Origin of the sequence: Bacillus sp. BD59S (assembly GCF_007363175.1) — a bacterium.
GTDB classification, from domain to species: Bacteria; Bacillota; Bacilli; order Bacillales; family Bacillaceae_G; genus Bacillus_A; species Bacillus_A pacificus.
On the sequence record NZ_CP034686.1, the window covers coordinates 2,728,159 to 2,785,829 of the forward strand.

Here is a 57,671-nt window from a genome sequence, read left to right on the forward strand (position 1 = left end):
AAACTTTCTATTAGTCCTTTTCCAAATATCGTTATACTCTTCTCCCAAGGATGACCTAAATAACCCCACTTAAAGTCCTTCTGAATAAAAAAGTAGTAATCTCCATTCGGAAATATTGGTATAATCCACTCATCAAATTCATTTCTTTCAAACTCTAAGTGAGGATTCACCCAATAACACTCATGTTGCCAATCTAGTGCCATTATATATTCATTCGATGCTGTATTTTCCTTAAACACTTGTAACGCTTTATCTTCCAAATCTTCATACACATCTAAATCTACCGATTCTCCAAAGTAATGAGAAATATTATATGTAATAAAAGGACTTGGCACCTTAAATGATGGAAATGTAGAAACACTTGGCGAAAACTCAAGTTCACTATATAACTTGTTCCAAATTCGATCATCCTCTTTGTCTGTAAACTCCATCCAGTTCTTCATTAAACAACACCTTCCCATGTAAGTTCAAAGGATTTTCACTCTATAATGCCGAATATATAAATAACCATTCTCACAAGGAGCGAATCTATATGAATCTATTCGAACACGAAACATAAAACCGCTTCTCATTCATAAGAGGTCCTCCTTTTTTCTTTTCTCATCATATTATTCATTGAAAAACAGGAGGACAAAATTATGAAACGTGATCCATTATTTTTAACTTTATTAGAAAGCGCCAATACAAATTTTAGTGGCTGGGATTTTTCTTTCATTTCAGAAACGGGTCGAATGAAGAGCGAGCCTTTATCGTGGTCATACGGCAGCACCGCTTTCCAGCTTATGCAACGTGCAGAATCAATGCTCGATATGGGAACTGGCGGCGGAGAGTTTTTATCTATGTTACAACCGTACCCGTCAAATATTTATACGACTGAGGGTTATGCTCCAAATGTGCCAATTGCTCGAAACAAATTAGAGCCTTTAGGAGTTACTGTTTTAGAAGTAACTGATGATACTGCATTACCATTTCAAGATGGGCAGTTTGATTTAATCCTAAATCAACATGAAGCATATGCTGCCTCTGAGGTAAACAGAACCCTTTCTCCAAATGGAATTTTCCTTACACAACAAGTTGGTGGTCTTGATTGTGCGGAACTAAATGGGCAGTTTAACGCACCGCTTAATAACGAATTTGCAAGTTGGTCTCTTGAAACAGCATGTAGTGAGTTAAAGGAAAATGGATTTACTATTTTAGAAGAAAAAGAAGAGTTCCCTTTTCAACGCTTTTACGACATTGGTGCGATTGTCTATTATTTAAAAGCGATTCCGTGGCAAATTCCTAATTTTACTGTCGAAAGGTATTATGAGGAATTATATCGTATACATGAAGTCATCTTACAAAAAGGGTATTTTGATGTGACGCAACATCGTTTTCTGATTAAGGCGATTCGCAGTTAATCATGAAGCATATGAAAAAGAGATGGATCTACCATCTCTTTTTTTCACTCAATATTTTCTATATTTAAACACTTCGTTTCACAGTAATAGCCTTTACCACCAACATAAACTTTTTCTATTTTATTCTTGCTATCGGTTGCTAATTTAACTAATATTTCAGAAGGCGAGTGTAAAGAATAACCTTGTTCAAATACATAGACTTCTTTTTGTAGGTAGCGCTGTTCATAAAGGTAGCAAGCTAATGCACCGTTTGAAGTTCCAGTGGCTGCTTCTTCGTTGATATCATATAGTGGAGCAAAGTTTCTGCATATTATTCGATTGTCATTAAAAGTATATAGGTGCATCCCGACAACATTATAGTACTCGCTAATTTCTTTAATTTTTTCAAAATTAGGTTGCAGTGTATGTAATTGTGTTTCGCTTTTTATAGGAATTAAAATATCTTTTAAGCCCGTAGAGACAATTTGAATTGGGTATGTATTGTCTATATCTTCAATGTCAAAGCAGTCGATAAACTCATTTGAAGATATAACATCATAGAATATCGGTTCATTTTGTTCCATGAATATGATGTCATCTTTTATGGTAATAGTAAGAACACCGCTGTTCGTTTCAATCGTATAGCGATTCTTGAAAAGTTTATTTACATGCATCAGTATCGCGAAAGAGCCAATTGTGGCATGACCACATAAATCAACTTCCTCTTTTGGTGTAAAATACTCAATTTTATAATCAGCAACTTCAGATTCTGATATAAATGCGGTTTCCGCATAGCCCAGTTGTTTGGCTATTGCCATTTTTTGAGTAGTGGTCAATGTATTCTCCATAAATACCACTCCTGCTTTATTTCCGCCTTTATGATCCTTGCTAAATGCACTTGCAACATAAACGGATATTTTCATAAGACACCTTCCTTCCTCACTTATAGTAAATTGTAGCATAGAACGTACTACGTATATATATTGTTGGATAAATTCTCGGTAAAACAAGAGAAAAACTATTTTTTAGTATCCGAACTCTACAAAAATAGTTTTTCTACAGCCTGAGAGATGGGTCTACCATCTCTTTTTCCCCGTTTATTTTTAAAAATTTTGTGGTGGTTTCTAGATTGTTAAGTACGTCCACGTCTTGCAATCGCATCAGCTAATGTAATAGGCTGCTCGTACGTTATCTTTCCAGCTAACTTTCCTTTTACAAATTTAGCTATTTTTTTATGCTGGCCATACCCTCTATTTCTAGGATTGCTTTAGCTGCCTCGAAAGCTTTATTTAGTTCTTCCTCGCTTTGAGTGCCCTAATTTAAGTTATCTCCTTCATATCATTTTATTTACTCTTTCAATACGAAAAAAGTAATATCATCCCATTTTCCATCTAATTTTAACGTAGTCTTTTCAATACTAGCTCCAGTTAACAGATCATACCCTTCAATTTCAGCTATCAATTGTTTCGTTTTACTCTTTGGATTCATATCTTTGTATAAGATATACACCTTATTACCATGTACTTGTATATCAGAAATCCCTTTGCCCTCTCTATTGATTTTTGTATTTTTGTCACTTTGTAATGAATATGTACCTATGATGTTCAAATTCTCATCTAACTCTTTCATTTTCTCATCATGATTTAAAACATACACCTTATTATCAATCACCTGCAGAAGAACAGGTATGAATTGTTTTTCGTCTAATATCGTTTCTTTTTCTACTACTCTAGTCTTCATATTTACCATAATTAATTTAGGTGGTAACTTTTGATTTACATTATCACTTAGTACGAATAATAATTTATCTTTATACTTTTGAAACATTATTTTTTGAGCAGTTGGTGCAAAATACACATTTTCATTAGGAATTTCAAATTCGTTTGTTTTTTTATTTGTGATCAAATCTATTTCTGAAATATATACTTTGTCTAGCGTTTGTGAAAAGGCGTATATATGATTCTCAATAATATGCGCTCCTTGAATTGTCCCCTTCAGTTCTACACTTTCTTGCCTTTTATCATTCTCTTTCCAATATACGAGTTCACTTGTATATCCTTTCTTTTCGTCTACCAGCCCAATGTTCACATCATAATATACATATCCTTGCTCCGCATGGATGAAATATGCCCCTGCGTTTACATCTTTTAATTGTTTCGGTCTATTGATTTCTTGCATCTTACCGGTCTTATCAATTACATAATGATTGTTATTTCTATTTGATGAGAAGTAGTACCCCTCCCCACCTTTTGCATTACTCATTATACTTTGGCCATCTACTTCTATTTTACTAATCTCATTTCCCTTCTTATCATATGCATATATGTAACCACCGGCTTTCATTGCATTTGAATAGGATACGAGGTAATCTACTTTTTGAATGTCTTTAAGTTCTGTATCACTTTTAGAACAGGCTACAAAAAGGAACATCGTACATATGACGATTACGACCAATGAATTGTATTTCTGGAACATATCATCACCTCACATATATAATGAAAGTGATCAGCATAAAAATACTGATTGCTCTTTAAAATATTTTATCAATTAGAGTATGAAATTGATCTTTTTATATACCGTTTGTTTACATCATCTTCTGTCAAAAATGAAGTTGTGTAATTAATAATATTCCGGTTATCATATGTGAATATATGCTCTAATTTATTTTCTGCTGTTAATACTATTGGTAAGTATTTTGGTAAATTGCTAACTATACCTCTATTATCCTTATTTAATATCCAATCAATTTCTTTCCATTCTAATAATCCTTCCACCGTACTTAATGGCGTGTCCATATGTACTCCAGCTGGCAGGTCAGCAAGGAATACGTACATTCCTTCACTACCTAGCGGCTCGTCCTTGCTTTTAAAAACTACATTCCCTTTATACGTTACACGTGGAAGATCTATGCCTGTTTCCTCAAGCGTTTCTCTAATTATTCCTTCATATGGCGTTTCATTATCTTCAATTTTTCCACCAACACCATTCCACATTCCCATATTCGGCTTTTTGTTTCTATTCAATAAGAGTATTTTATTTCCCTTTCTAATGAAACAAATTGTGTACTTATACATATGTTCATCTCCTTTCCTTTTCCCTTCATTTACAGATTAAAACTGTAACTTCCTGCAAAAGGTTTTTTATTATACAAACAATTGGTTTTTAATGAGATATTTTGCTCATTTTTATTAAAAAACATTCTCCTTACAATTATATTTCACATAATATATTGTACAACTTTCGTTTCAGAAAGGAGTGTTCAAAATCGATAACATAAGCAGCGAATTTTTAAAACAATTTTACGATAGTCGAGTCTGGTTATATGATACACATTGGCTTGGAGTCCCCATTCTCAAACTTCCTTCTGATCTATTTTTGTATCAAGAAATGATTTACGAATTAAAACCCGATTTAATTATTGAATGTGGCACTTGTTATGGTGGTAGCGCACTATATTTAGCTTCTATATTAGATTTAATTGGAAAAGGTCACGTTCTTACTATTGATATATTTCCACAACCAAATCGGCCATCCCATGATCGCATTACGTATGTAACAGCTTCCTCTGTTTCAGTAACCGCTGTGCAAACAATATTAAGTATGCGCAAACCTAATGATGTAATTTTAGTTATTTTAGATTCTGATCATAGTAAAGAGCATGTAGCAAAAGAATTGTTGCTTTATAAATCTATCGTTACTAAAGGTAGTTATATTATTGTTGAAGATACATCTATTAATGGAAATCCTGTTTCTCCCGATTGGGGACCTGGTCCAATGGAAGCTGTGGAAGAATTTTTAGCCAAAAATAATAATTTCATAATCGATGAATCTAAGCATAAGTTTTTCATATCATTTAACCCAAAAGGTTTTTTAAAAAAGATAAAGTGAAACTTTAATCAGTGAGGGATTCATCCCCACGGATTATTAGCCCTCACCAATCGGGCTTTTATGGACAGCCCGCCCCCCCACCTAACTTCTTTGTTTTCGCTGAACTTTGAAGTGGGGGTCTTACTGCCCGGCAAATAGCGGAGTAAAGTGAAACGTTAATAAGTGGTTTTTTGTAACTCCCCACTTATTTGATAATCTTCATTTTGGAAAAAGGATAATATACAAATTCCACTTTTCCTATTATATTATCTTCTTCAATATATCCTAAGCCGTTTCGACTATCTCTACTAAGTCCACGATTATCTCCCATTACAAATAACTTATTTGGCGGGATTTTTGTCTTTTGAAAGTTATAAAACACTTGCGTATTATTGAACAAATCTTTATTTGTATACGGTTCTTCTTGTTTTTTATCATTCACATATACGGATCCATTCGTTATGTTAATTACGTCACCAGGAAGTCCTATTACTCGTTTCACATAATATTTTGATTCATCCTCTTCCTTTATAATGACAATTTCTCCATGCTCTAAATCGGAAAAGTGTACGGCTGCTTTATTTACAAATACGTAGTCTTCTTCATATAAAGTCGGTTGCATCGATTTCCCTTCCACTTTACATAAAGTAAAAGAATGATAGGCTACGACCAAAACAAACACGAAGAGTATGTATTTCCCCCAACCTCTCTTAATCTCTTGTTTCATATCCATTCCCACCTTATTCAAACGCTTTTTAAATCAAAAAATATATCACTGCACCATAAGTCTCAATGCAGTGATATTATTTTTACTGTGCCTTGTTCGGCTGCTCTACTGGGACTGGATTTCCACCCGATCTTTTCGTTTTCAATTCAAAATACGCATCCAAAATCTCTTTACCAATCGCGGAATTAATTCCTGATTTGTCATCATTTACCCATGGTACAACAACTGAAAAAGCTACTTCTGGATCAGCATCATATGGTGCATAACCGGCAAGAGTTAAATTATAACATTTTTTTCTATTATTATTTTCATCTCTTCCAATTTCACTTTCCCCACCATATACGGTTTCAGCTGTTCCTGTTTTTCCAGCTGGTTTATATGGTAATCCTTTAAACGTTGCAGTACCAGTTCCGTCATTCTCTTGAAAAACCCTTCTAAACCCTTCTTTTACATGATTAATGTATGATGTGTTCATATCCACTCGATTTAAAATGACTGGTTCAATAGACCGAATAACTTTTCCAACATCCTCTGGTCTATGTGGTTGCTCTCTCACTTCTTGCACAATTTGCGGTTTCATTCGATAACCGCCGTTTGCAATTGTTGACATATATTGAGCAAGTTGAAGCGGCGTATATGTATCGTATTGTCCAATCGCATAATCAAGTAAAAAACCAGGTATGTTATCCGTTTTACCCATTTGACCAATCGATTCATTCGGCAAGTCAATACCTGTTGGTACACCTAAGCCAAATTGTCTAAAATAGTAGCGCATTGTATTAAATGTCTCTCGTTTAATGTCTAATGGACTGTTTGGCACATAATTTATACCTGCCATTTTTAATGCTGTATTAAACATGTAAACATTCGATGAAACTTGTAAAGCTCTTAAATCATCAATATCACCAAATTCTTTCCACGATTTCTTTGGCTTAGAACTTCCTTTAAAATACATGGGTGCATCAAAGAAATGCGTATACGGCTTAATTGTGTCAGTTTGATAACCAGCTAATAATGTAGCCCCTTTCACAGTGGACCCTAACTCATAAGAACTTGTCATCGTTCCTAACGCGTAGTCTTCTATTTGCATCCCGCCATCTTTATTTACAATTTTCTTTCCTGCCATCGATAAAATTTGACCGTTTTTCGGATTCATCATTACAACGAATGCACGATCCATCATCGGCTCTGCAGAATGAAATGCTCGTAAATTCTTTTCAAGACTTTCCTCTACTTTTTTCTGTAACTCCATATCCACTGTTAACATTAAATTATTTCCACTTTTTCCTTCGGTCACTTTTTCATTTCGAATCACATTTCCTGTTTTATCTGTAATACTTCTAGTCTGTTCTTTCGTTCCATGGAGTGCATCTTCATATTGTTTTTCAATGTAACTCTTACCAATACGATCATTTCTGTTATAATCACGTACTAAGTAATAATCTAATTGTTCTCTTGGCAATCCTTCATTTTCAGTAGAAACGCTACCAAGGATAGAACGAAGTATTTTATCATTTGGGTATTCACGTTCCCAGTCTACTGTCGTATCTACTCCAGGCAAGCTTGCCAATCTTTCACTTACGACTGCATATTCATTTTGACTTACATCTTTTTTAACGATTTGCGGTGTCATTTTATATCCCGCATTCATTTTGCTTTTAATTGCTAGTACTTCTAAATCCTCTTTTGAAAGTTCGCTTAATTCTTCTTGTGTAATTCTTTCCCTACGTAACTCTTCCACTTTTTTATCTAATTCTTTCCCTTCTATCTCCTGCTTCCTAAATTTACTCTCATCTTCTTTCGTTACTTTTGCTGCTGCCCGCTTTTCATTTAACTGCATCCAAAAATCTTTTTTATCTGTTTCTGTTAACTTATCTATATCATCCGGCGACATTTCAATTAACTGGGCTAATTGTCTTGCTACTTGTAAAACTTCTTTCGAGTCTACTCCTTTCATTTTTGTATATGTAACGGTTCGTAGTGGTTTGTTATTTACAATCACCTGACCTTGTCGATCAAACATTTTCCCTCTAGGAACAGGTGTACTTACCGTTACATCTTCCTTTTTGTTCACTTCATTTCTATACGTTTCTCCATCAATGATCTGTACTTTACCTAATTGAATTATAATAGCTGAAAATAAAAGAAAGACGATAAAAAATAGTACATTTAACCGAAAAGGAATATGAGTCTTTTTCTTTTTCGATTGTTTCTTCTGCTCCTTTTTCTGTCTCATTTCGCTCCCTCGCTTCATTCTATTAACATTTCTACGGAAAATCATTATGTACCAAATTTATTTATATGATATATATAGAATTTTATATTAATTATAAAAGAAATAAAAGATTTAATTTTCAGTTTTTTAATTTTACATCCTATTTATTACCATTCCCTTATTAAGGAATAACATGAATGTTATTCTAAAAGAAAGATTTTATTCCATTGTTTTTTCACACCATTCATTTACATTTATTTGTATACTAATAACAAAAGACATTACTAAGGAGAACATGAAATGACAGATTCATTTACAATATATACTAATGCGTCACATTGTTTAAACTTTATGATTTATATTCAAAATATGTATCTCAACCAAAAAGAGAAAAAAGAAAATTTAAGATTTCCTTACATAGCAAGACAATTCAATTTCTCTACTAACTTTGAAGCGAATTTCAAAGAATTATGGCTTTCACTTCGCAAACAAATTGCTAATGACAAGTATGATTCACAAATTTTTTATGATGAAAATCATACTTTTTATGAGAATCTTTTTAATGCTGATTTATGTAATGAAGAATCATTCAAAGAATTAATATGTAGTTTTAAAGTATGGTGGACTAGCATAGCAGGTCAGCTTTCATTAGAGTGGTCTATAAGTGAGTATAGTACACAACTTTATAATGACTTAGTTTTATACTTAAAACAAAATCAAATAGAGCCTTTACAACAGCTACATATTAGCTTACTGTATGACGATTGTGTATTCACTAAAGATAATATTACTTCTTACTCTGCCATTTTACCTACGAAACACTTTTTTATGAGTTATAGGGATGTGGTTACTACATTATCGACCTGTTTTCATGTTGCTTAACATAATGATTACTCAAATAAAAAACTGAGGCAGACACCTCAGTTTTTTCGATAACTTATTTCCTTGAAGACAATCCCTCAACAAATTTACCAATCTTATTTTGAAAAACAAAGTCAAAGTTATATTCTTGTCCTGTTAACTCTTCATTTACTAAGATGGTTGTTGCTCCTACTTCCCTCTTTGCAATTTGCGGGAATGAAGCAACAGGCTGTACTTTTAATGACGTTCCCATAACGATAAGCACATCTGTTTCATATAAACGTTTGACCGCATTTTGATATTGCGGCAATGTATCTCCGTATAAAACAACGTCTGGATTTAAAATGAAATTACATTTTTCGCAGCGCGGCACTTCATGATCAATCATGTACTGTAAATCATATCTCCCTTTACACTTTGGACAATGTGCTGTTTGCAGTGTTCCATGTAAATCAATGACATGTTTACTACCACCTACTTGATGTAAACCGTCAATATTTTGCGTTAAAATCGTAATATCTTTCCCTTGTTCTTCTAATTCAGCTAAAAAGCGATGTCCACGATTTGGCTTATATTGATGAAACGTATTGATTTGAAATATTTCTTTATAATGCTTCCAAAATTCTTTCGGACTTCTATTATAATATCCTCTTGATAAATACATCTCTACATTCGCATCAGCATACAGTCCATTTGCTGAACGAAAATCTGGGATACCACTTTCCGTACTTGCACCAGCACCTGTTAATACTGTAATTTTCTTCGCTTTTTCTAAAATTGAACGTACTTCTTCAAATTGTTGCACAAAAATCACCTCTATGTATTTTCCTATTCTTATTATACCAGTTGTTTACAGGAGGTGTTGTCTTTGTATAAAGAACTCTTTAAACTTCCTTATTTTATATAGTTTTTCTTGATGATATCTTTTGCGTTATTGTACAGGAATACAAGGAAGATAACTGCTAGGATACCGTTTACCCAGTAATATGTATTTCCAGAAGTAAACCTATTATAAAAAGATTGAGCATTATAATATAATAGCCCCGCTGAAAGCACAGTAGAGAATACTAACATACCAAAACTTTTCAAGATATCCACCCCGATTCTAAAAATTCTAATTTCCAGAATAATTATACATGAAAATGGGAGAATTTAAAATATGCAATGTACCCTATCATTATCAAGTTAACGATATCCGCTTCTTCCAAACAAAAATAACAACTACATACGCACTTCGGTACTACTTCAGAATCTTACTTAATGCGTCGTACCCCCAATTTCTACAATATCGACCTCAACTGTCGTCGTAATCTCAATCGCCAATTCTATCCCTTTACGAATAGTAGAAAGTGACATACTTGGTTGACCTGGATATTTGCTCGCTTGCTCTGGTAAAAACGGAATATGAACAAATCCGCCTTTTATTTTCTTATCATGGCTCTCTAGTTCATGCATGAGACCGTAGAATATATGATTACAAACAAATGTACCTGCTGTTTGTGAAACGGAAGCTGGTATACCCTCTGCTTGTAGCCTTTTTACAATTGCTTTCATCGGAAGCGTAGACCAATGAGCAGCTGGTCCTTCTTCTACAACTGGTACATCTACTGGCTGATTCCCTTCATTGTCAGCAATTCTTGCATCATCAATATTAATTGCGACACGTTCTATCGTAATATCTGGTCTGCCCCCAGCCTGTCCGATGCATATAATTATTTCAGGGTTTAGTTGTTCTATATACTCTTTTAATGTGCTGATTGATTTATGAAATACGGTCGGTACTTGTTTACTAATAATCTTGTATTCTCCGGTTGTTTTTTCATGCAAACTTTTTGCGACTTCCCAAGCTGGATTAATGCTTTCTCCGCCGAACGGATCGAATCCTGTTAATAATACTGTTTTCATAGTTTTATCCTCCTATTAGAAACGATATACTAAGCCGTACATAATAAACATATTTATGATAAAGATTGAAAGAGCAATTGGTACTTGTGCTTTAATAACGGCATTTTTATCTTTTAGTTCTAAAAGCATTGCCGGAACGATATTAAAGTTTGCTGCCATTGGCGTAAGTAGCGTTCCGCAATATCCAGCAAACATACCGAGCGCTGCCATAATCGCTGGATTCCCGCCGTGCATTTGCACAATTAAAGGTAAGCCAATTCCGCCAGTAATAACAGCAAACGCTGCGAAAGCATTTCCCATTACGACTGTGAAGAGCATCATTCCTAAACAGTACGCCATAACAGCAACGAACGGATACTCTGTCGGTAATACTTGTCCAACTAAATCTGAAACGACTTGTCCAACGCCAGACTTCGCGAAAATACCGCCAAGAGCTGCTAACATTTGTGGTAAAATAACAGCCCAACCGACAGCTTGCAATAGTCTGCTTCCTTCTTGTACAGGCGTTGTTATTTTTGATTTTGTAATTCGCATTGCCGCAACGAATGCAAGTAATGCTCCTAGTGCCAATGCAACTAATGTTACTTTATCTGGATCAACAAGGGAAACATTTCCCCATTTTATTTTTCCTAACGTTAACGTACCGATAATTGTAAAAATAGGAATTAATAGTGCAGGCATAAAGATTTTATTTTTTAATTTCTCCGCATGTTTTACACGTTCTTGTACTGGAACTTCTTTCTCCTCTGATTTTGTTACTTTATTTAGTGAAGCTAACACAACCATAGCGAGTACAATACAACCAACGTAAAACGAAGGGATTACATTTCCAAATAAAAATGTAACTGCAAACAATGCCCAAAATAGACTAGAACCAAATCGATTTGGATGCTCACGATCGAATGCGATACGAACAGCGATAAAGGCAACAATTATACCTAATACATAGTAGATTGTATCCATTGTGATGATGTTCATTTTATATTGCCTCCTTCTCTTCTTTTTCTTTTGCTTCCATCGTTTTTGCTATATATTTATCAAACCTTCTAAATCTGATCCAGCTTACAATAAGTGCAGATATTGCAGTTGGAATACCCCAAAGCGCCATATCCCATACACCGACATGCATACCTACTGAATCGAAGAACCCTTTCATTAATAAAATAGCACCAGTTGCGATAAAAATATCTTCTCCGAAAAACCAAGCTGTATTTTCCGCAGCCGCTGCATTTGCTTTAATTTTTTCTCTTAACTTTTCAGGTAGCTTACCGTATTTACCTTGCGCAGCCCCTTCTGCCATCGGTGCAACGAGCGGCCTTACCGTTTGTGCATGACCACCAATATTAAGACCTAGTGCTGCTGATGATTCTCTTATCGTAAAATATGACATTAATACTCTTCCAGTTGTTGCGCCTTTTGATTTCGTTATAAGTGCTTCTGCTCTTTCTTTCAAACCGTAACGCTCTAAAATTCCGATTACCGGTAAAGTTAGTATGATAGGCATAGACATATATCTATTTTCTATGAAAAATTTACCGAACATGCTGATCACATCATAAAAACTTAATCCTGAAACCATCCCCGTAACAATACCTGCAACCATAACGACTAACAGTGTATTTAATCTAAATAAAAAGCCCACTGCAACTAATAATATCCCAATTAATTTCACCAATTCCAACACTTCCCCTCATTTTTTTATTCCGGTGCACAAATAGCAATACCATTATGTTCGAATGTTCTGTATATTATTCCCGCAAATTGTACTGCTTTTTCTCCATCACCGTGTAAACAAATCGTCTGCGCCTGAACGGCTACTTTCTCTCCATTCACCGAATTTACATAGCCTTCTTTCACCATTTGAAGCACTTGCTTTATCGCTTCTTCTTCATTTTTTATAAGCGCATTTTCTTCCGTACGACTCGTTAATGTTCCATCTTGCTTATACGTACGATCTGCAAAAGCTTCTTGTACAAGAGTTATATTGTATTTTTCCGCAGCCTGTATAAACGCCTCGCTATTTGCTAATCCGTAAAGTAATAGATTTGGATTCATATGATACATTGCCTTTGCGATTGCATCTGCAATTTCCGGATTAGTTGCCGCCATATTATATAGAGCACCGTGTGGTTTCACATGAAGCATTTTCCCGCCTGCCGCTTTCACAAATGCGTCTAATGCGCCAATTTGATATAAAACATAATCGTATACTTCACTTACTGAAACGTTCATGTTCCTTCTACCAAATCCAATTAAGTCTGGAAAACCTGGGTGTGCCCCTATCGCTACGTTATGCTGCATTGCCTTTTCAACTGTTTGCCGCATAACGGACGGATCACCTGCATGAAAACCGCAAGCAACATTTATAGAGGATACGAACGGAAGAATTTCATCATCATTCCCCATTTTATAAGCGCCAAAACTTTCTCCTAAATCACAGTTTAAATCAATTGTAGTCACACTGTTCCCCTCCTAATTTCAGCTTCGTAAAACAATGAATTTCTTTAATAGATTCATATTTACTTCTTGTTCTATGTACAATTGTTCCGCTTCTTCAAGCGTAATTTTCTCAAAAGAAACATAGTCCCCAGGTTTTAGCTGGGCAAGAAGAGGTAAATCTACTGAAATGATATTTCCCATTCTCGGATAGCCACCTGTCGTTTGCCTATCTGACATTAATATAATCGGCTGTCCACCATTAGGAACTTGAATGGTTCCAAATGTAACAGGGCTCGATAAAATCTCTTTTTCAACGGCTCTATTTAAAATTTCTCCTTCAACCCTATAACCCATACGATCAGCGTAATTAGATACTTTATACTCTTTCGTAAAAAATGCCTTTTTGCTTTCTTCTGTAAATTGATCATATTCAAAATCAGTTATGACGCGAAGTTTAGGATTTTTCTTATATTTTGGTCGTACGCTGCTACTAATTGCCCATTTTGTTTTTATGCGCTCATCCTTTTGTAAGTCTTGAATGAAACAATTTGCCATTTCTGATCGTTCACCAATTTGAAAATAATCTCCTTTTTTCAGCATCCTTCCTTCGATACCACCAATCGCAGCACGTATGTAAGTACTTTTGCTTCCCATCGTACAATCAATATGTATACCACCTGCAAAAGTTACATACGCTCTGCAACCACTATTCACTTTTCCAAAGCAAAGCATGCTACCTTCTTCCACTAAAATGGGACGCCATAATGGTATACGCTCCCCATTCAATAACGGTTCCATATCCGCACCGCCAATCGCGAGTAACGTCGTTTTCTTTATTAACAATTTAGGTCCCATAATTGTCATTTCGAGTGCCGCTTCATTTTCTTCATTACCAACTAACATATTGATCATCCGAAGTGCACTTTGATCCATAGCCCCGCCAACAGGTACGCCGTATTGTTGGTAATGAGACCGTCCTAAATCTTGGACTGTTGTAAACATTCCCGCATGCAAAACTTCTACATCCATTCTTTAGCCCCCTCAAGTGATACGTACTCTTCCTTCGTTATTGGGATAAATCGTAAATACATACCACTTTGAATATAGGTTGGTGTTTTTTCTTCCGGATTAAATAAGGAGATTGGTGTTCGTCCAATAATATTCCATCCACCCGGTGTTTCAAGTGGATAAATACCTGTTTGATTTCCGCCGATTCCTACCGAACCAGGAGAGATTTGTAACCGCGGTGTTTCTTTTCTAGGTGTTTCTAGTTCTTTTGATAGTCCTCCTAAATACGGGAATCCTGGTGTAAAACCTAACATATACACAAAATACGTTGTTTCACTATGTATGCGAATGACATCTTCTACTTGTAAACCGTGATAATGTGCGACCTCTTCTAAATCAGGTCCATATTCTCCCCCGTAACAAACGGGTATAGAAATATGTTTCACATCTCGTTTCAGCTCTTCCTTATACGTATCGAACATTCCAGTTATATATTGGCATACGTAATCATACGGTCTTATCTTTCTATCATTTTCCTTCCATACTTCATACAAATTGTAGTAAACAGCTAATGAAGTAAACGACGGAACACATTCAACCATCCCTACAAACGGATGTTGCTGCAGCGCTTGAAATAATCGCTGCACTTTTTCATAAGTATCCATTCCAATTCCTTCACCAAATGTAACAATAATTGCTTGATCCCCTAACGCAGAAAATTTCATCCTACTCCCTCTTTCTATGCCAAAAAGCCGAGTTCTTTCGAAATGCGATTCGCTGTCTCTTTTACCTTCGCGATAAAATATGGAATGTTACTTTCGCTGTACTCAATTGCTAATCCCGAAATACTAATGCCTGCTACAACCGTTCCGTCGCTTGCGAAAATGGGCACTGCTATAGCTGCTGTATGATTTTCTAACTCCGAATAACTAATGGTATGTCCTTCCTTTTTCGCCATTTGTAACACTTCTAACAATTGTTTCTTATCTACGATTGTTCCATCTGCAAATTGTTTTAAATCCGTTTCCTCTATGTATTTCTGTTTCTCTTCCTCAGAAAAATACGATAGTAAAATTCTCGGACATGCACCGGCATAAAGTGGCGCTCGTCTTCCAACCGCCGTATACACACGTACAGGCTGAACGCCTTCCATCTTTTCCACATAAATCGCGTCATTACCATCTTGAATAATTAAATTAACTGCCTGCCCTAAACTATCTCTAAGCTCTTTCATATATGGAATCGCAATATTTCTTACGGATAGTCTTTGTGAAACAAGTTGACCGAACCGTAAAAAAACGACTCCTAGACGATATTTCCCCTTTTCATTTTTTTGTAAAAACTCCATTTCTTCTAACGAGCCAATTAAACGATAAACTGATGTTTTCGGCATACTTGTAAGCTGAACCATTTCTGTTAAACTTAGCTCTTCATGCTCATAAAACAACTGTAAAATATCCATTGTCTTAACTGCCGTTTTATTTATACTCATTCTATCTCCCTCTTATTCCGAATTTCGGAACTTAAATTCCGTTTTTCGAAACAAACATATAATTTAAAATTATAAAATATTCTTTCAATTCTATCAATATATTTTTCAGCTGCTTTACCTTTATGTTTTGTCAGTAAGTTAAATTAAGCGTAAATCATTACATATATTTGTAAATTTTCACATCAGGATATTATCATTTTAAAATATTTATTTTATTATGATATATGCAAAATAAAATATAAGGAGTGTTTCTTTTGAAAAAGTTGCTAGTGATTCCTGCCATAATACTACCTTTTTGTTTAAGTTATCATGTGACGTTTGCGACAAATGAAGATACGAAGCTAGACTCTCAAATTGAACAACATGCCATAACTAACAAAGACGTTGCATTTTTCGGATCAACTACTTATAATTTCAACTATTTTAGTGGAGATAACTTAAGCGTTCTTGTACAAAATACAGGTGATTCTCCTTTTAGTTATACCTTATATAATGCTAAAGGTGCTTGGATGATTGACGGAGCTTTACAACCAGAGGAACGAGCGATAAGTGAATTTAGTATAAATTGGAGTGATTGGCTTCCTGAAGGTAAATATAAAATTTTTTTTAGAAATAGAGACGGTTCACTTTCCAAAGTACATGTTTCTACAAAACCATTAAATTAAAAATCCCAATAAAAAAAGTATGGAAGAATATTTCTCCCATACTTCTTTCTTTATAACGCTCTTACTTGTTTCAACGGCCAGAAAACAGCTTGTCCTTTTCCGACAATTTCATCTTCTGAAATAAATCCAAACATACGACCATCTTTAGAAACTTCACGATTATCCCCTAAAACAAACACTTGACCTTCTGGCACTTTCGTTTTTCCTGTGATTTGTTCTAACGTAAAGTCTGGAGTTAATACACGGCCTGCTGCTTTTTCTTTAAACTCTTTTAAATATGGTTCTTCCATCGCTTTTCCGTTTACATATAACACATCATTTTTATACTCAACTGTATCGCCTGGTAAACCAATTACTCGTTTTACTAAATCATATCCTTCTTTTCCGTGGAAGACGATAATATCAAAGCGTTCTAATCCACTTATACTATAACCAATCTTATTCACGAGAACTCGTTCGTTATTTTCTAAAGTGGGCATCATCGATTCGCCTTGTACTAATGACGGTGTAAATAAAACACCGCGAATAATTGCGATTAATACAAGGGTAAATCCTATCGTTTTCGCCCATGAGAATAATTCTTTCTTCGTATTTTCCTTCATCGTTTCTCCTCTTTCTTACGCATTTATTTTATGATTCGAACTAATTCTTGTACTAAATTAAGATCAATGTCAGCAAAACATGATTTTCCTTCTCTTACCGCTGTACCGACATGAGCTTGCGAAATTCCAGTTTCATCTAGCAATCTCCTTATATTTTCTTTCGTCACGCCAGCTCCAACAACAAGTTGAATTTGACCATCACTTACCTTTTGCATTTCTGTAAGCACCGGAATATTCTCTACTATATTTCCTTGTCCACCTGAAGTTAAGACGTGAGTCACTTTATGAAACTTCTTTAAAGTTCTCATCGCTTCTACTGGATTTTCTGTGTCGTCTATTGCACGGTGATATGTAACATTTATCCCGTCTACCACAGATAATAAATCCGCTAGTTTCTTTTCATCCACTTCATTTCGTTCATTTAATACACCTAATACAACACCAGCTACTCCTAATTTCTGAGCAACTACAATATCTTCCTTCATCATTTCAATTTCTTCTTCCGTATATGTAAAAGACTTCGCATGCGGACGAATCATAACGTGAATCGGTATATGTACTGTTTCTACCGCTTTTTTAATTAATGCATAACTCGGCGTTAAACCACCCTCTGTATAAGATGTAATTAATTCAATTCGCTTCCCACCAGCTCGTTCAATTCGTTTCACATCTTCTAAACATGTTGCAATAACCTCTAGCATGAGATGACCTCTTTTCGTGCTTTTTTCTTATTATACAGTAGGTGAAATAAGAAGCATAGTATTCTCCTATAAAACGATAAAAAGAAGAATGAAAAGAAAGATTTTTTTAACTACTAACATCTATTGGTGATTTTATATTTTACAAAAAGGAGTAACCCCCTAGAAACTCTGAATAGGTGTCACTCCTTTTTTATTTTAGTTATTTTTCTTAACTACTTCATTATAATAGTGGCTAAATGCTTCTACTAATGCGTCAACGGAAGCATACAGTTCTTCTGGTGTATTATCTACCCCTCCCATTTCAATAAGTAGAGCATTTGGAGAAAGATCTTGATTATATACTCCATTCCCGCTTTTACGATCTTTAATAAAAATCCCTCGGCTTAAACCGTAATACTTCTCATCTAAATATGAATTTATTGCCGTTACTATTTTTTTATTTTTTTCATAGTTAGGATTTTCTCGTCCTAAAATAAAATAAAGCCGAGCATAATCCTTTCCATTAATCGTTTTCTTCGTAATATTTTTTCGTGCATCATCCCTATGAAGATCAATGGGAAACATAATATTTTTATCTTGTGCTAATTTATCTTGTAATATTTGACGAGACCCTTTATAAGATTGGGCCCAGTTTAAATTTTTATTTCGTAGAAAATCTCTCATATTCGTCGTATCATGTGAAACGCCTATTCCTTTTTCTTCTAACTTTTGTTTTAAATAATTTCCAACAAACGTAATGTTCACTTCATTATTTGTACTAGAGGCATCATCAGGTATAGTAGCCCCTGGAATGAGAGGAATAAACGACTCCCAACTATGTGTATGATAAATAAAAACTTTATTTTCACCGTTATTTTGTGTATTTGAGTTGTTCTCTTTCTCACTCTTTGGGTGTTTAACAGCAGTACCTTTATCTTTAATATTCTCTAAAGGAATGCTTGATTCTTCAGGAATGTTCGTATAATCTGTTCCTTCCCCCGCAATTAATATTTCGGAATAAAATTGATTCATATTTGGAAGTTCTCGCGTTAATAAACTGCGGAGGTCATTTACATTAATGTTTGTAGAAAGTGAAAGTAAAAAAGATTCCAAAGACGCTCGTCCTTTTTCTTTATGAAATTCTTCTACAAAATAACGATTTTCACTTCCTATCATATACATAAGACCTTTAGTAGAATTCGTTCCTAATAATTGATTAATATAATACGATTTAAATACGTTTGAATTACTAGAAATGAAGAATGAAGTGAGAATACATATAATCGTGAATAAAATACATATCATTACATACTTTATATTAAATACTTTTAGTTTCACTTTATTCATTTTATATCTCCCTTCATTTACTATATTCTTACGCATAATTTTCAATGAATATGATTACTAATTTAATAGAACTACCTCAAATTTGAAAATAGTAATATGAAATCTATCAATTATAAAAAAGAAGATCCTGCAATAGGATCTTCTAAATCTTGACTAATATATTTTTAACTACGACCGAAACGCCGCATCCGCCAACATAGATAGTGTTGCATCATCCATCGGCGGATTGTGTAGTCCTGCTCTAACGTTTAAATAGTAACGGTGAAGCGGATTTTTTTCTGATAAACTTTTTGCTCCTACGATGCGCATTGATTTATCCACTATGGATATTGCCGCATTTGTTACGGCGTATTTCACTGCCGCTAATTCGGCTTGCAGTGATAGTTTATCTTCTGCCTCATCGTATTTTTTCGCAATTTGATATAAAAAGACGCGAGCTTGCATAAGCTCGAGTTCTAATTCTCCAACTAATCTTCTAACATTCGGTAATAAACTAATAGAATGGTTTAAACTATTTGGTTTGTATGATCCCGCAAACTGAACTGCATAATTTCTTGCTGATTGTGCAATTCCTAAATAACATGCTGGTATATGTAGCAACCAGCCAATACCCTTTTGTTTCACTTTCCCGCTTTTTACATCCGTAAAAAAGCGGTTGTCTAACTCTACATTTTGTAAGACAAGGTCGTGACTAGCAGTCCCTCGCATTGCAACGCTATCCCACGTTTCTTCAATGGATACACCGAGTGTATTTCTTGGAATGACAAACTCACCAACTTCTTCTTGGCCTTCCATACTCGCTGAAATAATAAAATAATCAAGTACTGGTGCCATTGTTGTAAAAGTTTTCCTTCCATTTATAACCCACTTCTCGCCTTGTTGAACCGCTATTGTTTCTGGTTTACCGCCACGCGTCGGACTCCCTGTTTTCGGTTCTGTTGCTGCCCTGTTAAAGAGCGCACCATTACGCACTTCTTCGCAAAACCATTTGAACATCTCATCATTCCAAGAGCGATTTTCCCCTAGCTCTTTCACAATACCAAGATGCCAGCCAATCGATAATGCAGTAGCTCCGCAACCTTCCGCGATTTTTTCTTGAAATAAAACGAAGTCATATAAAGAAATCGCACTACCACCAAATTCCTTCGGTAACGTTAATTTCGTATACCCGATATCTTTCAAATCATTTATATTTTCATACGGAAATGATCCTAATTCACTTAGTCGATGCTCCCTTTCCATGAAATTCGGAATCAATTTATTTATTTGTTCAATAATGAAAGATTGTTTTTCTGTTTCAACAAATGAGAGTGCCATACTATAATCTCCTTTATGCTCGATTCATAAACCGTTCATTTTGTCATTATGATTATATGAAGCTACCTCTCTATTGTTTCACTATTCCGATAAAAATACAATGTTTTTGACTAATAAGAAAAGTTCCTATTTTAGGATAGGTTCTTTTCTTATTAGTCCCCCTTCAATGCCTTTAGTGGCAACGAGGTTACATATCCAATATACGAGAATAATTCTTTAAAGAAGAATGGTATTTCTGTATCTAACGTTTTATATGCTGATGTCGGCGTTGGTGAAGCATATGCTTCAATATTAATATGTTTTGCGATTCTCATTGCTCGTTTCATATGAAGTGGATCACTTACAATCGTGTATGTGCGTATTCCGTTCTCTATTCCAACTTCCTTCGCATTCTTTAAATTTTCTTCAGTGAAAAGGGATTTTGTTTCAATTAAAATATCTTCCTCTTTTACACCTTGTTTCATTGCATATACTCTTGCAGTACGCGCTTCCTCAAGCTCTGCCTCGAACTTTGTACCACCTGTAAAAATAATCTTTTTAATATTTCCGTTCTTATATAAGGAAATCGCATGATTAATTCTTTCTTTAAATACAGGAGATGGTTTTCCGTTCCAAGAAGCTGCTCCTAGTACGATACCAGCATCCGTTTTCACGCTATCATCTGTTTTAAAACGATAACTCCAAATATCGTAAGCTGCATAACTTACATATAAAATAGCAGAACAAATCATTAGTAAAAATACTTGAAAGATTCGTCTTTTCTTACTCTTCTTATTTTCTTTCATTTGTAATTGCCTCCGTACATCATCCATACTTCTATAAAAAAACATTTATATCAAATCGTTTTGTTTGAGTTTATTTAAAAGAAGGAACTTTACTTGTTATTTATGTATAAAAGGGTTTTCATTTAAAATTGAGGATTATCAATTCATTTTCATTTGCGGTTTTCATTACATGTTTTAAATTCATAAGTTTATTACCATACAACTACATTGTAACGAATTTTTTCTCAGAAGGGAACGATGAAACAAAAGGAATTAAAATAAAGTAGCATTTTGTAAGAAAAAAGGTATATTTTTTATGTATTACAAACAATATACCTTTCAAAACACGAATTATAGCTTTTCTTTATACAATTCTAATTTTTCTAATAGACGAGCTTTCACAACTGGCCATTCGCTTGCGATAATACTATACACAACCGCATCTCTCACATGTCCATTCGGTAATTTTCTTTCATTTCTAAGCACGCCCTCTTTTACGGCTCCTAACCTTTCAATTGCTCGTTGTGCTTTTTCATTTCTTGCATCCGTCTTAATTTGCACCCTCAGCATATGCAATTTTTCAAAAGCATACTGGAGAAGCATATACTTACACTCTGTATTTATACTCGTACGTTGCACACTTGGATGATACCACGTTTGTCCTAACTCGACTGTTTTATCTTCCACTGAAATATTATATAGACGTGTACTCCCTACAATCGTATTCGTCTGTTGATCCACTACAACGAAAGGTATTTGCGTACCTTTTCCATAACCCTGTATCGCTTTTTGAACATATTGCTGCATATCTTGCACACTATCCATTTTAGAGATTAAATACGCCCAAATTTCCCGATTTCCTTCTACAATCGAAAACAAAGTTTCGACATCATCACTATCCATTAACCGTAACTTTACTCTTTCGTGAATGATTTCCATTTGTAAGCCCCCTTTTTCTTACTATATCACACAAAATAAAACTTCATTATATAGATATAAAGATATTAAAACCTATTTTAAAATTCACTTACATTCAATTATTAATAACTTCTCACATCATAATCAACCAAAAATCTCTAACAAATACCGTTTACATCTCATTGTATCAAGCTACATTTATATTGGTTTCGTTTCATTTGAAATTTTTCTTTTTCTACTGGTCTAATGTGCGTTCTTTAAAAATTTGCACAGCAAAAACGCTCTTTTTTCTACAAATAGATTATTGTTTTTCATTTATAGATCACTTTTTCAGTTTGATAGCATGGATAAATATGGATGATAACCAAAAAATACTATATAATAATACAGTGGAACTTTAATCGGTGAAAGTTTTACAGTTAATTAATATGGGGTAAATGGGAGGATATAAAAATGCTAGATCAAATCACTTGGGGAACGCCAGGCAGCTTATTATGTTTAGGATTCTTTTTTGCAGGGTTAGGAATTTTCTTAAGAAGTATTACCTCATATACGAACAACAAATAAAAATAACAAACAAAAGAATCCTTTCTTTTACAGAAGGATTCTTTTGTTTAGTTGTATCTTTTTAAAACTTTAAAGTAACAGTTACCACATGTATACTACTAATATTTTTAATTCTACTTTTTATACCTTTCCCCTTGTCGTTACTCTATCTTTATAAATTTAAAATGACTTTGACAATACTTTTTCTTTTTAAAGCAACAAATAAGCAATCGGCGTAATGATAAGCAATGTTAATATCGTTCTTTGTACGTACAGAATAATAAGTTCTGATACTTTTAACGGAATATCTGTCGATAAAATACAAGGGATGGAAGCTGAGAAGAACAATATAGATGATACCGAAACGACCGCAATGACAAACTTTGTCACAAGTGGTGCACTAACTACTAATAATGATGGTAAAAACATTTCTGCAATACCGACGGATGCCGCTTTAGCAGCTAAGTCTGCTTCTGGCAGTTGTAAAGCCCATGTAAAAGGATAAAAAATATAGCTGACCCAATCAAATATTGGTGTGAACTTCGCTAAGACGATACCAATTAACCCTACAGACATAATAGATGGTAAAATTCCCATTGTCATAATAAAACCGTCTTTTAAGTTCACTGCGATATTTTTCATAACGCTCGGTGCAGTTTTTGATACTTCTAATGCATCTTCCCAAGCGCGTTCTAACATTCTCTCTTTATAAACAGGCTCTGGGAACCCTTCTTCCGTTACATATGTATCTGGTTTTCTACTAAGGGGCGGGAGTCTTACGGTGATAGCAGTTACGATGAATGTTACAACGAGAGTCGTCCAAAAATAAACATTCCATACATGCATAATGTCTAATGTTTTTGCGATGATGATCATAAATGTTGCGGATACTGTAGAAAAGCCTGTAGCGATAATAGCTGCTTCTTTTGTCGTATACTTTCCTTCTTTATACACGCGATTCGTAATTAATAAAGCCAAAGAATAACTCCCCACAAAGGAAGCAACCGCATCAATTGCTGATCGTCCTGGTGTTTTCCATAACGGTCTCATAATTGGACGGCAAAACGTACCGATAAATTCAAGCAATCCATATCCAACTAATAATGCTAAAAAAGCCGAACCAATCGGAACGAGTAAACTCACCGATATGACTAGTTTCTCATACAAAAACGGCCCTACATCTGGTGCAAAGAACCAAGCTGGCCCTACTTTCAAACAATATAATACACCGAAAACGACGCCAACTACTTTTAAAATCGAAAAACAAATATCTACAATAGATGCCTTCCATTTCTTCGTATAAAACGGATAAATCGCACCCACTATCATAACGAGTAGTGCGTAATAAGGTACTACGCTTGGAACCGAAGCTCTAATCCACGACACGATATGATCAATCATTATGGAAGAAGCATCGTTTATCGTAACCGGTACGAAAAACATAAACACCCCAACGAGACTAGCAAGTATAAACCGAAAAATGATGCTCTTCTCACTCCCTGTCTTAATTACATTCCTTTTTAATTCAATTTCACTCAAAATTCGACACCTCCTATTATCTAAATATTCTGTATAATTATATTAAATCCCTTCTTTTCATTTGAAAATTACACAAGCAATAATCTTACATTTTTATTGTCAGTCACCAAAAATTATCATATAATATCTTTCATACATGTTACATATGCTCATTTGAAACATACATTTTGTAACTAAATTATTTCTTTTTTCAATTTACTCTTTAAATTATCCCACATAAAAATAGAAGGAGAATGGAAATTTGAAAACAATAAAAATAACTATGGCAAGTGCGTTGCTATTTGGTGCTATCATCGCTCCATCTAGTTCTTTCGCTGTGAGTGAAACTGTAACACAAAAAAATAATGCGCAATTGGAGAATTACGAAGACGAAGACGATTACTACTATCAATTTCCTGATGTTATTGGCTGGGCAAAGCCGTCCGTTGATTATTTAGTAAAGAAAAAAGTCTTATCTGGCTTACCAGACGGTACATTTGGACCTAATCTTGAAATTGATAGAGCTTCAGCCGCAATTATCATGGCAAAAATATTAAACTTACAAATAGACGCTTCAGCAAAGCCATCATTTAAAGATTCTCAAGAACATTGGGCTACTCCTTATATTGCTGCAGTTGAAAAAGCTGGGATTATTAAAGGCGTCGGTAATGGAAATTTCGAACCTTCTGGAAAGCTAACAAGAGCTGCTATGGCCTCTATGCTTGTTCATGCATATAACTTAGACAAAAAAGCCACTGAAAAACTACCTACTGTATTCCGAGATTTAAAAGGACATTGGAGTGAAAAATCGGCTAATCTTCTTGTTGCTCTTGGTATTTCACTGGGCTATGGTGGTAGTCATTGGTATCCAGATAACACGATTACCCGTGCAGAAGCTGCAAGTTTAGTTGCTCGCACAGACCAATCGAAAGATAAAGAAATTAAATTAAAGCAAGTTACTATGAAACAACATTATTTTATTTATCCTGAAACCTCTCTTCATTCAGGTATACTTGCTGAATATGCACCACAAACCGTTACTGTATTCGATGAATCTGAAAACGGCTGGATCAAAATTGCGACGGATCATGGGTTAAAGTGGACACCATTAAAAGAGAAACAAGTATACATTGATAAAAACTTTGTTACCTTTGATAGACCGTCAAGAACAGGATACGTGGTTGGTAAATATCCCCCTCAAACTGTAACAGTTGTTGAAGAAAATAGCATCTGGTTAAAAATTCGCACTAGTGAAGGGCTTCAATGGATGAATCCATATTTAAAAGAGGGTGAAGGAAAAGAACTAACATACATACCACGAACATTTTTCGCTTACGATAGCCCTAATTTTTCTTCTAAAATATCTGGAAAGTATGCTCCACAAGGCGGCATCGAAGAATTAGCTATGGGAGATGACGGATGGGTACAAATTCGTACAGATAAAGGACCAAAATGGATAAACATGTCTTATCTCTTACGTCCAAAGCTCCTCTTAAATGTTCCTGCCATTAATCAATTGCCCGAACTACAAAAAGGAAGTGCAGTTGTTTCACTACAAATGCTTTTAGAATACTATACAGGACGTTCATTAAATAAAGTAGACTTTGCTAATCAAATGCCATTTGATACAACGAGATATCAGATGGAAGAAGGCGGAAAAATTACAGTTTGGGGTGATCCAGACATCGGATTCGTTGGTGACGTAACAGGAAAAAGATTGGGTTACTCTATTAACCCGGCACCATTGAAACAATTACTTGATAAACATGCAAGAGGTACAGATTTAACAGGACAGGATTTCTCTGTATTAGAAAGCTATGTACGTAATGGTAAACCAGTTGTAGCGTGGGTAGGAAACAAAATAACTGCTCCACAACTAGAACAAACTTGGAAAACACCTCAAGGAAAAACCGTAAATGGATACAGAAATGCACATACTATTATCATAACTGGTGTAGATGATCGTAACATTTATTATAATGACCCATTAGACGGTAAAAAAGACCAGCCAATGGTAAAATCCCGATTTGAGCACAGTTATAATCAAATGGGTAAAAAAGCTTTAAGTATCGATTAATCATATAAAAAAGCCTATTTTGATCGTATGATTCAAAATAGGCTTTTTCTATTACTGTCCATAATCATCCACAATTACTTGAATGACACGATACGATTCTTCTGCCACTATCTTATTACTACTCTTATTACTACTCTTATTCGCATCATATGTAATTAACACCTTCCAAAGTGCCCATCCTCTCGCTCTATTCCACGTTTCTTCATCTATTTGTAGTACTTCTTTACATATCTTTCTACTACTTTTATCAAAAAACGTCCATGACATCGCTGCATCACTTGGCAATCTTACACTCATCTCATCCCCTAAGTGAAATGTTCTGTTATCATGCCCACTAAACTTTACAGGTTTCACCTCTAAATGTGTCCATTCAGGAAACTGTTCCCCCTATTAATCTTTTAACTAAACCAGTATCAATTTGATTCATTTACTCTCCCCTTTTCTTTTGAAACTTACTAAGTCCATCTGTACTGCCAACATATTCAAAACCATTTCTCTTATAAAAATCATTCAATATGCGATTATGCCCTACACAATCTAGTTTTAAAAACTCTTTGTCATGTTGTACATTCTCTTCTATCCACCGTAACATCCATTCTCCGATTTCGTTCCCCTTATACTTCCGGTTCACCGCAAATCTATGAATATATAATGAATTTGAAACTTCCTCTTTACCAAAAATATATTCATCCCATTCATTTTGTTTAGGAGATACTGTAACTGTACCGATAATTTCATCTTCTTTCGTAACTACATATGTATATTTCTCTCTTATACCTTCTAGTATTTCAGCCGTAGCCTCTCCGCCTAACAGATACTGCCACTGATCTACTTCTTTATGTTGTAGCCACTGCGCTACCTCTTTTAATAGAGTGATAATGTTATCGCTTTCCTCTTCAGTAGCGGTTCGAATTGTGTATTCTTTCGTTATGGTGTTTCTCTCCATACTGCCGTTCCCCTTTCAATTTACTACTATACTGACAAACGTGTTCTACCATCATTTTCGTCTGTAACATATTCAACATAAAAACCTTGATTGAGTGCATTTTCATACATCAATTCAATCACTTTTTGATCTTTCGCATAAATTTGTATGTAATCGCCATCTGCTACTAATACGACTATCTCACACTTACTTTCCATAAACTCTTCATATGTTTCAATATCTAGTACTATTTCTCCTTTGGGATATGCTTTTAAATCTGCAAAAATAAGATAATATACGTTGTCTTTAAATAACCTGTTCAAATCCGATCCTTCCATTACACTTGGTTCTTCTGGAAATAACGCTTCATCCAATCCACCACGTGCTACTAAGTATGACTCCTCACTCACTCCCTACCCACCAATCATATGAAGGAATATGAATTGGCTTTAATACTTTCCAAAGTAAATTATTATATTCATTTGGAATTTCTACAAAGATTCCTCTTTTCATATGTTTACTCCTAACATATTTGTTTCCATTTTTGTTTCATACATTATATACGAAATTCAGCTACTATATATAAGTATTTCATCACAAAAACCGTCCCACTACTAGTGAAACGGTTTTAATTCCTTAAGCATTCACTTCGTCTTCACAAAATAATATAAAAACCACACCGCATGATTTTGTTCATCGGCAGCTATTCTACGCAGTAACTCTTTCAAATGTGCATCCGATGTCTCATCTGCAATTTCTAAGTAAAAATCCACTGTCTTCTGCTCATCTTGTATGGCGAATTCTAATCCTTGTAAGTACGTATTCGGACATTCTTCTGTAATTTTTGGTTTTGGCTGCTGACCAGTTAAATTTGTATAAATCTGTACAAACTGATGAAAATGCTTTATCTCATCGTTACGAATTTCAAGAATTTGATTTCGTTCCGCCGCATTGGGAGCCATGTTGGCTAATTTCGCATAACAATTTATAGCACTAAACTCTCCGTTAATTGCTTTCTCAATATCACGAATCAACTTATCATTTTGCCTATACGAATCATAATAATTCGAACTATACATCTTATCCCCTCCATTGTTTCACATAACACTTTATGCAATTTGAAATAGTAGGAGCATGTATACAAAATAAACCGCAAATACGAACTCTTCATTTCCCTATAGACTAATAATCATTTCACCACAAAAAGAACGCTTCACTACGAGTGAAACGTTCTTTTTTCTAAGCGTTTAATTCTATTTTATGTTCCTTTATTGCACTACGTTTGAAAGCAGTCGCTAACATAATAAATATACTTACCGCACCAATACAAACGAGCACAGTAAGGGGTGTACTCCAGCTTAATCCTTTTCCGAAAAAGAATATTTCTCTAAGTCCTTCAATCATAAATCGCATTGGTAACCATGAATAAACCCAATCTTGATAAAATGGAGACAGCATTTCAGGTGCTAATGATAATAACGGTGCACTGAAGAATAGTAAGAGTGCGAATAAACCGATTCCCTTTAATCCAATTAATGAAAGTACGGCCGATATCATTAAGAAGAAACTAAACGATGTAATGGATAAAAATAAGGCCGTATCGGTGAAATTTGAAATATTCAGTCCTACCATGCTATCCGCAATCCACGTAAGACCGAACCCAATAACAAGTGCGGCAATTGCGCCTGTTACGATTTGATTTAGTTTTAATACAAAGTTTTCTTTTCTTGTATGAATTGGCATTTTACTTATCGCGATAAAGATAAGCGCTGCACTCGCTAAACTTGCGATCCATAACGGCTGGAATAATGAAATTGGTGAGTTACCGTTTGCACTATTTTTGCCGACTTCATTTACGTTTGTTACTTTCTTAGTAATTGGTGTTACTACATTTGAAACTTGATCTGCTGTTAATGTAGCCCCTTTTGCTTTCCATCCTTCTAATAGTTGTATACGAACATTGTTGTTCATATTATCAACTACACTATTTAATATTTGTCCTGCCATAGTTGATGCCGCTGTATTCATCCCTTGATTGATAAATATTTCTACCTGTGGCGAAGATGGCTGTGGTGTTCGTAGTGATGCCTGCTTTGTACTAAATTCTTTCGGAATGACCAATGCTGCGTAATACTCTTGATTATTTAAACCTTTTTGTACGGCTTCCTTATTTTTCACTTCTACCCACTTTACCGCGGGTTCTTTCTCTGATTTTGATGTCTTTTTCATATTATCAACAATCGTTTGCCCCATGTTCATTTTCGGTTGATTCGGAATTTCTACTCCTTGATCCTCATTTACAATTGCGATTGGCAAATTGTTCGGCTGAGGTTGAACGGTTGGAAATAATGTTAATGAAAAAATAAACACAACAAGTAGTGCAATAACTGGTGATAATAATAAAAGTTTATTTTTAAACATTTTCTTTTCTCCTCCCATCATTTGATTTATAATAACCAACAACGTGTTTATTATTTGTATTTTGAATTATATGTTCGAGTTGAACCGTATACAATAATCAAAAATCGTGAATGTGTCGGTTATAAGACACATCCTTAAAATGTGTTGGCTAAAATTTAGGAGGGACATACTTTGCGTGATAGTAATTTAGATTTACGCGTCGTTCGTACGAAAACTGCCATACGAAATGCATTGGTGGAATTAATTGAGGAAAAAGGTTTTGACGCCATTACAGTGAAAGATATTACAACGAAAGCAAACATCAATCGCGGTACTTTCTATGCGCACTATCAAGATAAATTTGATTTAATGACGAAATGCCAAGAAGACATTATGTACGAGTTTTCTAAAATTGCCAAACAGAAATTCCCGGAAGTGATTGCTGACCTTGGATCTAACCCTTCTCCAACAATGCCCTTTATACTTATCACTTCTATTCTTGAATTTTTAAATGAAAATAGTGATTTTATGAAAGCTGTACTTAGCCCGAAAGGAGACTTATCTTTCCAAACAAAACTGAAAGATTTCATGTGGAAAACACTATTTGAAGATACGAATGGTGCTCTCATTAATAAGGAAAATTTACTTGTTCCAAGCCAATACTTAACTTCTTATATGGCATCCGCTCATATTGGTGTCATCCAGCAATGGTTAAATAGTGGCCAAAAAGAAACACCAGAGGAAATTGCTCGTATTTTATCAACAATTGCCGTTCATGGACCTTTTTATGCAGCTGGTTTAAAGAAATAAGCCCGCTTGCTTAGTAATTTCTATTATTTTATTAATAACTTGAAATTTATGTTGCTGTAAAAAAAAGCTGTTGAAGGGACTTTCCTTCAACAGCTTCTACATTATTAACGATATAAACGAACTGCACCTGCAGAGTTATCATCTGCTTGTCCAACCACTTCAAATTTCAATCCAAATTTCGGTAATTTACGTCCTGCATCTGGGATTAAATCATTTATATACAATTTAGAATCATCAAACTTCGTTACACCTGGTAATCCTTTGTAATCATATGTTCCGCGTATTGGAGATACAACTTTCCATGCTGGCGTTTGATTAAATGAGAACGCAGCATCTGCGATTTGGAATCGTGTACTATTTTTAACAGTTGGTTTTCCGTTTAGCGTTCCAACAATTGCCTCTGGGTGAGAGTCAACAACTCCTAAGAAACCTTCACCTGGATGTAAACCAACCCAATTATCTGTAAAGCTAGAGTCTGCATACCATACAAGAAGACCTGTATTATACGGTACACCACTGCTATATTTTAACGCTTGATCAGCACCAGCATAGTTTCTCCACTCTAAATAGTAGTTATGCTTCTTCTTATCAAAACCGTCTGCTACAACGAAACCATTTAATTTGAATTTCGTTTCACCTTCTGCATCATCAGAGAACACAACATTTCCATCTACGGTTAATGTAGCATTATCAAAAGTAAAACCAGTCGGCGCTAAACCACCATCTGTAATGTATTCGAATACTAATTTTACTTTTTGACCTTTGAATTTGCTTAAGTCATAAGACTTATCTACCCATTTACCATCTGTTGTGTCTAAACCATTTTTTACATTCTTTTCACCAATTCGATCCACTAACGTTTTCGTACCATCTTCTTTCACTGCATGTACTTCAAGAAAATCATAATCCGTTTCAATTTCATACATTGATTTGTAATCAAACTTCGCATTTGTTGCATTTGTTAAATCAAATACTGGCGTTTCTAATGTTGTATGAAGATTATCACCTTTTGTACTATAGTAGTACTTCTTACCGAATGCAGGCTGAATACCTTTTACCTCTTTATCTGGTAAGTTAACACGAATCAGACCAGGACGATTTGATTTCGTTACACTTTGATCTAAATACGTCGCATAACCGATACCGCGATTTAATTTATTATAGTCAACCTCTACAATATTGGCCCAGTTTCCACCTATGTTCTTTTGAAAGAACTCTTTGTTTTGCGGAGAAAAACTCGGTGGCGTTGTTCCTGCAATTTTACCAGCCCAGCTACCGCCACTCATAACAGACCAAGAGTTAATTGGCTCACCTGCTCCTGTGTACTTCGTATCATACTCATCTGGAAGACCTAAATCATGACCAAATTCATGTGCGAATACACCAACTGCTCCGTCTTCTGGCTCAATTGTGTAGTCGTATGCTGCCATTTTACCGCCCCAGTTATCAACTTTTGCTTTTGTTCCCTCAATTGGATATGGTGTTCCAAGGTGCCAACGATGTGACCAAATTGCATCATCACCTAGTCTACCACCGCCTCCATCTTGCCCAACTCCCGCGTGAATGACCATTAAGTGATCAATTAGACCATCTGGTTCATTTTTATTGCCATCACCATTATTGTCATATTGATCGTATTCGTCAAATTCAGATAAATCAATACCACTTTCTACAGCCGCATTTAATGCCTCTTTTACAAAATCACGCGGTCCTTTTGGTCCCATATTATCATGACCGCCATCTCCTGCATCTGCGCCATAATCCGCCGCATTACCAGGAACTGTCAACCACTTTGTTACTGTCCCATCTACTGTATAACTACCACCAGATTGCTCTTCATAATATTGTTTAAATGTTGGTACTTTTGAACCATCAAAGAGTGTAAATGGCTCATTACCAAATAACATTTTTTGATAATGTTCTGGATTAAAATCATTTGAATACATATAACCTGGTACTTGATCAATATTGTTATGCTTAAAGTCAGCAAACTCTACTAGCAATACAAGAACTTTATCTTTACGAACATCACCGTTATATTGTTTTTGCTTCGCTGAAGTAGTCGGTACTTTGCCGTTTAATCCCCCTTTAACCGGCTCCTGTCCAAATACCGGGCCACTAGCAGGTTGATCTGCTTTTTCTTTCTCATCTGCTTTTGCATCTTTGACTTTTTTCAAAAAGTCAGCAGCTTCTCTCGTAACACTATCCCCCGCTGCTGGTTCTTTTCCAGCATTTTCACCTTTTTTCTTCTCTACGTATTTTTCAACAGCTTTTAATGTGTCTTCTTTCGACGTAGATTCACTAATTACACCGCGTTTCTTGAGCGCATCTGCTAAACGCTCCTCTTGAATTAAATTTTCATCAATTGGACTTAAAGTTCCTGCATTAGACGGCGTTGCTGCATAAGCAGATTGCCCCCCATACCCAAATGTGCAACTAAGCACAGCTGCCGCCGCAAACGTAGACAGCACTTTAAAAGGCTTTTTCTTCATCCCTATTCCTCCCCAATATTAAATACGATACAACGTTTATATATTATAGAAAATTCAGATAATTAACAATATATTATCTTTATTTGTAATATTTTTGAAAAAATCCTTTATTTTAGATGAACATACATTCTGATTCATCAATGTTTCAGGAAATATTGATGAAAGTTGATAAAACTATTAAAATCTCTGTTTATCATATGCTCCTTTTTATTTCGGTCTTCCGTTTCAATTAAAATCATAAAGAAATCGTCCACTATATTTAGTGGACGATTTCTTTATTATCTAAAATACAACTACAACACTTCAATATACCCTTCTGTTCCATGTACCCGTATCCATTGCCCATCTTTTATTAATTTCGTAGCGTTCTCTACCCCAACAACTGCTGGTAATCCATATTCACGTGCAATCACTGCTCCGTGCGTCATAAGTCCGCCGACTTCAGTAACTAATCCTTTTATAGATACAAATAATGGTGTCCAGCCAGGGTCAGTAAAAGCTGTAACTAATATATCTCCCTCTTCTAAATTCGCATCTTCCATGTTTAAAATAACGCGAGCTCTCCCCTCAACTAATCCAGAAGAAACAGGCAGACCTGCAATCGCGTCAGCTGGGAGGTTTTCTCGTTTATATTTACCCGTAATGATTTCTCCATCAGACGTCATTATACGAGGAGGCGTTAGTTTTTCGTATAATTTATAATCATTTTTTTGTTTATGAATAAGCTCATAATTTAGTTTCTTCGTGCGAACAACTTCGTGAAGCTCTTCAAAAGTTAGATAGTATATATCATCAACTTCATGAATGACACCGCTCTGCACAAGTTGCTCAGCTTCTTTCAGTAACGCTTGCTTATATATGAAATAACGATTAATCATACCGTATTTTGGATATTCACGATAGCCGATAAAATTACGGATATTGCGAATCATTCGCTTCGTTTCTTCTACTTTTTGTTTTCCATCCGGCAATTGCTGCAATCGATCTACTAACTCTTCTTCTTTTTTCAAAGCTTCTTGCAGTCCTTCTTCAAATTTCCGTTTACTTGCACCATATTCAAAATCTCTTATATTATTTAAAATCATCGGGATAATGGTTGTTGGCTTCTCACTCCAGCGCGTTTTCGTAATGTCGATTTCGCCACTACATCTCATTCCGTATTTATTTAGAAAAGCATCTATTGCCTCTCGAGCTTTTTCCCCGCCTTTAAACTGAACGAATTCATCTAAAAAGCTATCATTTTCTACATGTTGTAAATACGCAATAACTTCTTCGTACGGCCGAATCACATCAGCAACTTCCATTAATGCTAAACCCATTTCCGACGTAATATTATTTTGCACCGATTGAGAAAGGGTGTCCGCTGCATTCTTTTCGCCCAGCCATTGCTCCATTTTTTCATTGATCCATGTTGAAGCATTCATACCTGCCATAATAACTGCTATACTTTGCGGATTAAACAATACTTTCTTTAATTGCTGGATATCTTCCAAAATAAAATCAAGTATGTCCACTCCTGATTTCAGTTGCATATTTTGTTTTAACTCTTCAAGTGATGCTTCACTATTCTGTATTAATTCCGTAACGATTGCTGGATCACTTTCAATTTCTGGTTGCGAACTTACTAGTGGCTTACTTTTACTAGCACTCTTTTCCGTTTCTTCATCCGGTAACAATGTAATAAAATTATCTCGCTCGACTACAGTCGTTAATGCATCTCTTATAAGCGGATCTGATTTTCCTAACGTATTTATTAGGTAATCCCTGCTAGCAGGTGAAGCCAATCTTTGTGTAGCATCCACAAATAGCCTTCCTCCCGCTTTACGCATAGGGGCATTAGTCGTTAACAGGAAAAAAGATAACCCTAGTGGTTTCATCGCATCGGTCATCATTTGTTGGTGACCAACTGATATATATACATGATTTTCCCCATCATTTTCTTCAGGGATTGGATATAACGTCGTAATGGGACGACTTTGGACAATATAAAATGTATCATCAACTAAACACCATTCAATATCTTGCGGACAGCCAAAATAAGCTTCAATCTGCCTTCCGATACTTGCTAGTTGTAAAATTTGTTGTTCAGACAATGTTTGAAGCTTTTGCTGTGCCGGATTAATCTGTTTCGTCTCTGTTCCGCCCTCTTTTACAGCATAAATAGCTACTTTTTTAGTCGCTATCATCGCTTCAGTAATTTCGCCTTCTTTTACTTTATAATTATCGGCAGAAACCAGTCCTGATACTAACGCCTCACCAAGTCCAAAACTTGCATCAATTGATAGCACCTTTCGGTTAGAAGTAACCGGATCAGCCGTAAATAAAATGCCCGAAGCCTCAGGGAAAACCATTTTTTGAACGACAACACATATAGAAACTTGATTATGTTCAAAACCATTTTGCATGCGGTACATAACTGCTCGCTCTGTAAATAAAGAAGCCCAGCACTTTCTTACATGCTGTAAAATTGCGTTTTCTCCGATAACATTTAAATACGTATCTTGTTGACCAGCAAATGAGGCATACGGTAAATCTTCAGCCGTAGCACTAGAACGCACGGCATACGCATGTTCATTTCCAAAACGTGAGAGATAATGAGTTACCGCTTCCACTACATCAGAAGGGATTTCTACTGCCATAATAACTTCTCTAATCTTCGTACTTATTTCACCAATTTGAGCTCGCTCTTCCTTTTTCAACTTGGTTAGCTGCTGCAATAAAGTTTGAAGCTCTTCATTTTGCTCGATGGCTTTTTCATATCCTACCGTTGTAACACAAAATCCTTCTGGCACTTGTATTCCTTGAATGTTGGATAACGCACCTAAATTGAAACCTTTTCCACCGACGAGTGAAAGCTGCACCTTTTCTATTTCCTGAAAATCGAGAACGAAAGAACTCATATAACATCTCTCCTTACTTTGCATGTGTTCTTGATTGTAGCAGGAGTAAATGAGAAGAAACAGTCTATTTTGAACTTTATTTACGTGGTATAATTAAGTTAGGAAGAAATAATAAGATGCCCCAGCTGCTGTGTTTGGCAACTGGGGCATCTTATTTAATACCCGTCTTCAACTTAAATAGTTCTATTGTTTCAGCGGCTTTAATATATCCACCAGCATTTTTTAAAGTACATTTGATTTTATGACTATTTTCTAAGTATACATCATTCGATAATACTTCCATTACTGCATTATGTAATGTCATTGGAGTAAGATTTTTTAGATTTAATTGTATGCCAGCTTTTAAATCTTCTATTCTTTGGGCCACTATCGGTTGATCTCCCATAACTGGGATAACGATCATAGGAACACCAAAATATAAGCTTTCACTAGAACTATTCATTCCCCCATGTGTAATAAAAAGATTAGCCTGTTTCAATACCTCTAACTGAGGCACATAATTATAAACTTTGAAATTAGATGGGATATTTTTCAATTGGTTGATGTCAATATGTTTTCCTACGGACAATATGATGTTAGCAGGAAAATTTTTAAATGCTTCAAAACATATGTAATAAAAATCCACCTGTTGATTAAATACAGTTCCCATAGAAATATAAATGAGTTTCTCTTCTTCCTTCTGTTTAAAAGTAATTTCTTGCATATCTTTCCGTGATGTAATAGAGGGTCCAACAAAGATATAAGAATCATCCAATTCCTCCACATCAGGTTGGAAAAATTCAGACGTATATACGATAGTAATATTTCCAGCACAAGTCATTACGTTTTTCTTTTCATTCATAGAAAAGCCATATACCTTTTGCCACTCTTCTAAAATATGCGTAACTTCTTGATAAAGAGGTGATTTTTTGTCTCCTTCATTATGATTGTTCATCAATGCGTTAAATAACTTTTTCGTAACTGCAAATGTTGTACATGAAGAGATTTTAGGTAAGTGTAATGCTTCAGCTATGATCCATCCTACTGCAAAATTGTTATCATATATTACGTAATCATACTTTTCTTCTTTCAACTCTTTTATAACAATCTTTATTATTTTATCCATAGATTTTACCATATGTAATAATAGTTCAGAGGGATCTATTTCTCCATTCATCCTTTTCAACATGTCTACTTTTGCTAAAAAATTTTCATATGGACGAAACAAAGCTCCTGTTTTTTCAATTTTCTCCTTATACTCCTCTACACAATAATAAACAACCTCTTCCCCTCTTTTTACTAATTCTTCAATAAGTGCAAGAGTTGGGTTCACATGTCCTTCCCCTGGAAAATTAAACATTAGTACCGTTGCCATATGATAGTTCCTCCTCTTAAATTAAAAACTTCCTATAATCAAGTACATTTCTCTCCTCATTTTAATAAGGGCACTTGTGATAGTAAATGTAATAAACGAGTAAGAAACAAAGTCAGTATACTGTAAAGTGAAACTTTAATCAGTGGGGGTCTTACTGCCCATTAAAGCGGGATAAAACGCCATCCCCCAAAATGGATTTTCAAAATTAGGGAACTATAATGTCATATTGGAATAAGTTAAGGAGGAGAAAAAGTGGACAATGAAATGAATTACGGAAGTGATTATAAGTTTATTCCAGCAACTTCAATTGAAAGTGGTCATGGCCTCGAAGTATTGCCTGATTTATTTTGTTACACGATTCAAATCGTCAACATTTGTTTTGTTGGACATCCGCATACCAATGATTTTGTTTTAGTTGATGCTGGAATGCCTAAATGTGCAAATGAAATTATCTCTGTCACTGAGAAGCGATTTGGTACAAATAGTCGCCCAAAAGCAATTATTTTAACTCATGGGCATTTTGATCATGTTGGGGGAATAATTGAACTCATCAAGTATTGGGATGTTCCAGTCTATGCACATCCAATGGAAATACCTTTCCTGACTGGACAACAAAGCTATCCTGAACCAGATCCAACAGTTGAAGGTGGTATGGTAGCGAAAATGTCGCCTCTGTTCCCTAACAAACCGATTGATTTAGAAAATAGCGTAAAAGTATTACCTGCAGATGGAACCGTTCCTCATATGCCAGAGGTTAGATGGGTTCATACACCAGGACATACTCCAGGGCATATTTCATTATTCCGAGAAAAAGACCGAACTTTAATTGCTGGGGACGCTTTTGTTACAGTGAAACAGGAATATTTATATAAAGTAATTACTCAGGAACAGGAGATAAGCGGACCACCTCGCTATTTAACAACAGACTGGAAAGCCGCTAAAGAGTCAGTTATTAAGCTAGAGAAATTAAAGCCTCTAGTCGCTATTACTGGACATGGGATACCGATGTCAGGTGAATTGCTATCAACAAGCCTCAACACACTCGTTCAAGAATTTGATAAAATTGCTGTACCTGATTACGGAAAATATGTAGATAAAAAGGCACATTAAGCAAAAAAACTTTGGTTTTAATATTAAATAATTAAAATATACTTCAAAATCAAAATAGAAAAAATTATTAAGTTTAGTAAAAAACACTGTACTTAGGCAACATCTCTATTATAAGGATAGACCTACCCTTTGTGAATAAAACTCGATATTCCGCAAATACTATCCATAGTATAAGCCTGCTTCTTACCCAGCTTGTACCTCTTCCCATTAAAGAGTGATTAAAACGGGTTACGCTATATAAAAGCATAACCCGTTTTTAATGAAATATTTTATTCCATATACGTTTAAACAATGGAGGAAAAGGATGAAACATATTGTTCCTTTATTAATTAAATACACAGCGATAACTGCAGTATTACTAATCATACTTAGTATCTTTAAAGGCATTTCAATTCCTAGAGTATTACTAATTTCTCTTTTTCTTACAGGAGCTGCCTATTTAATCGGGGATCTCTTCATTTTACCTAAATACGGAAATATGATTGCTACAATAGCAGATGTCGGCTTAAGTTTCTTTGGAATTTGGTTACTAACATCCTTGTTTACTAATTTAGATGCTACTCGTAATATTGGACTTTCTTCATTTATAGCTGCTTTAATTATTGGTGGAACAGAAATTTTCTTCCACATTTATATGAAGAGGTTAGTACTGCGTAACGAGAATACATTAAGAAATCATAATCATATTCAGCATGATAACTATGCTATGGAAATGTCAGATGAATATATAGATTCTTCTACAATAAATAAATCCAAGCTTGAGGATACATCTAAAAAATAAAAAAGTGGCCAATGCCACTTTTTTATTTTTGTTTATTAAGCTTGATCAGAGTTTTTCACATGTAACGGAGGTGGTACTACCCATCCTTTTTTCTTACTTAAACGCAGCAACGTTACACCTGCTTGCGCTTTTTTCATATGAAATTGTCCAAATAGCATTCCTACATCTTCTCGAAGGCATTTTCCCATTACTTGACTACATGTCACAAGACCAGCTGCTAGCCCTGCAGCAACAGCTGCTGCAATTTCCACATCATTAATACGCGCTCCTGGAGGAATGTCTTCAATAGATGCTACTGGTCGTTCTGGAGGAGCAGGCGGTAAAGCTACGCCATTCACCTTTAAAAGAGTTTTTAACTCTTCTATTTCTGAATTCATATCATTTTCAATTAAGCCTTCTAAAAACTTCTTCAAATCTTCATCACCTGTGTGATTCATAAATACTTGATGGCTTGCAATCGCACCCTGTGCAGCAAGAAGATAACTCCAAATATCAAATACTTCTCCGTAATGTAACGGTTCATTTTGAGGATTTCCACTTAATATACCCATTTTTAAATTCCTCCCTTTCGAAAATATCATAATGAATATTGATTTCAATATTGAAATCAAATGTTTAAGTATGTTTTTTCCTGCAAAAGATTTTCTACTATGCATGAAAACACCTTTCCAACACTGTGTGTTTATTGTTTAGGAAAGTAGTTTACAAATTAAATACTCAAAGATTATGAGAGAAGATTATCAATAATCTTTGAGTGAGAATCCGTTTAATATAAGGGTTTTATTTTTATACATATACAAAAGAAATTGATTTACATATCTGCCACATTTTATACTAATTCTCTTAGCGATTAGCTCTACCACCAAGTTGTTGTTCAGCCATTGCTACTAAACGTTTTGTAATTTCACCACCAACAGATCCGTTTGAACGAGCTGTTGTATCTGCACCAAGTTGTACACCAAACTCTTGTGCAATTTCATATTTCATTTGATCAAGAGCCTGTTCAGCACCTCGAACTAACAATTCATTACGATTTCCACTATTATTGTTTGCCATATTATTTCACCTCCGATGTTTTTAATATGCTACAGATTATGAAATAATAATTATCCTTTTTATGGTAATTAGTTTATGAATAAATATTGAATTTCTTCTTAAAATAGTGCAGAAGACATAAGAAAGAAGAGTTGCTATAACATACTGTCATAACAACACTATGTATAGATTCCTCTTTAATAAAGATTTCTGTTTTGCCAAGAGATACATATAAAGTGAAACTTTAATCAGCCCTCACCAATCGGGCTTTTACGGGCAGCCCGCCCCCCACCTAACTTCTTTGCTTCCGCTGAATTTTGAGGTGGGGGTCTTACTGCCCGTTAATGCGGGATAAATTTTGAAAAATGATTCCTAAGGAGATACGAGATGAAAGCTGTAACCTATCAAGGTCCAAACCAAGTACAAGTTAAACAGGTGGATGATGCAAAGTTAGAGAAAAAAGATGATATTATTGTAAGAATTACTTCAACTGCTATTTGCGGTTCTGATTTACATTTATATCAAGGTAACATGCCTTTACCTCCAGGGTACATTATTGGTCATGAGCCAATGGGAATTGTTGAAGAAGTTGGTCCAGATGTTACTAAAGTAAAAAAAGGAGATCGTGTTGTGATCCCCTTTAACGTTGCTTGTGGACATTGTTTCTATTGCCAACATGAAATGGAAAGTCAATGTGATAACTCCAATCCTCATTATGATTCTGGTGGATATTTTGGTTACACAGAGAAATTTGGTAACCATCCTGGTGGACAAGCAGAATATTTAAAAGTTCCTTTTGGAAATTTCACTCCATTTGTTATACCAGAATCATGCGAACTGGAAGATGAATCTCTACTCTTTTTATCTGATGTTTTGCCAACAGCCTATTGGAGTGTAATAAACGCAGGCGTTAAGCGAGGCGATACTGTTATCGTCCTTGGTTGTGGACCTGTTGGATTAATGACACAAAAATTCGCTTGGATGCAAGGTGCTAAACGTGTAATTGCAGTCGATTACTTAGATTATCGAATAAATTATGCAAAAAAGATTAACAATGTTGAGGTATTTGAGTTCACAAAATTTCCTGATATGGGAGAACATTTAAAAGAAATCACACATGGCGGTGCGGATGTAGTCATTGATTGCGTGGGGATGGATGGGAAAAAATCGCCTCTAGAATTTCTGGAACAAAAATTGAAATTACAAGGCGGAACTCTCGGCCCTATTCAAATTGCTACGAAAGCCGTAAGAAAATACGGAACGGTTCAAATGACTGGTGTTTATGGCGGTAATTATAATGCCTTTCCACTCGGGGCATTTTGGGTTAGAAATATTAATCTGAAAATGGGACAAGCACCTGTCATTCATTTTATGCCAGAACTATTTAAAAAAATAACAAACAAAGAATTCGATCCAAAGGAGATTATTACACACAAAATTCCTCTTGAAGAAGCGAGCTACGGTTATCAAATTTTTAATAATCGTGAAGACGATTGTATAAAAGTCATTTTGAAACCTTGAAAATTGGTATGTGGCTGGATCTTTGATTTTTCTATGCAGTAGACTGCTAAAAATAACCTACTGCATAGAAAGATACTCTAATCCACTTCCATTACATCCCCAAACTTAAAAATTCTTTGATTATGAAAAGCATCGGTACAAGTAATCGTTTCTTTTAACGGAGTTATATCATCTACTGTTATGTAATTTTTATATAAATAGCCATCTTTATAATATGTAAGTAAAACCTCTTCCTCACCTAAATATGAAATTAACAGCTTATTTTCAATCCTTTCTTTTGCATCTTGCGTTAAGATTGGACGCGGGATTTTTGTTTGCTCCTGTATCATTTCTTTAATACAAACGAACTGCTCTGGCATACTAGCAAACGGTTGCCACTTCACCATCCCTCTTCCTTTTGGCATATTCGCATTCATCACGATTTATGTCCCCCTAATAATGTGTTTCTATATCTTGCTGTTGCGACGCTTGTGTAGGAAATCCCACGTAAAATACTGTTCTTACCAAATCGTGTTCGAATTTCGTCCATAACCTTCGTTAATCGCATTTCTTTTTCCCTCTGTATAATGTTATCGAAAAGCGAAATTTGTTCTTCTCCTTCATTTATTAAATTAGTTAGCGAAACACTTATTGATCGAATCGGTTCTCCTGCATGTCTCTCGTATAAAAAATAGGTACAAGCATTATAAATATCCATCGTTAAATTTGTTGCTCTGTTTAACGTATGTGCTTTTTTTATTCCTCCTCCATATTCCTTACTATATCCGACTGAAAAATGAATCGTTTGCGCGTATTTCTTTTCTCGTCTCAACCTATAACAAACTTCTTCTACATGCTCTAATAAAATAACGATGAATTCTTCTATGGAATAATCACGAAATAATATTTGGATTTTTGCTATAGATGTTGTCGCTGGAACATATTTCTCTGCTATTCTGCTAAAATCAATCCCATTACTATGTAAATGTAATTCTTCTCCTATTACACCAAAGGATTGCTTTAAATACTTCAATGGGTACTGTGCTAAATCCCCGATCGTATGTATACCTTTTCGATTTAATTTTATTTCTGTTTTATACGATATACCCCAAAATTTACTGAGCGGTCTAATACTCCATAACTTCTCGGGTATATCGTCATATGTCCAATGCGCTATTCCATCCTTATTCTTTTTCGCTTCCACATCCATCGCTACTTTACTCAATAATAAATTCGGACCAATACCAATCGTACTTTCAATTCGCGTACGTTCATATATTTCTCTCTTAAACTTTAATGCAAACTCGCGCGGATTACTCGCAAACAAATGAATACTTGCAGTCATATCCATGAAAAACTCATCGATACTATATTGATGAAAATCTTCCGGCGCAACATACTGTAAAGCTAAGCCTGTTATATAAGTTGAACATTTCATATACGTATGCATAATTGGATTCACAATAATAATATCTGGCCGCTTCGGCATTTCGTACAACCGTGCCATCTTCTTAATTCCTAACGCTTTTAATGGCGGGGTTGCTGCTAATACGATTGATCCACTGCGGTTTACATCTCCTACGACAGCCAATTTTGTATATCGTGGATCAAGTCCTTTTTTAATACATGATACGCTTGCATAAAAGCTACGAAGATCTACACATAAAATAATACGATTCGGTAAAAGAGAATAATCATACAAGGTTATCACTCCTAACAAAAGAACGTTCGTTCTCATTATATACGAACTCATGTTCTTTTAAAAGGTATTTTCATGAAAATTTTGGTTAAAATAACCGCACATGAACATTTTTCAAGAAAAAATTAAAGAATTCACCTCTATATTTTTTCTTGAAAAATGTAAATAGATACAAGAAGAAACAACTAGATTCTTCGTGAATAGATACGGTATTTTAGAACCCGTTCTTTAGTATTCAAACGAAATCCTGTATTTAATTCATAGTAGTAATATACTTATATAAGAAAGACTCATTGTACAGAGATAATAAAGTTGTTCAATTTACAATAAAGTCGTTTAAAACATAATAAAGTTGTTTTAAACGACTTTATTATGTTATTCAACAATTGGGCCAGATTGTGAAATGAGAAAGGACTCTTGAGGATCATTCTTGAAGTTGTAAGTTATTCTTTTAAAGGGAAAATCGGAGTTACGATTACAAGGTAGAATCATGAAAGGGGTATTCCTGTATGTTACCAATGGATAAACCTGGACAAATTATTATTATGAACGGTACTCCTAGATCTGGGAAATCTAGTATCGCCACTATAATCCAGAGCACGTTTAAAGGTGTGTGGATGAACTTAGGAGTAGATGGGTTCATGCAAATGACCCCAGAATGCTATCACCCAGGTATTGGGTTACGTCCTGGTGGCGAGCGACCCGATATTGAGCCCTTGGTTATACTTATGTATAAAGCCATGTATGAGTCTATTGCTGCACACAGTCGTTTAGGGATAAACATCGTAGTTGATGTTGGTCATCATGACAATTATTCCGTCCCACGGAGAATTTTGCCCGAATGTGCACGGATACTAAAGGGACTGCCAGTTATGTTTGTGGGGGTACATTGTCCAATTGAAATTATTATGAAACGACGGATAGAGACATGGAAAGTTGGTTACTCAGAAGATGGTTCAATCCCATTACCAGTAAAACTATGGCAAGAGTCCGTCCATGAGCTCGGTATTTATGACTTAGAAATCGATACTTCAGTACTAAACCCTGAAGATTGTGCTAATTTAATTCGCTTGAGGCTCGAAAATGGTCCAACTCCGACAGCATTTCAATTAATTGAACACATGGGAACTGGCTAATGCTTTGTTATGGTACGGATTACAGTATAAACCGCGTTTTTTCTATGAATCAGGTGATTATTTCACTCTGATATTGTAGATCAATCTTCCATTAGAGGGGCTATTGTTGAAGAAACCTTAGATTTTCAAACGACTTTATTGTTATATTTTTGAGTACAGTGAAGTATCTTATATCAAAAATTAAACAACTATATTTTAATCCCGTCCTAAATTTAGAACGGGGTTATGCTTGTTTTAGGCTTTAAAATTTAATAGTTTTATTGTCTTTTTACACTCATTTCGAAAAAGATTACTATTTAGCAGTACTCGTTTATAGAAAATAAAATAATATTGGTTATTTTCTCAACGTTGTTTTCTAGTTTTATCATTCAAATTTAGACACATATTTATCTAGCCTACATAAACTAAAAGCGTATCATTGCATACTTTATCGATTTTTTATAACAATATCTCGAACGGACTATCATGAATCATAAATTTATTAACCCTGATACACGAATCATCTTCAATGAAATTCTAAATATCCAAGTAATATCGCGTGTATTTCTTTTAAAATAAACATTGGATACATTAAAATCACAGCCTGTTTTTTGAATGTTGAAGAAAGGTTGTTTATCCCGCATTAACGCGCAGTAAAACCCCCACCTCAAAATTTAGCGGAAGCAAAGAAGTTAGGTGGGGGATCAACTGCCCGTAAAAGCCCGATTGGTTCAACTAATAATTAGTGGGGGATGAACAACCCCCCCACTGATTAAAGTTTCACTTTATCTATATCTCCTCAATCGAGCCTCTAATTACATAATTTGTACGAGAAAGGGATTGAATTTATGCAAAATTTTAATTTCCTTTGTGAACAATTTGCTACAATACTTAAAGGGAAAAGTAAAAGAAGTCAAGGTGGTTGCTCGGTGTCTTTTCACCGCGATTTTAGGGTGCTTGTTCAAGGAAAACCAAGTACTTCTGTAGTGCCCGTCGGAGTAAGTTTTGAATCGTTGGATCCAAATGGTAATGCATTAAATTTAGGCGAAATTGCTGTTCTACAAGAAGAGATTCCTGCATTTATGAAATCAATTGTACAACAAGGAATCATTGTAAGTGCTTTACATAATCACTGGCTGTACATGAATCCCTTAATTATGTATATTCATATCCAGTCGGTAGAGCCTCCATTACACTTTGCACAAAAGTTAGCCCATTCTTTCTTGTCCTTAAGTAGCTATCCTATCGCTAATAATGAAGAGCAATGATTAGTGTTTCGAATATATTTATACATTACATTTTCTACATGTACAAACATAATAAAATTATTTCACTTTGTGCCCAAAGGAAAAAAACTGCCTATCAAATTTTTAGATAGGTAGTTTTTGAATCTATTAAACTAAAATATCCTACTATTTTATAAAATACTATTACCTAAACAAAAATACAGGTTTCCAATTCACTTTGGCTTTCTTACCTCATATTTTCCTCTAAAGTTAGTTTTTCCTTATATATTTTTGCAATATCTCCTACACAGCGAATATGCTAAGGCTCATACGCATAACCAGTTATATTTTCCTTTTCCTTTGGATAACGAATGATAAACCCTGCACTCTGCATCTAGACGGTATCCCCCTTGTCCACAGTAAGACTTTATTTCAAACCCACAAAAAATAGATTACCTGCACACGAAAAAGTATAGCGCACAGGTAATCTAGTTGTTTTTGAGATTAATAAAAAACTAATTTATTTTTTGAATTCTTCCATCAATAATAGACTGAATTGGTTCGTTTGATTTTTTTATATAATCTACTAATGCTTCAAAATCAGTTGGTCCTGTTTCAGCATCTTTACCGTTTTTAAAGGATACAAATCCATCTCCACCTGAAGCTAGAAATGCGTTCGCAACGACGCTGTAAGTTTTAGAAGGAATAATTTCTTCTCCATTTGTTAAGCGGATACTTGTTACTTTTTCTCCATTAGGTTTGTTTGCATCCCAAGTGTATTGGATTCCTGAAATTTGAAGCATTCTTGTTATGTCTTTTTGCCATTGTTGATTTAAAATATCACGAATATCTTGACCCGTTAATTTTACTTTTATTAATTGATTTCCGAATGGTTGAATACCATATATCTCTCCCCATGTAATATCACCAGCATCTAAGTCGTTACGAATACCACCAGGATTCATAAGTGCAATTTGAGATTGCATTGTTGCACGCTGGGCATCAGCAACTAAATTTCCAAGAGTAGATTCACCAGCCGTATTTAGTTTGCGATCTAGTGGAGCAATAGACTTACCTACAACTTCATTAACAAGAGGTGCGATTTTTGCTTGATATTTCTCCATCTTCTTCTTTATTTTTTTATCAGGCTCCATGCCTTCATGGTAAGTTGTAACAATTTCTGCTTTTTTCTCAACAATATCTTGTGTTTTACGATCAATCTTTACATCAACATCAGCAAAAGCCATACCGTAAGAATTTGCTTGTACGACAAGTTTATTATTAACAGTTCCATTTACATAAGTGTGGCTATGCCCACCAAAAATAACATCGACTTCTGGATCAGTCTCATTTGCTAATCGGACGATATCACCATTTGTTACGCCGTTCCCATCTGTTGTCCCCCCGTTATGTGCAAGAACAACGATAGATTTAACGCCTAGTTTTTTTAATTGCTTTACGGATTTGTTAATAGCTTCAACTTCATCTGTAATTTCTACATTCTTTAGCATAGTAGGCATAACAAGGTTAGGCACATCCGTTGTTACGACTCCGATAAATCCAACAGGAACTCCTTGTACCTTTTTTATAGTGAATGGTGGTAAAAATAAACGACCAGTGGATTTATTATAGAAATTTGCGGCAACATATGGGAATTTTGCTCCTTTAAATTTCCCTGTTTTCTCATGGTATCCACCATAAATAAGGCGGTTCATTTCTTCAACACCTTCATCAAATTCATGATTTCCTATCGTTCCAACATCAAATTTCAAATCATTTAGAAATTCAATGGTAGGTTCGTCTTGTAATAATGCTGAAACAGGAGTACTTGCTCCAACAACATCGCCAGCATGTACTTTTAATGTATTCGGATTTTGTTTTTCACGATCACGTAAATAAGCCCCTAAGTACTCGATTCCCCCTGCATCTTTATTGTTAATTTTTTTTACTGTGTCTAGTTGCCCATGAAAATCGTTAATACCGAGCATTTGTACATCTATGTAGCGGTTTGGTTCTGTACTTGCTTGGGCTGAAGGCACAGCGAATACACTAGTAAAAGTAACTGTACTTATTGCTAAAGCAACTGGAATGATTTTTTTCAACATAAAATTTCTCTCCCCTAATTAAAATCTTACATAATACAATGTTATTTTAATATATTAAGAGGATTATTTCTATAAAAATTCTACTAATTATAAAAATTAATAAGATTTTATCATTTCCCAACAAAACACTTCTTCTTCAAAAATTTGAAGATGTAAAACAACAATTTTAAGAGGAGATGATTATTCGTAGGCTGTAGTCTACACTTTTGGATTAGGATATAAAGACCCTCTCTCAACTTATGAAACTTCACTACACAAACAAGAACATGTACATTTCTTTGTTTTGAGAATTATTCAAAATATTATCTTGATAGTAATATAACAATACTTCTAAGAGACTAAAAAACTCTAATCCATACATGTTAGCTGTTAAGAAGCATATTCAATCCGAAACTAATGGAGATTTATAAACCTAACTCAATATCACCATTTAAAAATGAACATAAATTTCGTTATAGAAGATTTTGATTCTTTAAATTGATTACAGTGGTGTACTACGCTGCATTCAAAAAGATGCTCCTGGATTTATCCAAGAGCATCTTTTATAAAGCTTTATTTTTACTTGTTTATAATTTATCAATTAACAATTATATAGTTGTAATCAGTCCTTTAAAAATAATAGGAGTGCTTCATTAAATTCTTTAGGATGTGTTGCATTTAGCCCATGTGGACCACCCTTTATTAACGCTACTTTAGAATTAGGAATTGCTTCATGTGTTAATTTCCCACTATATTCATATGGTACAGTTGCATCTGAATCACCGTGAATAACAAGGGTAGGTATATTAATCTTGGCTAAATCGCCTCTGAAGTCTGTTTTGCTGAAAGCAGCGATACAATCTAGTGTTCCTTTAGGTGATGCCCCCGCAGCGATATCCCTATTGTAAAGTCGAAATGGTTCACTAACTAAGTCAGTTCGATCTCCAGCAGCAAAAAATCCTTTCGTAAACTCATCAAGGAATGCTAGGCGATCACTTTTTACTCCATTTTCAAATTCTTGAATTGCTACATCATCTAATACACCCTCAGGATGATCTGCTGACTTGTAAAGGTATGGTGGTACAGCTCCTGCAAATACAGCCTTCTCTACTCTATTGGTTCCATATTTCCCAATATACCGGGCTACTTCGCCTCCACCCATAGAAAAACCAACAAGTGTGACATTTTGAAGCTCTAGCTGTTCTAATAGTTGATGTAAATCAGAAGTAAAGGTATCATATTCATACCCTTCCCACGGCTGAGATGATTTTCCAAAACCTCGACGATCATATGTTATCACTCTGTATCCAGCCTCAACAAGAGCGGGAACTTGGTATTCCCAAGATTGACCACTTAACGGCCAACCATGAATAAGTACAACTGGTTTTCCTATACCATAATCCTCATAATATATCTCAATTGGTGCTTGGTTTTCGGTTCCTACAGTAATTTTTGCCATTGTCCTACCTCCTTTAATATATATCCTTTTCTTCAATAATCCGGATAAATCTCATAACCTATTTATGCTTATTTATAGTGTGAACTCTACTGTTCCGATGAATTCATTTTCTGTTTATGGACAATTCCCCATCTCCTACCTTTTTCATCACGAAGTATTTGCTGAATACCCCTCCTGTTCAATTCTAATAACAAAAATAGGTGACTATCAATATCGTTCTATCTATAGAATGTATAGGTAAAATCAATCTATTTTACAGTGAAACAACTATAGTTACGACCTATGCAAATTATAGATAATTTAGAATTGATTAACGAATCAGTTTTCAAATATTATAAATTTGTATAGCGCTTCATGTTCTGTGAATGCTGCTATAACCAATATTATTGGTCAGCTTAGTTATAAACGAAGAAATTTATGATAGTTTTCGACTATTTAAATTTTCTTCGATTACTTAATTTTTAGGAGGAATACATAATGACTGATCTCTATTCTCGTATTAACAAAGATGATGCTGTCGTGCTTTTAGTAGATCATCAAACTGGTCTTATGTCCGGACTAGTACGTGACTATGGTGTTGATGAATTCAAGAACAATGTTTTAGCTCTTGCTCACACTGCTAAGTTTTTTGATTTACCAGTTATTTTAACAACAAGCTTTGAAAATGGACCTAACGGACCTTTAATGCAAGAATTGATTGATCTCTTTCCTCACGCACAAAAAATAGCTCGACCTGGACAAATTAACGCATGGGATAATGATGATTTTGTAAAAGCAATCGAAGAAACTGGAAAAAAGCAACTTATCATCGCGGGCGTAGTTACGGACGTTTGTGTTGCTTTTCCGGCACTTTCCGCTATAAAAGCTGGATATGAAGTATTTGCTGTTACTGATGCTTCAGGAACTTTCAGTAAACAAGTTGCAGATGCTGCAAATACTCGTATGGCACATAGTGGTGTGCAACTTATGAACTGGTTTAGCGTAGCTTGCGAATTACAACGCGATTGGCGCAACGATGTCGAAGGTTTTGGCAATTTGCTTGCTAGCAATCTTCCAGGCTATCAAAATATAATTGGAAGCTATATGGGAGCTCAACGAGATCTTAGTAAACAAAATGCATAAATGTATTCCAAGGAAATAGCTTTAAATCACTGTTTTTAAAGTAGATAGTATAAGTTTAGTGCTGATTAAATCAGCACTAAATTTAAATTAAAAAGTATAGCAGAGCTTCAATTAACAGAAGATACATTACTTTCAATAAACAATTAAAAAAGGAGCGTTTTATTATGAGTAATTTAGAATTGTTAAATCCGGAGAACAGTGCATTAATTTTAATTGATTTTCAACCTCAAATGACTTTTGGAGTTGCAAGCATTGATAGACAAACATTGATTAATAACGTTATGTTGCTTGCTAAATCAGCAAAAACTTTTAACGTACCTACTATTCTTACTACAGTTGAGACACGTAGCTTTTCTGGTTATTTTTGGCCACAAATTCTTGACATATTCCCAAACCATGAAATTATAGAACGCAGTTCAATGAACTCTTGGGAAGATCCAAAATTTGTTGAGGCGGTTAAAGCAACAGGTAGAAAGAAATTGATATTTGCAGCACTTTGGACTGAAGTTTGCCTTGCATTCCCTGTGCTTGAAGCAATTAAAGCTGGCTATGAGGTGTATGCAGTTGATGATGCTTCAGGTGGTACTAGTTTGACAGCACATAACGCTGCTATGCGTCGTGTAGAGCAAGCTGGTGCAATTCCAGTGACAGCCATTCAAGTTTTACTTGAATACCAACGTGACTGGGCACATAAAGACACTTATGATGCTGTAATGGAGATTGTAAAGGAACACACTGGTGCTTATGGTCAAGGTGTAGAATACGCATATACTATGGTGCATGGCGCGCTTCCAAGCAGGAAAATATGAAACAAGAAGGAGTAGCTGTCGAAGAGACTTATACAGGGAACGCGATGGATGCTGCTAATCCAGTAACAACGATTGTTACATGGGAAATTCAACAAGGGAAAGAAAAACAGTTTGAAACATGGAGACATGAAATCGAAGCTGCCGCTACTAAATTCCCAGGGCATTTAGGCGTAAACCTAATAGTCCCCAATAACGAATCCAGAGAGTATACTGTTATTTTTCGCTTTGATACGTATGAGCATCTACGTGCTTGGCAAGAATCAGATGTTCGCCGAGATTTGTTAAAAACAGCAGAACAATTTCAAGCTACTAATCCAACTTACAAAACTGAAAGCAGTTTGGCTTATTGGTTTGTTACTCCGAAAACACCAGTTCCACCGCCAAAATGGAAAATGTCTATCGTTACCCTTCTGGGTGTATGGCCTCTTAGCATGTTAGTTCCTAAATTGATAGGACCTATTATAAAACATATGAATCCTATTATGTCGGCTTTTTTTGTTTCTGTATGTATAGTGTCCTTGCTATCATGGGTAGTTATGCCGATTTTCGGTAAATTATTTCATCCATGGTTACAAAATAATAAGAAGTAGACGAGGTGTGAATATGAATGTACCGGATATGATTTTATATAACGGAAAAATTACTACCCTTGATCCCTCTCAACCTGAGGTATCTGCTATCGCCATAACTGATGGTTTAATAACTGCAGTAGGTGGAGATGAGCTTCTTAATAGTGCCACAGAAAAAACAAAAAAAATAGACCTTAAAAGAAAAAGAGCTATTCCAGGCCTGAATGACTCTCATATACACGTTATTCGTGGCGGTCTTCATTATAATATGGAATTACGTTGGGAAGGTGTGCCTTCAATTGCCATTGCTCTTGAAATGCTCAAAGAACAGGCAAGGCGTACTCCTGCTCCTCAGTGGGTAAGAGTAGTTGGAGGTTGGTCTGAATTTCAATTTAAAGAGAGACGGATGCCAACTTTGGAAGAGATTAATGCTGTTTCCGAAGACACACCTGTCTTTGTGCTACATCTTTACGATAGAGCACTTGTAAATCGTGCAGGGCTTCGTGCACTGGGATACACAAAAGATACTCCAGACCCTCCAGGTTGTTTAATTGAGCGAGATAAACGAGGTAATCCAACGGGCCTTTTAATTGCGAATCCTAACGCTTCTATTCTTTATTCAAGTTTGGGTAAAGCTCCCATACTTAATTTTGACGACCAGATTAACTCAACTCGCCATTTTATGCGCGAATTAAATCGATTAGGTATTACAAGTGCCATTGACGCAGGTGGCGGTTTCCAAAATTATCCTGACGACTACAGAGTTGTTGAACATTTAGCCGAGAAGGAACAATTAACTTTACGTATTGCTTATAATCTATTTACGCAAAATCCTAATCATGAATATGAAGACTTTGCTTCATGGACAAAAATTGTTTCTCCAGGTCAAGGAAATGATAAGTATAAAATGAATGGTGCCGGAGAAATGTTAGTATTCTCTGCAGCTGATTTTGAAAAATTTCAAATGCCACAGCCCGAACTAGCTACGATGATGGAAGCCGACTTAAAGAAAGTAATTTCTCTATTGGTAGAAAACCGTTGGCCATTCCGTTTACATGCAACTTATGACGAATCAATAACACGTTTCTTAAATGTATTTGAAGAAGTTAACAAAGAAATTCCTTTTAATGGTCTACGATGGTGGTTTGACCATGCAGAAACAATCTCAGATCGTAGTATGGAACGTGTTAAGGCTTTAAATGGCGGTATTGCCATCCAAGACCGCATGGCTTTTCAAGGTGAATACTTTGTTGATTTATACGGAAAAGAAGCTGCAAAGCGTACTCCCCCGATTTACCGTATGTTAGACCTAGGTATACCTGTTGGCGCTGGTAGTGATGCAACTAGAGTTTCCAGCTATAACCCTTGGGTTGCTCTTTACTGGATGGTTGCCGGAAAAACCATTGGTGGGCTTTCCATATACGATGAAAAAAATAAACTTGATAGAAAAGTAGCCCTGGAATTATATTCAAAAGGAAGTGCGTGGTTCTCTGGTGATGAAGGTAAAAAGGGAACTCTTGCAGTAGGTCAGTTTGCTGATATTGCTGTATTGTCTTCTGACTACTTTACTGTGCCAGAAGAAGAAATTAAAGACCTTGAATCATTACTCACCATTATGGGTGGACAGGTTGTTTATGGCGATGATGAATATAAAAATTTATCACCTGAATTACCGCCAGCATCACCTGATTGGTCACCGACAGGAGTTTATGGTTATGGTGGTGCTAACCTAGCCCACACGATTCTTTCTCACAATTCCCATGATAACAAGTTACATAGTTGTAGTAACCCTCTCCATCAACACACTCATACCATAATAGGAACAGATGGAACTAAATGGGGTATTGGTTGTACTTGCTTTGCTTTCTAAGTCAAAACCACCGGTATAATGCCGGTGGTTTTCTTTATACAATAAGGATATGTAGAAAGAAATAGCAGTATATCCCTAATAGAATCTATTACTATGCGATGAGACCGAAGAAATTATTGATTAACTTGACTTGTTTTTAACAGCCTTCTCTCCTTGCAAAGTCTGCCCTTTTCCCTTAAATAAAAGTCCATGGTATTCCCTTTTGAAGCGACTACACCACACATATAAAGTGAAACTTTAATTAGCCCTCACCAATCGGACTTTTACGGACAGTTAATCCCCCAACTAACTTCTTTGCTTCCGCTGAATTTTGAGGTGGGGGTCTTACTGCCTGTTAAAGCGGGATAAATCTACTTGCCCTTTGACTGTAATTTAGGTCTTATTCTAAGAATTATGTATCATTTTTAATTCTCACACTATAATCATTATTATACTAATACCTTTTCAGGTTCATTTAACTTCTGCATAAAGATACGTGCTGCAAAACTTAAAAATTTATCATCAAAATGAATAAGATTAATATCTTGCCTTGGTGTCGGATCAATAATACGAACTATGCTCAAGGTATCATTATTAACGAAGTCAACCAGCGAAAGAGGTATTATGGCAACCCCATGTCCATTATATACAAGGCTCAATAGAGAAATAGAAGATTTTGTTTCTATATTTGCTTCAGATAAAGATAACCCTAAACTCTCACAATATATTTTAATAGATTCACGACAACTACATGCAACCATTATTCTACTCAGTCCTACTAATTCTCGAAAAGAAACAAACGATGTTTCATTCAAAGGATGATTTTTTGGAATGACAAGGACGAGCTCTTCGCTATACAAAAGGGTACTTGTTAATGTGTCTGGAATTTGAGAACTACGCGTGATGCCTATATCAATATTTTTGTCAACGATTTGATTTACCGCAACTTCGGACTCTATAATTTTTACAACGATGTTGGGATACTGATGTTGAAACTTCATAATATAAGGTGTTAAATAAGTGAGATCCTCTAATAAACCTCCTATAGTAATCACACCTCTTTTTACACCCTTTAATTCAAAAATTTCATTATAAACGTCATCAAATTGTTGCATGATAAATTTTCCTTTATCAAATAGCAGCTTACCCGCTTCTGTCATTTTGATACCTCTTCCAACTCGATGAAACAAAGGTGTATCAAGTTCACCTTCTAACACACGGATTTGTTGACTTAAAGTCGGCTGTGAAATACCTAGAACTTCCGCAGCTTTAGTAAAGCTATTATTATTACAAACTTGAATAAAATACTCTAAATGACGTAATTCCATTCTTGATACCCACTCCCACTCTCCGCTTTATGAAAGATTTATAATGAAAAGGACAATATGTATACGTTATGCATAACAACTATCTTTCCTACTATATCAATTGCAATTACATAATTTCTTTATTTTGTACTACAATACATTTACTACTATTTATTAATTTTCCCTCCTATTTATTTAATTTATATTTAATTAGGATATTACTAAACAGAAATAACCTCTAAAACCTTACAATTTCTGTGCGTAATATCCTAACTTTTTCAACTGTTTCATTATCATTTTTTTCTCAATATAGTTCAAACTACCAAATATTTGCCGCATCCCCTCTTTATGCTGAGGAAAAATTAGTATCACCAATTCAGTACTTTCTGAAGTAATTGATGCATACGTGATACAAAAACTTGCAAGTAATATTTTGTCCCCCATTTTTTTATAGGCTAATCAGCTTTACTGTATAGTAGCTCAAGCAATGCAAATTCAGTTGGATTAAGTCCATAAATCTTTTTAATCCTTTTCAATATGTTTAGTGATTGGCTGTAATTCCCTTGATAATATAACAAATAACTTTAAAGATAAGCTCTCATCGTTAATCACGCTCACAATTACCAATCCTTTACAACTTATCTTGAATTCGAGATTCATTATATTATCGTCAAAATATTATGTCAATCATTCATTTTAGCTTTATCAAGCCACTTATAATTTATTTCTCAACATAAGAAATATGGAATTAAAAGAAAACAATTGTTACTATATAAGTATCTCAATTACGTTATTTCTTTTAAAGAGAGCTTGTTTTCTAACGCAAGTTCTCTTTTGTCATATTCTAAATAGAATCCGGACAAATTTTACACGGTGAGTCTACACATGTATAAGATAGTTTTTAAAAAAGATTAGAGCTCTCCTACAAGAAGGAGAGCTCTAATCTTTCATATAAATACTCACCATTTTTATCATTACGGGGGCATCAAAACTTTAACTTGATGGGGATATAATACTACCTCAATTAATATTACTAGCCATATATGTATGGTTAATATCTATCATATTTTTTATAAACAAGATTAATTGGATTTAAAAAAAGATTTCTTTTTCTTTACTCGTAATAAATCACCTGTCCATCCTTTGAATCGCATATACATATACATACCTCCTGTTGTGAAAATAATAAATAAGAGAGCAATTAAATAGCTATATTTCCATTCTAGTTCAGGCATATATTTAAAATTCATCCCCCACAATGCTCCTAAGGCCGTCAAAGGCGTACTTACAGCAGTTAATACAGTAAGAGCTTTCATAATTTCATTCCCACGATGAGAAGAAACAACTTCTTGTAAATGAATCATCGTGTCTAATTCTTCTTGGTACTCTTTAACAAGTTGTAATCCACGCTCTAATTTTACGTTTGTTTGTTTATAACAAAGAGTGTTTGTTAAGTTTTCTAACCAAGCTTCTTTCAGCCCTTGTAACACTTCTTGTATTAAGCGAAACACATGTGTGTTCATAAATAGTTCATGACGAATATGATAAATCCTTTCTAAAACTGCTATGTTATTATGATGATAAAAATCCCATAATACATTCCTAAAATTGTTTTCGAAATAGTCGACCTTTCGTAAGTAGTGAGCTATAAACATTGATAAGATAGCACATAATCCTTCAGCGGAACTATTACAATTTTTTGTACCCATAGGGCAATTATGTATTAATTTTTGGAAATCCTCTTCCTCTTTTTCCTGAACTGTTATCAGTATTCCATGAGCTACGAAATAATGAAGAAATTTTTGAATTTTGGCGTCCTTTTTATCTTGATCATATAAAAACGAACCATATACACAAGTTTGACTTGGTGATAACGTATAAACATATAAGCCATTTTCACAAGGAGAACTTATTTTCTTTATAAATTGAGAGAAATAAGATGTTACATCACGAGGAATTATAGAAGAAAGTTTTTCAAGCTCACTAGTTTTCACATGATACCAACTCCATTTCGTCATTTTTATGCATTCCATATTATTCTTCCTTTCTAAATAGTTTTATGTTTGATCGAGCCATATCCGTAATATGAAATTTGTATGTAGGTATTCATGTCTTGGAGGAAAAGTTTTTAGATCAACTAAATTACAAAATAAAGTGAAACTTTAATCAGCCCTCACCAATCGGACTTTTATGGGCAGCCCGACCCCCACCTAAATTCTTTGCTTTCGCTGAATTTTGAGGTGGGGGTCTTACTGCCCATTAAAGCGGGATAAATGGCATAGGAGGTCTTATTCTGTTAAAAGGAAGACCCCCTATATATTAGTTATTTTTATTCGCAATTTTAAACATTTCCTCTATATAAGCACTTTTTATCTTTTCTTATAAAGCATTTTTTATATGTGGAAAAGAAGCTACATAATTTGGCACGTCTATTCAACGAACTCCATTTCGGTCGTTATTATAATTTAGATTCATATACAGATTGATTGGTTATGTCGTCAAATACTTGACTTCCAATCATATAATATCCATGAAGTGCAGCCTCTTTCGAAGCGTCTACCATACGGAAAGAAGAAATTTCACCTTGTATTTTTTCAATTCGTTTTTTGTGGAGATCTACTATTCCTCCTGTCCAAATAATAGTATCGTACTGTTCTAATTTAAATTGTTCTTGTAATACACGCATAACATCTTGGAAGTGTGCATCCAACTCTTTTTGAATCAAAGTATCAACCTGACTTGTTTGAGGATCTTCTTCTCGACCCCCATATCCTTTTTCTAATATATTTGGCATGTCA

Annotated in this window: 52 protein-coding genes and 4 pseudogenes (2 of these 56 only partly in view); 15 read left to right on the forward strand and 41 right to left on the reverse strand. The window is 34.9% G+C overall.

Annotated features, from left to right (window positions below):
* Positions 1-443: the 5' portion of a DUF2716 domain-containing protein gene (locus EKQ63_RS16175; RefSeq protein ID WP_087953242.1), read on the reverse strand. 49 nt of this gene lie to the left of the window's left edge; only the first 443 of its 492 coding nucleotides appear in the window; the start codon lies at positions 441-443; its stop codon lies off the left edge, out of view.
* 195 nt (positions 444-638) lie between these two features.
* On the opposite strand from EKQ63_RS16175, the gene EKQ63_RS16180 reads away from it, so the two are divergent.
* Positions 639-1,400, forward strand: a complete 762-nt coding sequence (locus EKQ63_RS16180) for a class I SAM-dependent methyltransferase (RefSeq protein ID WP_143881264.1) — start codon at positions 639-641, stop codon at positions 1,398-1,400.
* Positions 1,401-1,444: 44 nt separating this feature from the next.
* On the opposite strand, the gene EKQ63_RS16185 is transcribed toward EKQ63_RS16180, so the two are convergent.
* The 3 genes from EKQ63_RS16185 to EKQ63_RS16195 form a co-directional block, all read right to left on the reverse strand.
* A complete protein-coding gene (locus EKQ63_RS16185; RefSeq protein WP_087997140.1) occupies positions 1,445-2,302 on the reverse strand; it encodes a PhzF family phenazine biosynthesis protein in 858 nt (285 codons plus the stop codon).
* Between the two features lie 424 nt (positions 2,303-2,726).
* Positions 2,727-3,854, reverse strand: coding sequence for a hypothetical protein (locus EKQ63_RS16190; RefSeq protein WP_143881265.1), 1,128 nt, complete (start codon positions 3,852-3,854; stop codon positions 2,727-2,729).
* 68 nt (positions 3,855-3,922) lie between these two features.
* A complete protein-coding gene (locus EKQ63_RS16195) occupies positions 3,923-4,453 on the reverse strand; it encodes an NUDIX hydrolase (RefSeq protein ID WP_088327551.1) in 531 nt (176 codons plus the stop codon).
* A 181-nt stretch (positions 4,454-4,634) separates the two neighbouring features.
* Here EKQ63_RS16195 and EKQ63_RS16200 point away from each other — a divergent pair, with 181 nt between their 5' ends.
* The gene (locus tag EKQ63_RS16200) at positions 4,635-5,267 is read left to right on the forward strand and encodes a CmcI family methyltransferase (RefSeq protein ID WP_087953237.1); all 633 of its coding nucleotides are present in this window, start codon (positions 4,635-4,637) and stop codon (positions 5,265-5,267) included.
* A 184-nt stretch (positions 5,268-5,451) separates the two neighbouring features.
* Here the strand turns inward: EKQ63_RS16200 and lepB (EKQ63_RS16205) are convergent, their stop codons facing one another.
* The gene (gene lepB, locus EKQ63_RS16205) at positions 5,452-5,973 is read right to left on the reverse strand and encodes a signal peptidase I (protein WP_087953236.1); all 522 of its coding nucleotides are present in this window, start codon (positions 5,971-5,973) and stop codon (positions 5,452-5,454) included.
* Positions 5,974-6,055: 82 nt separating this feature from the next.
* Positions 6,056-8,209, reverse strand: a complete 2,154-nt coding sequence (locus tag EKQ63_RS16210) for a peptidoglycan D,D-transpeptidase FtsI family protein (protein ID WP_087953235.1) — start codon at positions 8,207-8,209, stop codon at positions 6,056-6,058.
* 279 nt (positions 8,210-8,488) lie between these two features.
* On the opposite strand from EKQ63_RS16210, the gene EKQ63_RS16215 reads away from it, so the two are divergent.
* Complete coding sequence (locus EKQ63_RS16215) at positions 8,489-9,070, forward strand: hypothetical protein (protein WP_143881266.1); 582 nt, start codon at positions 8,489-8,491, stop codon at positions 9,068-9,070.
* A 55-nt stretch (positions 9,071-9,125) separates the two neighbouring features.
* Here the strand turns inward: EKQ63_RS16215 and EKQ63_RS16220 are convergent, their stop codons facing one another.
* From EKQ63_RS16220 to EKQ63_RS16260, 9 genes are all read right to left on the reverse strand, one after another.
* Complete coding sequence (locus EKQ63_RS16220; RefSeq protein WP_143881267.1) at positions 9,126-9,854, reverse strand: NAD-dependent protein deacylase; 729 nt, start codon at positions 9,852-9,854, stop codon at positions 9,126-9,128.
* An 89-nt stretch (positions 9,855-9,943) separates the two neighbouring features.
* Entirely contained in the window at positions 9,944-10,138 is a 195-nt protein-coding gene (locus EKQ63_RS16225) for a hypothetical protein (RefSeq protein WP_048547791.1), read from the reverse strand.
* Between the two features lie 168 nt (positions 10,139-10,306).
* A complete protein-coding gene (gene pcp / locus EKQ63_RS16230; RefSeq protein WP_143881268.1) occupies positions 10,307-10,954 on the reverse strand; it encodes a pyroglutamyl-peptidase I in 648 nt (215 codons plus the stop codon).
* 15 nt (positions 10,955-10,969) lie between these two features.
* Positions 10,970-11,932, reverse strand: coding sequence for a DUF979 domain-containing protein (locus tag EKQ63_RS16235; protein WP_001021658.1), 963 nt, complete (start codon positions 11,930-11,932; stop codon positions 10,970-10,972).
* Position 11,933: 1 nt separating this feature from the next.
* On the reverse strand, positions 11,934-12,629 hold the full coding sequence (locus EKQ63_RS16240) for a DUF969 domain-containing protein (protein WP_113742674.1): 696 nt from the start codon (positions 12,627-12,629) through the stop codon (positions 11,934-11,936).
* 23 nt (positions 12,630-12,652) lie between these two features.
* Positions 12,653-13,414: a 5-oxoprolinase subunit PxpA gene (gene pxpA, locus EKQ63_RS16245; protein WP_087953231.1), complete on the reverse strand. Its 762-nt coding sequence runs from the start codon at positions 13,412-13,414 to the stop codon at positions 12,653-12,655.
* A gap of 18 nt (positions 13,415-13,432) precedes the next feature.
* Positions 13,433-14,422 (reverse strand): 5-oxoprolinase subunit C family protein, encoded by a 990-nt coding sequence (locus EKQ63_RS16250; RefSeq protein WP_087953230.1) that lies wholly within the window; start codon positions 14,420-14,422, stop codon positions 13,433-13,435.
* On the reverse strand, positions 14,413-15,126 hold the full coding sequence (pxpB, locus tag EKQ63_RS16255; protein WP_000672296.1) for a 5-oxoprolinase subunit PxpB: 714 nt from the start codon (positions 15,124-15,126) through the stop codon (positions 14,413-14,415). The genes EKQ63_RS16250 and pxpB overlap by 10 nt, the downstream gene beginning before the upstream one ends.
* A gap of 14 nt (positions 15,127-15,140) precedes the next feature.
* The gene (locus EKQ63_RS16260) at positions 15,141-15,893 is read right to left on the reverse strand and encodes an IclR family transcriptional regulator (protein WP_000026404.1); all 753 of its coding nucleotides are present in this window, start codon (positions 15,891-15,893) and stop codon (positions 15,141-15,143) included.
* A gap of 254 nt (positions 15,894-16,147) precedes the next feature.
* Here EKQ63_RS16260 and EKQ63_RS16265 point away from each other — a divergent pair, with 254 nt between their 5' ends.
* Positions 16,148-16,558, forward strand: a complete 411-nt coding sequence (locus tag EKQ63_RS16265; protein ID WP_143881269.1) for a hypothetical protein — start codon at positions 16,148-16,150, stop codon at positions 16,556-16,558.
* Positions 16,559-16,608: 50 nt separating this feature from the next.
* On the opposite strand, the gene lepB (EKQ63_RS16270) is transcribed toward EKQ63_RS16265, so the two are convergent.
* From lepB (EKQ63_RS16270) to EKQ63_RS16300, 7 genes are all read right to left on the reverse strand, one after another.
* Positions 16,609-17,160: a signal peptidase I gene (gene lepB, locus EKQ63_RS16270; RefSeq protein WP_000662493.1), complete on the reverse strand. Its 552-nt coding sequence runs from the start codon at positions 17,158-17,160 to the stop codon at positions 16,609-16,611.
* A gap of 23 nt (positions 17,161-17,183) precedes the next feature.
* Complete coding sequence (locus tag EKQ63_RS16275; protein WP_087953227.1) at positions 17,184-17,861, reverse strand: copper homeostasis protein CutC; 678 nt, start codon at positions 17,859-17,861, stop codon at positions 17,184-17,186.
* Between the two features lie 195 nt (positions 17,862-18,056).
* Entirely contained in the window at positions 18,057-19,187 is a 1,131-nt protein-coding gene (gene spoIIP, locus EKQ63_RS16280; RefSeq protein WP_143881270.1) for a stage II sporulation protein P, read from the reverse strand.
* Positions 19,188-19,355: 168 nt separating this feature from the next.
* Positions 19,356-20,504 carry an acyl-CoA dehydrogenase family protein gene (locus EKQ63_RS16285; RefSeq protein ID WP_088327556.1) on the reverse strand — a complete coding sequence of 383 codons (1,149 nt, stop codon included), beginning with the start codon at positions 20,502-20,504 and terminating at the stop codon, positions 19,356-19,358.
* 152 nt (positions 20,505-20,656) lie between these two features.
* Positions 20,657-21,289, reverse strand: a complete 633-nt coding sequence (locus EKQ63_RS16290; RefSeq protein WP_000662223.1) for a YdcF family protein — start codon at positions 21,287-21,289, stop codon at positions 20,657-20,659.
* 330 nt (positions 21,290-21,619) lie between these two features.
* On the reverse strand, positions 21,620-22,207 hold the full coding sequence (locus EKQ63_RS16295) for a GNAT family N-acetyltransferase (protein WP_087953224.1): 588 nt from the start codon (positions 22,205-22,207) through the stop codon (positions 21,620-21,622).
* Between the two features lie 735 nt (positions 22,208-22,942).
* Positions 22,943-24,271 (reverse strand): YjiH family protein, encoded by a 1,329-nt coding sequence (locus tag EKQ63_RS16300; protein WP_087997131.1) that lies wholly within the window; start codon positions 24,269-24,271, stop codon positions 22,943-22,945.
* A 241-nt stretch (positions 24,272-24,512) separates the two neighbouring features.
* On the opposite strand from EKQ63_RS16300, the gene EKQ63_RS16305 reads away from it, so the two are divergent.
* Positions 24,513-26,327: an S-layer homology domain-containing protein gene (locus tag EKQ63_RS16305; protein WP_087953222.1), complete on the forward strand. Its 1,815-nt coding sequence runs from the start codon at positions 24,513-24,515 to the stop codon at positions 26,325-26,327.
* A gap of 51 nt (positions 26,328-26,378) precedes the next feature.
* On the opposite strand, the pseudogene EKQ63_RS30285 reads toward EKQ63_RS16305, so the two are convergent.
* The 5 genes and pseudogenes from EKQ63_RS30285 to EKQ63_RS16330 form a co-directional block, all read right to left on the reverse strand.
* A pseudogene (locus tag EKQ63_RS30285) lies at positions 26,379-26,754 on the reverse strand (hypothetical protein).
* Positions 26,755-27,273 carry a GNAT family N-acetyltransferase gene (locus tag EKQ63_RS16315; RefSeq protein ID WP_087953221.1) on the reverse strand — a complete coding sequence of 173 codons (519 nt, stop codon included), beginning with the start codon at positions 27,271-27,273 and terminating at the stop codon, positions 26,755-26,757. It lies immediately after the preceding pseudogene.
* A 26-nt stretch (positions 27,274-27,299) separates the two neighbouring features.
* Positions 27,300-27,765, reverse strand: a pseudogene (locus EKQ63_RS16320) (DUF2691 family protein).
* Positions 27,766-27,896: 131 nt separating this feature from the next.
* Positions 27,897-28,331, reverse strand: a complete 435-nt coding sequence (locus EKQ63_RS16325; protein ID WP_087953220.1) for a ferritin-like domain-containing protein — start codon at positions 28,329-28,331, stop codon at positions 27,897-27,899.
* A 160-nt stretch (positions 28,332-28,491) separates the two neighbouring features.
* Positions 28,492-29,673, reverse strand: coding sequence for a YhgE/Pip domain-containing protein (locus EKQ63_RS16330; protein WP_087997128.1), 1,182 nt, complete (start codon positions 29,671-29,673; stop codon positions 28,492-28,494).
* Positions 29,674-29,844: 171 nt separating this feature from the next.
* Between EKQ63_RS16330 and EKQ63_RS16335 the strand changes: the two genes are divergently transcribed.
* On the forward strand, positions 29,845-30,462 hold the full coding sequence (locus tag EKQ63_RS16335) for a TetR/AcrR family transcriptional regulator (RefSeq protein WP_071725902.1): 618 nt from the start codon (positions 29,845-29,847) through the stop codon (positions 30,460-30,462).
* Positions 30,463-30,566: 104 nt separating this feature from the next.
* Here the strand turns inward: EKQ63_RS16335 and EKQ63_RS16340 are convergent, their stop codons facing one another.
* The 3 genes from EKQ63_RS16340 to EKQ63_RS16350 all read right to left on the reverse strand — a co-directional run bounded on the left by EKQ63_RS16340 (position 30,567) and on the right by EKQ63_RS16350 (position 37,208).
* Entirely contained in the window at positions 30,567-32,954 is a 2,388-nt protein-coding gene (locus EKQ63_RS16340; RefSeq protein ID WP_143881271.1) for an immune inhibitor A domain-containing protein, read from the reverse strand.
* 293 nt (positions 32,955-33,247) lie between these two features.
* A complete protein-coding gene (gene ppsA, locus EKQ63_RS16345) occupies positions 33,248-35,854 on the reverse strand; it encodes a phosphoenolpyruvate synthase (RefSeq protein ID WP_143881272.1) in 2,607 nt (868 codons plus the stop codon).
* Between the two features lie 151 nt (positions 35,855-36,005).
* The gene (locus EKQ63_RS16350; protein ID WP_087953215.1) at positions 36,006-37,208 is read right to left on the reverse strand and encodes a macrolide family glycosyltransferase; all 1,203 of its coding nucleotides are present in this window, start codon (positions 37,206-37,208) and stop codon (positions 36,006-36,008) included.
* A gap of 252 nt (positions 37,209-37,460) precedes the next feature.
* Here EKQ63_RS16350 and EKQ63_RS16355 point away from each other — a divergent pair, with 252 nt between their 5' ends.
* Together EKQ63_RS16355 and EKQ63_RS16360 are read left to right on the forward strand one after the other, a co-directional pair.
* Positions 37,461-38,318, forward strand: a complete 858-nt coding sequence (locus EKQ63_RS16355) for an MBL fold metallo-hydrolase (protein WP_143881273.1) — start codon at positions 37,461-37,463, stop codon at positions 38,316-38,318.
* 304 nt (positions 38,319-38,622) lie between these two features.
* Positions 38,623-39,099 (forward strand): YndM family protein, encoded by a 477-nt coding sequence (locus tag EKQ63_RS16360; protein ID WP_143881274.1) that lies wholly within the window; start codon positions 38,623-38,625, stop codon positions 39,097-39,099.
* A 35-nt stretch (positions 39,100-39,134) separates the two neighbouring features.
* Here EKQ63_RS16360 and EKQ63_RS16365 read toward each other — a convergent pair whose 3' ends face one another.
* Complete coding sequence (locus tag EKQ63_RS16365) at positions 39,135-39,650, reverse strand: DUF3231 family protein (RefSeq protein ID WP_087953213.1); 516 nt, start codon at positions 39,648-39,650, stop codon at positions 39,135-39,137.
* 292 nt (positions 39,651-39,942) lie between these two features.
* Positions 39,943-40,155: a small acid-soluble spore protein, SasP family gene (gene sasP, locus EKQ63_RS16370; protein WP_000002833.1), complete on the reverse strand. Its 213-nt coding sequence runs from the start codon at positions 40,153-40,155 to the stop codon at positions 39,943-39,945.
* A 366-nt stretch (positions 40,156-40,521) separates the two neighbouring features.
* On the opposite strand from sasP, the gene EKQ63_RS16375 reads away from it, so the two are divergent.
* Complete coding sequence (locus EKQ63_RS16375; protein WP_087997124.1) at positions 40,522-41,655, forward strand: zinc-dependent alcohol dehydrogenase; 1,134 nt, start codon at positions 40,522-40,524, stop codon at positions 41,653-41,655.
* Positions 41,656-41,732: 77 nt separating this feature from the next.
* Here EKQ63_RS16375 and EKQ63_RS16380 read toward each other — a convergent pair whose 3' ends face one another.
* Both EKQ63_RS16380 and EKQ63_RS16385 read right to left on the reverse strand, forming a co-directional pair.
* Positions 41,733-42,074, reverse strand: a complete 342-nt coding sequence (locus EKQ63_RS16380) for a YolD-like family protein (protein WP_143881275.1) — start codon at positions 42,072-42,074, stop codon at positions 41,733-41,735.
* The gene (locus EKQ63_RS16385; RefSeq protein WP_143881276.1) at positions 42,071-43,336 is read right to left on the reverse strand and encodes a Y-family DNA polymerase; all 1,266 of its coding nucleotides are present in this window, start codon (positions 43,334-43,336) and stop codon (positions 42,071-42,073) included. The genes EKQ63_RS16380 and EKQ63_RS16385 overlap by 4 nt, the downstream gene beginning before the upstream one ends.
* 515 nt (positions 43,337-43,851) lie before the next feature.
* On the opposite strand from EKQ63_RS16385, the gene EKQ63_RS16390 reads away from it, so the two are divergent.
* Together EKQ63_RS16390 and EKQ63_RS16395 are read left to right on the forward strand one after the other, a co-directional pair.
* Positions 43,852-44,469, forward strand: coding sequence for a chloramphenicol phosphotransferase CPT family protein (locus EKQ63_RS16390; RefSeq protein ID WP_255543206.1), 618 nt, complete (start codon positions 43,852-43,854; stop codon positions 44,467-44,469).
* Positions 44,470-45,296: 827 nt separating this feature from the next.
* The gene (locus EKQ63_RS16395; protein WP_071725910.1) at positions 45,297-45,716 is read left to right on the forward strand and encodes a DUF1259 domain-containing protein; all 420 of its coding nucleotides are present in this window, start codon (positions 45,297-45,299) and stop codon (positions 45,714-45,716) included.
* A 205-nt stretch (positions 45,717-45,921) separates the two neighbouring features.
* On the opposite strand, the pseudogene EKQ63_RS16400 reads toward EKQ63_RS16395, so the two are convergent.
* From EKQ63_RS16400 to EKQ63_RS16410, 3 genes and pseudogenes are all read right to left on the reverse strand, one after another.
* Positions 45,922-46,059, reverse strand: a pseudogene (locus tag EKQ63_RS16400) (D-alanyl-D-alanine carboxypeptidase family protein); the annotation flags it as partial.
* Between the two features lie 130 nt (positions 46,060-46,189).
* Positions 46,190-47,779, reverse strand: a complete 1,590-nt coding sequence (locus tag EKQ63_RS16405; RefSeq protein ID WP_087953208.1) for a bifunctional metallophosphatase/5'-nucleotidase — start codon at positions 47,777-47,779, stop codon at positions 46,190-46,192.
* Positions 47,780-48,380: 601 nt separating this feature from the next.
* Positions 48,381-49,217, reverse strand: coding sequence for an alpha/beta fold hydrolase (locus EKQ63_RS16410; protein ID WP_143881277.1), 837 nt, complete (start codon positions 49,215-49,217; stop codon positions 48,381-48,383).
* A 477-nt stretch (positions 49,218-49,694) separates the two neighbouring features.
* Here EKQ63_RS16410 and ycaC point away from each other — a divergent pair, with 477 nt between their 5' ends.
* The 4 genes from ycaC (at position 49,695) to EKQ63_RS16430 (ending at position 53,587) form a co-directional block, all read left to right on the forward strand.
* Positions 49,695-50,339: an isochorismate family cysteine hydrolase YcaC gene (gene ycaC, locus EKQ63_RS16415; protein WP_087953206.1), complete on the forward strand. Its 645-nt coding sequence runs from the start codon at positions 49,695-49,697 to the stop codon at positions 50,337-50,339.
* A gap of 164 nt (positions 50,340-50,503) precedes the next feature.
* Positions 50,504-51,148 carry a hydrolase gene (locus EKQ63_RS16420; protein WP_000067162.1) on the forward strand — a complete coding sequence of 215 codons (645 nt, stop codon included), beginning with the start codon at positions 50,504-50,506 and terminating at the stop codon, positions 51,146-51,148.
* Entirely contained in the window at positions 51,145-51,738 is a 594-nt protein-coding gene (locus tag EKQ63_RS16425; RefSeq protein ID WP_087953205.1) for an antibiotic biosynthesis monooxygenase, read from the forward strand. Before EKQ63_RS16420 ends, EKQ63_RS16425 begins: the two co-directional genes overlap by 4 nt.
* Before the next feature lie 13 nt (positions 51,739-51,751).
* Complete coding sequence (locus tag EKQ63_RS16430; RefSeq protein WP_140168743.1) at positions 51,752-53,587, forward strand: amidohydrolase; 1,836 nt, start codon at positions 51,752-51,754, stop codon at positions 53,585-53,587.
* A 428-nt stretch (positions 53,588-54,015) separates the two neighbouring features.
* On the opposite strand, the gene EKQ63_RS16435 is transcribed toward EKQ63_RS16430, so the two are convergent.
* From EKQ63_RS16435 to EKQ63_RS16455, 4 genes and pseudogenes are all read right to left on the reverse strand, one after another.
* Positions 54,016-54,894: a LysR family transcriptional regulator gene (locus EKQ63_RS16435; RefSeq protein ID WP_087953203.1), complete on the reverse strand. Its 879-nt coding sequence runs from the start codon at positions 54,892-54,894 to the stop codon at positions 54,016-54,018.
* 225 nt (positions 54,895-55,119) lie between these two features.
* A pseudogene (locus EKQ63_RS30290) lies at positions 55,120-55,491 on the reverse strand (MarR family transcriptional regulator).
* 464 nt (positions 55,492-55,955) lie between these two features.
* A complete protein-coding gene (locus EKQ63_RS16450; protein ID WP_087997121.1) occupies positions 55,956-56,906 on the reverse strand; it encodes a magnesium transporter CorA family protein in 951 nt (316 codons plus the stop codon).
* Positions 56,907-57,331: 425 nt separating this feature from the next.
* A protein-coding gene (locus EKQ63_RS16455; RefSeq protein WP_143881278.1) for a ParM/StbA family protein crosses the window boundary here: on the reverse strand, positions 57,332-57,671 show its final stretch. The gene runs 686 nt beyond the window's last position; 340 of the gene's 1,026 nt are visible here — the last part of the coding sequence; the start codon falls outside the window, past its right edge; its stop codon occupies positions 57,332-57,334.

What these genes read in the sequence shown, in the direction of transcription:
- EKQ63_RS16195 (WP_088327551.1), bottom strand. Translation starts at nt 4,453, where the DNA reads ATGTATAAGTACACAATTTGTTTCATTAGAAAGGGAAATAAAATACTC.
- EKQ63_RS16405 (WP_087953208.1), bottom strand. Translation starts at nt 47,779, where the DNA reads ATGTTGAAAAAAATCATTCCAGTTGCTTTAGCAATAAGTACAGTTACT.
- EKQ63_RS16375 (WP_087997124.1), top strand. Translation starts at nt 40,522, where the DNA reads ATGAAAGCTGTAACCTATCAAGGTCCAAACCAAGTACAAGTTAAACAG.
- EKQ63_RS16390 (WP_255543206.1), top strand. Translation starts at nt 43,852, where the DNA reads ATGGATAAACCTGGACAAATTATTATTATGAACGGTACTCCTAGATCT.
- ppsA (WP_143881272.1), bottom strand. Translation starts at nt 35,854, where the DNA reads ATGAGTTCTTTCGTTCTCGATTTTCAGGAAATAGAAAAGGTGCAGCTT.
- EKQ63_RS16425 (WP_087953205.1), top strand. Translation starts at nt 51,145, where the DNA reads ATGAAACAAGAAGGAGTAGCTGTCGAAGAGACTTATACAGGGAACGCG.
- sasP (WP_000002833.1), bottom strand. Translation starts at nt 40,155, where the DNA reads ATGGCAAACAATAATAGTGGAAATCGTAATGAATTGTTAGTTCGAGGT.
- EKQ63_RS16260 (WP_000026404.1), bottom strand. Translation starts at nt 15,893, where the DNA reads ATGAGTATAAATAAAACGGCAGTTAAGACAATGGATATTTTACAGTTG.
- pxpB (WP_000672296.1), bottom strand. Translation starts at nt 15,126, where the DNA reads ATGAAATTTTCTGCGTTAGGGGATCAAGCAATTATTGTTACATTTGGT.
- EKQ63_RS16340 (WP_143881271.1), bottom strand. Translation starts at nt 32,954, where the DNA reads ATGAAGAAAAAGCCTTTTAAAGTGCTGTCTACGTTTGCGGCGGCAGCT.
- EKQ63_RS16210 (WP_087953235.1), bottom strand. Translation starts at nt 8,209, where the DNA reads ATGAGACAGAAAAAGGAGCAGAAGAAACAATCGAAAAAGAAAAAGACT.
- EKQ63_RS16275 (WP_087953227.1), bottom strand. Translation starts at nt 17,861, where the DNA reads ATGCTAGAGGTTATTGCAACATGTTTAGAAGATGTGAAACGAATTGAA.
- EKQ63_RS16395 (WP_071725910.1), top strand. Translation starts at nt 45,297, where the DNA reads ATGCAAAATTTTAATTTCCTTTGTGAACAATTTGCTACAATACTTAAA.
- EKQ63_RS16190 (WP_143881265.1), bottom strand. Translation starts at nt 3,854, where the DNA reads ATGTTCCAGAAATACAATTCATTGGTCGTAATCGTCATATGTACGATG.
- EKQ63_RS16435 (WP_087953203.1), bottom strand. Translation starts at nt 54,894, where the DNA reads ATGGAATTACGTCATTTAGAGTATTTTATTCAAGTTTGTAATAATAAT.
- EKQ63_RS16290 (WP_000662223.1), bottom strand. Translation starts at nt 21,289, where the DNA reads ATGAAAGAAAATAAGAAGAGTAAGAAAAGACGAATCTTTCAAGTATTT.
- EKQ63_RS16330 (WP_087997128.1), bottom strand. Translation starts at nt 29,673, where the DNA reads ATGTTTAAAAATAAACTTTTATTATTATCACCAGTTATTGCACTACTT.
- EKQ63_RS16325 (WP_087953220.1), bottom strand. Translation starts at nt 28,331, where the DNA reads ATGTATAGTTCGAATTATTATGATTCGTATAGGCAAAATGATAAGTTG.
- EKQ63_RS16295 (WP_087953224.1), bottom strand. Translation starts at nt 22,207, where the DNA reads ATGGAAATCATTCACGAAAGAGTAAAGTTACGGTTAATGGATAGTGAT.
- lepB (WP_000662493.1), bottom strand. Translation starts at nt 17,160, where the DNA reads ATGAAGGAAAATACGAAGAAAGAATTATTCTCATGGGCGAAAACGATA.
- EKQ63_RS16285 (WP_088327556.1), bottom strand. Translation starts at nt 20,504, where the DNA reads ATGGCACTCTCATTTGTTGAAACAGAAAAACAATCTTTCATTATTGAA.
- EKQ63_RS16365 (WP_087953213.1), bottom strand. Translation starts at nt 39,650, where the DNA reads ATGGGTATATTAAGTGGAAATCCTCAAAATGAACCGTTACATTACGGA.
- EKQ63_RS16450 (WP_087997121.1), bottom strand. Translation starts at nt 56,906, where the DNA reads ATGGAATGCATAAAAATGACGAAATGGAGTTGGTATCATGTGAAAACT.
- ycaC (WP_087953206.1), top strand. Translation starts at nt 49,695, where the DNA reads ATGACTGATCTCTATTCTCGTATTAACAAAGATGATGCTGTCGTGCTT.
- EKQ63_RS16185 (WP_087997140.1), bottom strand. Translation starts at nt 2,302, where the DNA reads ATGAAAATATCCGTTTATGTTGCAAGTGCATTTAGCAAGGATCATAAA.
- EKQ63_RS16420 (WP_000067162.1), top strand. Translation starts at nt 50,504, where the DNA reads ATGAGTAATTTAGAATTGTTAAATCCGGAGAACAGTGCATTAATTTTA.
- lepB (WP_087953236.1), bottom strand. Translation starts at nt 5,973, where the DNA reads ATGAAACAAGAGATTAAGAGAGGTTGGGGGAAATACATACTCTTCGTG.
- EKQ63_RS16180 (WP_143881264.1), top strand. Translation starts at nt 639, where the DNA reads ATGAAACGTGATCCATTATTTTTAACTTTATTAGAAAGCGCCAATACA.
- EKQ63_RS16235 (WP_001021658.1), bottom strand. Translation starts at nt 11,932, where the DNA reads ATGAACATCATCACAATGGATACAATCTACTATGTATTAGGTATAATT.
- EKQ63_RS16430 (WP_140168743.1), top strand. Translation starts at nt 51,752, where the DNA reads ATGAATGTACCGGATATGATTTTATATAACGGAAAAATTACTACCCTT.
- EKQ63_RS16410 (WP_143881277.1), bottom strand. Translation starts at nt 49,217, where the DNA reads ATGGCAAAAATTACTGTAGGAACCGAAAACCAAGCACCAATTGAGATA.
- EKQ63_RS16315 (WP_087953221.1), bottom strand. Translation starts at nt 27,273, where the DNA reads ATGGAGAGAAACACCATAACGAAAGAATACACAATTCGAACCGCTACT.
- EKQ63_RS16360 (WP_143881274.1), top strand. Translation starts at nt 38,623, where the DNA reads ATGAAACATATTGTTCCTTTATTAATTAAATACACAGCGATAACTGCA.
- EKQ63_RS16250 (WP_087953230.1), bottom strand. Translation starts at nt 14,422, where the DNA reads ATGGATGTAGAAGTTTTGCATGCGGGAATGTTTACAACAGTCCAAGAT.
- spoIIP (WP_143881270.1), bottom strand. Translation starts at nt 19,187, where the DNA reads ATGAATAAAGTGAAACTAAAAGTATTTAATATAAAGTATGTAATGATA.
- EKQ63_RS16215 (WP_143881266.1), top strand. Translation starts at nt 8,489, where the DNA reads ATGACAGATTCATTTACAATATATACTAATGCGTCACATTGTTTAAAC.
- pcp (WP_143881268.1), bottom strand. Translation starts at nt 10,954, where the DNA reads ATGAAAACAGTATTATTAACAGGATTCGATCCGTTCGGCGGAGAAAGC.
- EKQ63_RS16350 (WP_087953215.1), bottom strand. Translation starts at nt 37,208, where the DNA reads ATGGCAACGGTACTAATGTTTAATTTTCCAGGGGAAGGACATGTGAAC.